The organism is Mesorhizobium sp. LHD-90 (assembly GCF_030929505.1).
Classification (GTDB): domain Bacteria; phylum Pseudomonadota; class Alphaproteobacteria; order Rhizobiales; family Rhizobiaceae; genus Kumtagia.
Genome location: NZ_JAVFVV010000027.1, coordinates 1 through 54,722, shown reverse-complemented (window position 1 = coordinate 54,722; position 54,722 = coordinate 1). Strand labels below are relative to the sequence as shown.

At 64.7% G+C, this 54,722-nt stretch carries 60 protein-coding genes (1 of these 60 running past the window's edge); 15 read left to right on the top strand and 45 right to left on the bottom strand.

The features are described from left to right. Nucleotides 1–279: the 5' portion of a VWA domain-containing protein gene (locus tag RB623_RS27175; protein WP_308060266.1), read on the bottom strand. Its footprint begins 447 nt before the window's first position; the window shows 279 of its 726 coding nt (coding positions 1–279); its start codon is at nucleotides 277–279; its stop codon lies beyond the left edge, outside the window. Between the two features lie 118 nt (nucleotides 280–397). On the opposite strand from RB623_RS27175, the gene RB623_RS27170 reads away from it, so the two are divergent. Together RB623_RS27170 and RB623_RS27165 are read left to right on the top strand one after the other, a co-directional pair. Further along, nucleotides 398–778 carry a YkvA family protein gene (locus RB623_RS27170; protein ID WP_308060252.1) on the top strand — a complete coding sequence of 127 codons (381 nt, stop codon included), beginning with the start codon at nucleotides 398–400 and terminating at the stop codon, nucleotides 776–778. Between the two features lie 141 nt (nucleotides 779–919). Beyond that, complete coding sequence (locus RB623_RS27165; protein ID WP_308060251.1) at nucleotides 920–2,179, top strand: DUF2865 domain-containing protein; 1,260 nt, start codon at nucleotides 920–922, stop codon at nucleotides 2,177–2,179. On the opposite strand, the gene gltX is transcribed toward RB623_RS27165, so the two are convergent. Next, nucleotides 2,097–3,473 carry a glutamate--tRNA ligase gene (gene gltX / locus RB623_RS27160; protein WP_308060250.1) on the bottom strand — a complete coding sequence of 459 codons (1,377 nt, stop codon included), beginning with the start codon at nucleotides 3,471–3,473 and terminating at the stop codon, nucleotides 2,097–2,099. The genes RB623_RS27165 and gltX overlap by 83 nt on opposite strands. Before the next feature lie 187 nt (nucleotides 3,474–3,660). Here gltX and RB623_RS27155 point away from each other — a divergent pair, with 187 nt between their 5' ends. Continuing rightward, complete coding sequence (locus tag RB623_RS27155; protein WP_308060249.1) at nucleotides 3,661–5,355, top strand: NAD+ synthase; 1,695 nt, start codon at nucleotides 3,661–3,663, stop codon at nucleotides 5,353–5,355. 10 nt (nucleotides 5,356–5,365) lie between these two features. Here RB623_RS27155 and RB623_RS27150 read toward each other — a convergent pair whose 3' ends face one another. Beyond that, complete coding sequence (locus RB623_RS27150; protein ID WP_308060248.1) at nucleotides 5,366–5,584, bottom strand: hypothetical protein; 219 nt, start codon at nucleotides 5,582–5,584, stop codon at nucleotides 5,366–5,368. A 71-nt stretch (nucleotides 5,585–5,655) separates the two neighbouring features. On the opposite strand from RB623_RS27150, the gene RB623_RS27145 reads away from it, so the two are divergent. Next, a complete protein-coding gene (locus tag RB623_RS27145; protein ID WP_308060247.1) occupies nucleotides 5,656–6,057 on the top strand; it encodes a GNAT family N-acetyltransferase in 402 nt (133 codons plus the stop codon). 501 nt (nucleotides 6,058–6,558) lie between these two features. After that, nucleotides 6,559–8,361 carry a calcium-binding protein gene (locus RB623_RS27140; protein ID WP_308060246.1) on the top strand — a complete coding sequence of 601 codons (1,803 nt, stop codon included), beginning with the start codon at nucleotides 6,559–6,561 and terminating at the stop codon, nucleotides 8,359–8,361. A 123-nt stretch (nucleotides 8,362–8,484) separates the two neighbouring features. On the opposite strand, the gene RB623_RS27135 is transcribed toward RB623_RS27140, so the two are convergent. From RB623_RS27135 to RB623_RS27120, 4 genes are all read right to left on the bottom strand, one after another. Further along, nucleotides 8,485–9,093: an ATP-dependent Clp protease proteolytic subunit gene (locus RB623_RS27135; RefSeq protein WP_308060245.1), complete on the bottom strand. Its 609-nt coding sequence runs from the start codon at nucleotides 9,091–9,093 to the stop codon at nucleotides 8,485–8,487. Nucleotides 9,094–9,131: 38 nt separating this feature from the next. Further along, nucleotides 9,132–9,512: an SRPBCC domain-containing protein gene (locus RB623_RS27130; RefSeq protein WP_308060244.1), complete on the bottom strand. Its 381-nt coding sequence runs from the start codon at nucleotides 9,510–9,512 to the stop codon at nucleotides 9,132–9,134. Then, nucleotides 9,509–9,823 (bottom strand): metalloregulator ArsR/SmtB family transcription factor, encoded by a 315-nt coding sequence (locus RB623_RS27125; protein WP_308060243.1) that lies wholly within the window; start codon nucleotides 9,821–9,823, stop codon nucleotides 9,509–9,511. The genes RB623_RS27130 and RB623_RS27125 overlap by 4 nt, the downstream gene beginning before the upstream one ends. 128 nt (nucleotides 9,824–9,951) lie before the next feature. Then, nucleotides 9,952–10,665, bottom strand: a complete 714-nt coding sequence (locus RB623_RS27120) for a DNA-3-methyladenine glycosylase I (RefSeq protein WP_308060242.1) — start codon at nucleotides 10,663–10,665, stop codon at nucleotides 9,952–9,954. A 78-nt stretch (nucleotides 10,666–10,743) separates the two neighbouring features. Here RB623_RS27120 and RB623_RS27115 point away from each other — a divergent pair, with 78 nt between their 5' ends. Together RB623_RS27115 and RB623_RS27110 are read left to right on the top strand one after the other, a co-directional pair. Next, complete coding sequence (locus RB623_RS27115) at nucleotides 10,744–11,307, top strand: DUF1003 domain-containing protein (protein ID WP_308060241.1); 564 nt, start codon at nucleotides 10,744–10,746, stop codon at nucleotides 11,305–11,307. Continuing rightward, nucleotides 11,304–11,891, top strand: a complete 588-nt coding sequence (locus RB623_RS27110; RefSeq protein WP_308060240.1) for a DedA family protein — start codon at nucleotides 11,304–11,306, stop codon at nucleotides 11,889–11,891. The genes RB623_RS27115 and RB623_RS27110 overlap by 4 nt, the downstream gene beginning before the upstream one ends. Nucleotides 11,892–11,943: 52 nt before the next feature. On the opposite strand, the gene RB623_RS27105 is transcribed toward RB623_RS27110, so the two are convergent. From RB623_RS27105 to RB623_RS27090, 4 genes are all read right to left on the bottom strand, one after another. Further along, complete coding sequence (locus tag RB623_RS27105) at nucleotides 11,944–12,303, bottom strand: diacylglycerol kinase (RefSeq protein ID WP_308060239.1); 360 nt, start codon at nucleotides 12,301–12,303, stop codon at nucleotides 11,944–11,946. A gap of 56 nt (nucleotides 12,304–12,359) precedes the next feature. Then, on the bottom strand, nucleotides 12,360–13,157 hold the full coding sequence (locus RB623_RS27100) for a class III extradiol ring-cleavage dioxygenase (protein WP_308060238.1): 798 nt from the start codon (nucleotides 13,155–13,157) through the stop codon (nucleotides 12,360–12,362). Nucleotides 13,158–13,290: 133 nt separating this feature from the next. Further along, nucleotides 13,291–13,449, bottom strand: coding sequence for a hypothetical protein (locus RB623_RS27095; RefSeq protein ID WP_308060237.1), 159 nt, complete (start codon nucleotides 13,447–13,449; stop codon nucleotides 13,291–13,293). Beyond that, complete coding sequence (locus RB623_RS27090; protein WP_308060236.1) at nucleotides 13,446–13,721, bottom strand: hypothetical protein; 276 nt, start codon at nucleotides 13,719–13,721, stop codon at nucleotides 13,446–13,448. The genes RB623_RS27095 and RB623_RS27090 overlap by 4 nt, the downstream gene beginning before the upstream one ends. Before the next feature lie 90 nt (nucleotides 13,722–13,811). On the opposite strand from RB623_RS27090, the gene RB623_RS27085 reads away from it, so the two are divergent. Next, nucleotides 13,812–15,482: a winged helix-turn-helix domain-containing protein gene (locus RB623_RS27085; protein ID WP_308060235.1), complete on the top strand. Its 1,671-nt coding sequence runs from the start codon at nucleotides 13,812–13,814 to the stop codon at nucleotides 15,480–15,482. A 163-nt stretch (nucleotides 15,483–15,645) separates the two neighbouring features. On the opposite strand, the gene ntrC is transcribed toward RB623_RS27085, so the two are convergent. From ntrC to RB623_RS27045, 8 genes are all read right to left on the bottom strand, one after another. Next, nucleotides 15,646–17,103: a nitrogen regulation protein NR(I) gene (gene ntrC / locus RB623_RS27080; protein ID WP_308060265.1), complete on the bottom strand. Its 1,458-nt coding sequence runs from the start codon at nucleotides 17,101–17,103 to the stop codon at nucleotides 15,646–15,648. 8 nt (nucleotides 17,104–17,111) lie between these two features. Next, nucleotides 17,112–18,236: a nitrogen regulation protein NR(II) gene (locus RB623_RS27075; protein ID WP_308060234.1), complete on the bottom strand. Its 1,125-nt coding sequence runs from the start codon at nucleotides 18,234–18,236 to the stop codon at nucleotides 17,112–17,114. Continuing rightward, nucleotides 18,233–19,255, bottom strand: coding sequence for a tRNA dihydrouridine synthase DusB (gene dusB / locus RB623_RS27070; protein ID WP_308060233.1), 1,023 nt, complete (start codon nucleotides 19,253–19,255; stop codon nucleotides 18,233–18,235). Before dusB ends, RB623_RS27075 begins: the two co-directional genes overlap by 4 nt. A gap of 174 nt (nucleotides 19,256–19,429) precedes the next feature. Beyond that, nucleotides 19,430–19,924 carry a c-type cytochrome gene (locus RB623_RS27065; RefSeq protein ID WP_308060232.1) on the bottom strand — a complete coding sequence of 165 codons (495 nt, stop codon included), beginning with the start codon at nucleotides 19,922–19,924 and terminating at the stop codon, nucleotides 19,430–19,432. Then, entirely contained in the window at nucleotides 19,921–20,580 is a 660-nt protein-coding gene (locus RB623_RS27060; RefSeq protein ID WP_308060231.1) for an SCO family protein, read from the bottom strand. Before RB623_RS27060 ends, RB623_RS27065 begins: the two co-directional genes overlap by 4 nt. Before the next feature lie 29 nt (nucleotides 20,581–20,609). Then, nucleotides 20,610–21,047 (bottom strand): DUF411 domain-containing protein, encoded by a 438-nt coding sequence (locus RB623_RS27055; protein WP_308060230.1) that lies wholly within the window; start codon nucleotides 21,045–21,047, stop codon nucleotides 20,610–20,612. A 30-nt stretch (nucleotides 21,048–21,077) separates the two neighbouring features. Further along, nucleotides 21,078–22,535: a multicopper oxidase family protein gene (locus tag RB623_RS27050; RefSeq protein ID WP_308060229.1), complete on the bottom strand. Its 1,458-nt coding sequence runs from the start codon at nucleotides 22,533–22,535 to the stop codon at nucleotides 21,078–21,080. 135 nt (nucleotides 22,536–22,670) lie between these two features. Then, a complete protein-coding gene (locus tag RB623_RS27045; protein ID WP_308060228.1) occupies nucleotides 22,671–22,991 on the bottom strand; it encodes a hypothetical protein in 321 nt (106 codons plus the stop codon). Nucleotides 22,992–23,155: 164 nt separating this feature from the next. Between RB623_RS27045 and RB623_RS27040 the strand changes: the two genes are divergently transcribed. Beyond that, nucleotides 23,156–24,364 carry a bifunctional 2-C-methyl-D-erythritol 4-phosphate cytidylyltransferase/2-C-methyl-D-erythritol 2,4-cyclodiphosphate synthase gene (locus RB623_RS27040; protein WP_308060227.1) on the top strand — a complete coding sequence of 403 codons (1,209 nt, stop codon included), beginning with the start codon at nucleotides 23,156–23,158 and terminating at the stop codon, nucleotides 24,362–24,364. Beyond that, the gene (locus tag RB623_RS27035; RefSeq protein ID WP_308060226.1) at nucleotides 24,361–24,849 is read left to right on the top strand and encodes a CinA family protein; all 489 of its coding nucleotides are present in this window, start codon (nucleotides 24,361–24,363) and stop codon (nucleotides 24,847–24,849) included. Before RB623_RS27040 ends, RB623_RS27035 begins: the two co-directional genes overlap by 4 nt. Nucleotides 24,850–25,128: 279 nt before the next feature. Here RB623_RS27035 and RB623_RS27030 read toward each other — a convergent pair whose 3' ends face one another. The 25 genes from RB623_RS27030 to tpiA form a co-directional block, all read right to left on the bottom strand. Continuing rightward, nucleotides 25,129–25,593, bottom strand: a complete 465-nt coding sequence (locus RB623_RS27030) for a type II toxin-antitoxin system RatA family toxin (RefSeq protein ID WP_308060225.1) — start codon at nucleotides 25,591–25,593, stop codon at nucleotides 25,129–25,131. 13 nt (nucleotides 25,594–25,606) lie between these two features. After that, the gene (lipA, locus tag RB623_RS27025; protein ID WP_308060224.1) at nucleotides 25,607–26,572 is read right to left on the bottom strand and encodes a lipoyl synthase; all 966 of its coding nucleotides are present in this window, start codon (nucleotides 26,570–26,572) and stop codon (nucleotides 25,607–25,609) included. 9 nt (nucleotides 26,573–26,581) lie between these two features. After that, entirely contained in the window at nucleotides 26,582–26,860 is a 279-nt protein-coding gene (locus tag RB623_RS27020) for a GlsB/YeaQ/YmgE family stress response membrane protein (RefSeq protein ID WP_308060223.1), read from the bottom strand. A 71-nt stretch (nucleotides 26,861–26,931) separates the two neighbouring features. Beyond that, nucleotides 26,932–28,374, bottom strand: a complete 1,443-nt coding sequence (gene lpdA / locus RB623_RS27015; protein ID WP_308060222.1) for a dihydrolipoyl dehydrogenase — start codon at nucleotides 28,372–28,374, stop codon at nucleotides 26,932–26,934. Between the two features lie 12 nt (nucleotides 28,375–28,386). After that, complete coding sequence (locus RB623_RS27010) at nucleotides 28,387–29,025, bottom strand: SGNH/GDSL hydrolase family protein (RefSeq protein ID WP_308060221.1); 639 nt, start codon at nucleotides 29,023–29,025, stop codon at nucleotides 28,387–28,389. Beyond that, complete coding sequence (locus RB623_RS27005) at nucleotides 29,022–29,447, bottom strand: hypothetical protein (protein WP_308060220.1); 426 nt, start codon at nucleotides 29,445–29,447, stop codon at nucleotides 29,022–29,024. The genes RB623_RS27010 and RB623_RS27005 overlap by 4 nt, the downstream gene beginning before the upstream one ends. Before the next feature lie 12 nt (nucleotides 29,448–29,459). Next, a complete protein-coding gene (locus tag RB623_RS27000; protein WP_308060219.1) occupies nucleotides 29,460–30,002 on the bottom strand; it encodes an HdeD family acid-resistance protein in 543 nt (180 codons plus the stop codon). A gap of 26 nt (nucleotides 30,003–30,028) precedes the next feature. Further along, nucleotides 30,029–31,465, bottom strand: a complete 1,437-nt coding sequence (locus tag RB623_RS26995; RefSeq protein WP_308060218.1) for a pyruvate dehydrogenase complex dihydrolipoamide acetyltransferase — start codon at nucleotides 31,463–31,465, stop codon at nucleotides 30,029–30,031. A 91-nt stretch (nucleotides 31,466–31,556) separates the two neighbouring features. Further along, entirely contained in the window at nucleotides 31,557–32,201 is a 645-nt protein-coding gene (locus RB623_RS26990; protein ID WP_308060217.1) for a hypothetical protein, read from the bottom strand. Nucleotides 32,202–32,204: 3 nt separating this feature from the next. Continuing rightward, nucleotides 32,205–33,641 carry a pyruvate dehydrogenase complex E1 component subunit beta gene (locus RB623_RS26985; RefSeq protein ID WP_308060216.1) on the bottom strand — a complete coding sequence of 479 codons (1,437 nt, stop codon included), beginning with the start codon at nucleotides 33,639–33,641 and terminating at the stop codon, nucleotides 32,205–32,207. 13 nt (nucleotides 33,642–33,654) lie between these two features. Continuing rightward, nucleotides 33,655–34,698, bottom strand: a complete 1,044-nt coding sequence (gene pdhA / locus RB623_RS26980) for a pyruvate dehydrogenase (acetyl-transferring) E1 component subunit alpha (RefSeq protein ID WP_308060215.1) — start codon at nucleotides 34,696–34,698, stop codon at nucleotides 33,655–33,657. A 170-nt stretch (nucleotides 34,699–34,868) separates the two neighbouring features. Next, nucleotides 34,869–35,198 (bottom strand): septum formation initiator family protein, encoded by a 330-nt coding sequence (locus RB623_RS26975; protein ID WP_308060214.1) that lies wholly within the window; start codon nucleotides 35,196–35,198, stop codon nucleotides 34,869–34,871. Between the two features lie 88 nt (nucleotides 35,199–35,286). After that, complete coding sequence (gene eno / locus RB623_RS26970; RefSeq protein ID WP_308060213.1) at nucleotides 35,287–36,561, bottom strand: phosphopyruvate hydratase; 1,275 nt, start codon at nucleotides 36,559–36,561, stop codon at nucleotides 35,287–35,289. Between the two features lie 170 nt (nucleotides 36,562–36,731). Then, the gene (locus RB623_RS26965) at nucleotides 36,732–37,712 is read right to left on the bottom strand and encodes a 2OG-Fe(II) oxygenase family protein (protein ID WP_308060212.1); all 981 of its coding nucleotides are present in this window, start codon (nucleotides 37,710–37,712) and stop codon (nucleotides 36,732–36,734) included. A gap of 140 nt (nucleotides 37,713–37,852) precedes the next feature. Beyond that, on the bottom strand, nucleotides 37,853–38,218 hold the full coding sequence (locus RB623_RS26960; RefSeq protein WP_308060211.1) for a PRC-barrel domain-containing protein: 366 nt from the start codon (nucleotides 38,216–38,218) through the stop codon (nucleotides 37,853–37,855). Between the two features lie 86 nt (nucleotides 38,219–38,304). Then, nucleotides 38,305–38,508, bottom strand: a complete 204-nt coding sequence (locus RB623_RS26955; protein WP_308060210.1) for a dodecin family protein — start codon at nucleotides 38,506–38,508, stop codon at nucleotides 38,305–38,307. A gap of 73 nt (nucleotides 38,509–38,581) precedes the next feature. Continuing rightward, entirely contained in the window at nucleotides 38,582–39,415 is an 834-nt protein-coding gene (gene kdsA / locus RB623_RS26950) for a 3-deoxy-8-phosphooctulonate synthase (RefSeq protein ID WP_308060209.1), read from the bottom strand. Beyond that, entirely contained in the window at nucleotides 39,412–40,299 is an 888-nt protein-coding gene (locus tag RB623_RS26945) for a VOC family protein (RefSeq protein WP_308060208.1), read from the bottom strand. The genes kdsA and RB623_RS26945 overlap by 4 nt, the downstream gene beginning before the upstream one ends. 82 nt (nucleotides 40,300–40,381) lie before the next feature. Continuing rightward, complete coding sequence (locus RB623_RS26940) at nucleotides 40,382–41,413, bottom strand: MBL fold metallo-hydrolase (protein WP_308060207.1); 1,032 nt, start codon at nucleotides 41,411–41,413, stop codon at nucleotides 40,382–40,384. Between the two features lie 59 nt (nucleotides 41,414–41,472). After that, nucleotides 41,473–42,132, bottom strand: a complete 660-nt coding sequence (locus RB623_RS26935; protein ID WP_308060206.1) for a peroxiredoxin — start codon at nucleotides 42,130–42,132, stop codon at nucleotides 41,473–41,475. 412 nt (nucleotides 42,133–42,544) lie between these two features. Beyond that, nucleotides 42,545–43,381, bottom strand: coding sequence for a hypothetical protein (locus RB623_RS26930; protein WP_308060205.1), 837 nt, complete (start codon nucleotides 43,379–43,381; stop codon nucleotides 42,545–42,547). Nucleotides 43,382–43,579: 198 nt separating this feature from the next. Next, entirely contained in the window at nucleotides 43,580–45,208 is a 1,629-nt protein-coding gene (locus RB623_RS26925) for a CTP synthase (protein ID WP_308060204.1), read from the bottom strand. A gap of 146 nt (nucleotides 45,209–45,354) precedes the next feature. After that, the gene (locus RB623_RS26920; RefSeq protein ID WP_308060203.1) at nucleotides 45,355–46,554 is read right to left on the bottom strand and encodes a L,D-transpeptidase; all 1,200 of its coding nucleotides are present in this window, start codon (nucleotides 46,552–46,554) and stop codon (nucleotides 45,355–45,357) included. A 201-nt stretch (nucleotides 46,555–46,755) separates the two neighbouring features. Then, nucleotides 46,756–47,262, bottom strand: coding sequence for a preprotein translocase subunit SecG (gene secG / locus RB623_RS26915; RefSeq protein ID WP_308060202.1), 507 nt, complete (start codon nucleotides 47,260–47,262; stop codon nucleotides 46,756–46,758). A 182-nt stretch (nucleotides 47,263–47,444) separates the two neighbouring features. After that, nucleotides 47,445–48,209 (bottom strand): triose-phosphate isomerase, encoded by a 765-nt coding sequence (gene tpiA, locus RB623_RS26910; protein ID WP_308060201.1) that lies wholly within the window; start codon nucleotides 48,207–48,209, stop codon nucleotides 47,445–47,447. 138 nt (nucleotides 48,210–48,347) lie between these two features. On the opposite strand from tpiA, the gene RB623_RS26905 reads away from it, so the two are divergent. Genes RB623_RS26905 through glp form a run of 5 tightly spaced genes read left to right on the top strand, consistent with a single transcriptional unit; the run spans nucleotide 48,348 to nucleotide 53,779 of the window. Beyond that, complete coding sequence (locus RB623_RS26905; RefSeq protein ID WP_308060200.1) at nucleotides 48,348–50,237, top strand: SurA N-terminal domain-containing protein; 1,890 nt, start codon at nucleotides 48,348–48,350, stop codon at nucleotides 50,235–50,237. Between the two features lie 7 nt (nucleotides 50,238–50,244). Beyond that, nucleotides 50,245–51,255 (top strand): anthranilate phosphoribosyltransferase, encoded by a 1,011-nt coding sequence (gene trpD, locus RB623_RS26900; protein WP_308060199.1) that lies wholly within the window; start codon nucleotides 50,245–50,247, stop codon nucleotides 51,253–51,255. Nucleotides 51,256–51,258: 3 nt separating this feature from the next. Next, nucleotides 51,259–52,077 carry an indole-3-glycerol phosphate synthase TrpC gene (gene trpC / locus RB623_RS26895; RefSeq protein WP_308060198.1) on the top strand — a complete coding sequence of 273 codons (819 nt, stop codon included), beginning with the start codon at nucleotides 51,259–51,261 and terminating at the stop codon, nucleotides 52,075–52,077. Nucleotides 52,078–52,080: 3 nt separating this feature from the next. Continuing rightward, entirely contained in the window at nucleotides 52,081–52,572 is a 492-nt protein-coding gene (gene moaC, locus RB623_RS26890) for a cyclic pyranopterin monophosphate synthase MoaC (protein WP_308060197.1), read from the top strand. 1 nt (nucleotide 52,573) lies between these two features. Continuing rightward, a complete protein-coding gene (glp, locus tag RB623_RS26885) occupies nucleotides 52,574–53,779 on the top strand; it encodes a gephyrin-like molybdotransferase Glp (RefSeq protein ID WP_308060196.1) in 1,206 nt (401 codons plus the stop codon). Between the two features lie 247 nt (nucleotides 53,780–54,026). Here the strand turns inward: glp and RB623_RS26880 are convergent. Next, nucleotides 54,027–54,722: porin (locus RB623_RS26880; protein ID WP_308060195.1), on the bottom strand; the 696-nt coding region annotated here is incomplete at its 5' end.

The following is a 54,722-nucleotide window of genomic DNA, read 5'->3' as shown; positions in this document are numbered from 1 at the left end:
AGAGGCGCGGCACTCGGAGAAGCCGCGGAAATAAACGAGCTGCACGGCGAGTCCGCCGGCCTTGCCGGCCGCGTCGAACATCTCGCCCTGCAGGCGGCAGGCGAGATCCCAGGTCGGCTGGCGGCTCATGGTGGCGTCGAGCGCCAGGATCAGCCGGCCTTTCGCCGGCCCGTTGGCCGCCGCGACAGTCTTGGCAAGCCGAACGAAATCGTCGATCTCGCGCGAGCCGGAGCGCTCGACCGACCTGCCCGAACCCGTGGTGAGACTGTCCTTGGCCATGCAGGAAAAATGTGTCGGCGGCGGGCGGCTTGCAAGATGATTCGCCAAAAGGCGGGTCATCACCATTCGTCCATCCGGCCGTTGGCGAACATCCCAGCGGCCGCTATTCTCGGCGGCCGTGTTTTCCAGGCTGAAGTCATGGGCGCGTTCGGTAAGGCGCGACGCCTTCGCGGTCTATCTTGCCGCGCGCGATCCGCGCACGCCCTGGTACGCCAAGGCTCTTGCATTTTGTGTCGCGGCCTATGCGCTTTCGCCGATCGATCTCATTCCGGATTTCATTCCGGTCCTCGGCTATCTCGACGACCTCATCCTGCTGCCGCTGGGCATCGTGGCAGTCGTCAGGATGATTCCGCCCGAAGTGATGGCCGAGCACCGGAAGGCAGCGGCAATCGCCGCAGAGCGGCCGGTGGCTCGAAGCGCGGCCGCGGTCATCATATGCCTGTGGGCGGTTTCGATCGGGCTGGCGATCCTGTTGGCGAGCAGTTTGTTCCTCGAATAGCCGGATTGCCTGCCCGAGGCGCCGGCGAGCCGAAGTTGTCGCGAAGGACCGGTGGGTGGTAGGTTCGAGAATCGCCGCGATGCGCCCAACCTTCTCAACAGCTTGTATGGTGCGGCGGACACCATGGGCCCGGGAGCCGGAATGAAGGGTTTTGGGATCGGGTTGGGCGGCGCCGCGATTGTCGCGGCGGCTATCCTGCTTGTTTCCACGCCAGCCCTGGAGGCACAAGGCGCAACGCGCATCTGCCGGCAGTTGGAGGCCGAGCTCGCCAGCGGCGGCGGCGGATCGGCGCGGGCCGGCCGCTACGACGCGGCCATTGCCAAACAGCGCGAGCAGATGGCGATCGCCCGCGCCCAGGCCGAGGACGCAGGCTGCGGCTTCGCGCTGCTCGGGCGCGCCGTGCGGCAATGCGCGGCGCTGAACGCGACCATCGACCGCATGGTGCGCAACCTCGACAAACTACAGCGCCAACGCGACAGGATCGGCGGCGGTCGCTCGCGCGCCAGACTGCTGGCGGCGCTGGAGGCCAATGGCTGCCGCGACGAGCAGCCAACGGAAATGCCGCGCGAGGCGATGGCCGATCCCGACCCGGACGAAACACCGAAGACGCCGCTAGAAATGATGCTGGAAGAAGGCGACGTGGAAGAATACCCGCCGCTGCAGGCGCGCGTCGGCGAAACCTATCAGACCATGTGCGTGCGCACCTGCGACGGCTACTTTTTCCCGATCTCCTACGGTTCGGCCATTGGCGACTTCAGCCGCGACCTGACGAACTGCGAGACCTCCTGCCCCGGAACCGAGATGCAGGTGTTCTTCGGTCCGAGCGGCGTCGACGAGCCGGCGCAGATGGTGTCGACGCAGAGCGGTCGGCGTTATTCCGACCTGCCGACCGCCTTCCAGCACCAGCAGGCCGACGTGCCGCAGCCGCCCGGATGCGGCTGCAATCCGAAGAAGGATTTTAGCGTGATCGCAGGCGCGAAGCCGGCCAGCCGGCCCAGGGTCTGGCCGCCGGAGCCGCCCGCCGAACCGGCTGCGACGGACCAGGACGCGGCGCAGGACGGCGCTATCGCCGGCGGGCGGCCAGTTGCGCCGGTCCCGGCCCAGCGCCCGGATGTGGAAGGTGCGGACGTCGCCGCGACGGCGCCGGCCGGCGAGACACCACCCTTCGAGATCGCGCCGACGGAGGTTCCGCGGTCGAGCATCGTGAAGATCCCGCTGCCGGAAGCCGCCCAGCCGAAGCCGGACCCGGAGGCGGCTGCGCCGGCAAGCCCGGCAACGGCGAAATCCTCCAAGCCGGAAGATCCGGCCGGGCGAAAGGTCAGGGTCGTCGGGCCAAAGTTCCTTCCCGACCCAGAACCGGCAGCAGGCTCGCCAGATCCGGGCCCGGAAGAGGCCCGGTAAGCGCCTGCCGCAGCGGCAGGAACAGCGGCTTGCCCTTGCGTCCGGTGGCCTGCATGACCGTTTTCGTCCAGACCTTCCAGGTCGTTCCGTCCCACGGCTCTTCCGGCAGGAGTTCGAAGGCGGCGCGGACGAAGTCTCGGTCCTCGTCGGAAAATTCCGCCGGCGTCGCCGGTCCGTCGCGAAGAATCTTCCACCAGTTCAGCGCATCGGCGACGGTGTCGACATTGGCGCGCACCGCCAGCCAGAAGGCTTCCGCATTGTCGCCGGTCACGCCGAGCACCGCCAGCCGGTCGCGCGCTTCGGCGAAGGGCATGTGCTGGAGCAATGTGCGGTTCAGCGCGGTCAGATCGGCCGGGTCGAATTTCGCCGCCGATTTCGAGACGGAGGCCGGATCGAATTTCTCGGCCAGCTCCGCCATGGTCGGCACGGCTTCGGTGTTCTCCGACGTGCCGATCAGCACCGCCAGCGAGGCGACCGCCATCGGCTCGATGCCCTGTGCGCGCAGGCTGCCGATGGAGAGCGCGCCGGTGCGTTTCGACAGGCCGTCGCCGGTGCTGGTGGTCAGGAGATTGTGGTGGCCGAACCGCGGCGGCTCGGACCCCAGCGCCCGGAACAGCGCGATCTGCACGCCGGTGTTGGTGACGTGGTCGTCGCCGCGGATGACATGGGTCACGCCCATCTCGATGTCGTCGACCACCGAAGGCAACGTATAAAGATAGGTGCCGTCCTCGCGCACCAGCACCGGGTCCGACAGCGAGGCGAGGTCAACCGTCTCCTCGCCACGCACGACGTCAGTCCAGGTCACGTCGGTACGCACCGTCTTTTCCGGGTCGCCATCTTCATAGTTTGGCAGCAGGAAGCGCCAATGCGCCTTGCGGCCCTCGGCCTCGAACGCCGCCATTTCGGCCGACGTCAGCGCCAGCGCCTCGCGGCCGTAGACCGGCGGCAGTTTTCGCGACAGTCGCACCTTGCGGCGAAGTTCCAACTCCTCCGCGGTCTCGTAGCAGGGATAGAGCAGCCCAGCCGTCTTCAGACGCTCGACCGCGGCGTCGTAGTGCTCGAAGCGGCGCGACTGGTAGTCGGTGGCGTCGGGATAGATGCCCAGCCAGTGCAGGTCGTAAAGGATGGCGTTGGCGTATTCCTGCTTCGAGCGGGCGACATCGGTGTCGTCGAAGCGCTGGATGAAACGGCCTTTGTGCTTCAGCGCGAACAGCCAGTTGAAAAGCGCGGTACGCGCATTGCCAATGTGGATATTGCCCGTCGGGGACGGAGCGAAACGAACGGTCACGGTCATGGCGGGCGGGTTAAAGGAAGAACCGGGCCATTTCAAGATTCGGATGCCGGCGGCCTTGCCGCGGAGCCCGGTTTCCACTGCTCGGGCACACGAGCCTGCCTCTGGGCCAAGAGCAAAACCCGGCTGAGACAGGGGTTTGGCGCGCCTCGCGTTGCACGCCGCGCGCCGCCACGCTACATCGGCGGGCATGAGCACAGCACCCGACGTCCTGCGCATCGCCGTCGCCCAGTTGAACCCGATCGTCGGCGACGTCGCCGGCAATCTCGCAAAAGCACGCGAGGCGCGCGCCGACGCCGCCCGCCAGGGCGCCGACCTGGTGCTCTACACGGAACTTTTCCTCGCCGGCTATCCGCCCGAGGATCTGGTACTCAAGCCCGCCTTCCTGGCGGCCTGCGAGAAGGCGGCCAACGATTTTGCCGCCGACACTGCCGACGGTGGACCCGGAATCATCATTGGCACGCCGCTGAAACGCAAGAGCGGCACCCACAATTCGGTGATCGTCGCTGACGGGGGCAAGATCCTTGCCGAGCGCTACAAGCTCGACCTGCCGAATTATGGCGAATTCGACGAGAAGCGCGTGTTCCAGGCCGGGCCGCACATGCCGGGGCCTGTGAATTTCCGCGGCGTACGCCTCGGCATCCCAATCTGCGAGGACATCTGGGGCGATCTCGGCGTCTGCGAGACGCTGGCCGAAAGCGGCGCGGAGATCCTGCTGGTGCCCAACGGCTCGCCCTATTACCGGGCGAAAGTCGACGTGCGCCACCAGATCGTCATCAAGCAGGTAGTCGAGACCGGCCTGCCGATGCTCTACGCCAACCAGTTGGGCGGTCAGGACGAACTGATCTTCGACGGCGCCTCCTTCGCCATCAATGCCGACCATACGCTGGCCTTCCAGATGAGCCAGTTCGAGGAGTTCGTCGCCGTCTCCACCTGGAAGCGGCGCGCCGCGGAAGGATCGGACCATGGAGCGTGGGCCTGCATCGACGGGCCGATGTCGAAGATCCCGGAAAAGCAGGAGGCCGACTATCGCGCCTGCATGCTGGGCCTGCGCGACTACGTCAACAAGAACGGTTTCAAGAACGTCGTGCTCGGCCTGTCGGGCGGCATCGATTCGGCGATCTGCGCGGCGCTTGCCGTCGACGCGCTGGGCGAGGAGCGCGTGCGCTGCGTGATGATGCCCTATCGCTACACCTCCAAGGACTCGCTGAAGGACGCCGAGGACTGCGCCCGCATGCTCGGCTGCCGCTACGACATCGTGCCGATCTTCGAGCCGGTCGAAGGATTTTTGCATGCGCTGACGCAACTGTTCGAGGGCACCAAGGAAGGCATCACCGAGGAGAACCTGCAGAGCCGGGCGCGCGGCACCATTTTGATGGCGATCTCCAACAAGTTCGGCTCGATGGTGGTGACCACCGGCAACAAGTCGGAAATGTCGGTGGGTTACGCCACGCTCTACGGCGACATGAACGGCGGCTTCAATCCGATCAAGGACCTCTACAAGATGCAGGTCTACGCGCTCTCGGCTTGGCGCAACGGCCATGTGCCGCCGGGCGCGCTGGGGCCGTCCGGCGAGGTGATCCCGCAGAACATCATCGACAAGGCACCCTCGGCGGAACTGCGCGAGAACCAGACCGACCAGGATTCGCTGCCGCCCTACCCGGTGCTCGACGACATTCTGGAATGTCTGGTCGAGAACGAGATGGGCGTCGACGACATCGTCAAGCGCGGCCATCCGCGCGAGACGGTTTCCCGCGTCGAGCACCTGCTCTATGTCGCCGAATACAAGCGCCGGCAGGCCGCACCTGGCGTCAAGATCACCAAGAAGAATTTCGGCCGCGACCGGCGCTATCCGATCACCAACAAGTTCCGCGACCGGGGCTAGTCGCTTGTCGTCACGGCCGCGCTTGGGTCCCGCGTTCGAATATCCGCCCGACTCCCTTGCGGAGCCAGCCGATCGCAACGGCCAGCGCGCCCGGCCTGACGCGGCCCGACGCCAGCCTCTCGCCAAGGGCGTCGAGGTCGCGGATGCGGGTGACATGCTCGGCACAACCGCATCCTTCGCCGAGCCCGATTTTCTCGTAGTAGAAGCGCTCAAAACTGTCCTTGCGCATGGATGCCCATCCGTTGTGGCTTGGCGGGAAACCTATCACGATGCCGCCCGGAAATCATCGCATGGACCGTCATGACTGGTTTTGAGATCAGCTTCGATATGGCGCGGCTCGACTTCCAGGCGACCTCGGAGCTGCTGAAGGCCACCTACTGGGGCCGCCAGCGCACCGACGAGATCAACCGCCGCGCCTTCGAAAACTCCGTCTGCGCCATAGCGCTGATCGACGGCCGGCAAGCCGGTTTCGCCCGCGCGTCGGGCGACCGCGCGGTGTTCGCGCGCATCTCCGACGTGATCGTCTGGCCGGACCATCGCGGCAAGGGCATCGGCAAGGCTCTGGTTCAGGCGTTGCTCGACCATCCGGACCTGCGCTCGGTGTCGGCCTGGATGCTCAACACCTCCGACGCGCACGACCTCTACGCGCGTTTCGGCTTCCGGCCGGTGACCGGCGGCAACGAGATGCGGCTCGATCGGTGACCGTACGCGCCCTCGCGGACGCGCGACCGCGCGCGGAAGGCGGGCACAGCTTGCTATGGTCTGACGGATGGCGGAGCACCGGCAATCAGTGTTCGTCAGCGGCTTGCCGCCGGATATTCCTGTATACTACTGTCAACTTAAATTTTCGATTGTCCAGATCAACGCCAAGACATCGATGATATAACCTTGAGCGACAAGCATCACGACGCAAACCACAAGTTGTATATATCAAGGAGCGAAATAGTCCGATAAGACTTCTCGCAATACGTTATTTGTGGTACTATTCAATCGGGCAAGCGATTTTCAGGCGTTGCCTGAGGGGAACGCGCGTCTTCATGCGGGATTTCCCCTGACGGTGGCCTTTGTGGCCCTCAGAACCGGTCGAAAACCGGTCGCCATATTCAAACGCAGAGCAGCGACAGTGGGCAGAACCCCCGCCGCGGCAACGATTCCGTTTGGCCGAGCCTCGCTGATGCGCTGCGCCAGCCCAAGGAGGTTTTTATGGCTATTGTCAATGGCGACAATTTCGCCAACATTCTCTTCGGCACCAATTTGGCCGACACTATTAGTGGCTTTGGAGGCGACGACATCATCGTCGCTCTGGATGGCGCAGACACCCTCGATGGTGGGCTCGGCGCCGACGTCATGGTCGGCGGACTCGGCAACGACGTCTATATCGTCGACAATGTCGGCGACAGGGTCGCGGAGAACAAGAACGAGGGTATCGACCGCGTTGAAAGTTCCATCAGCTTCAGCCTGAACGCCGATGGCCGCTTCGACGTGGAGAACCTCACGCTGACCGGCGCCGCGATCATCGGCATCGGCAACGCCCTCAACAATGTCATCGTCGGCAATGCGTTGAACAACACGCTGAGCGGGCTCGCCGGCAACGACAGCCTGTTCGGCCTGGGCGGCAACGACAGCCTGTTCGGCGGCGACGGCAACGACCTGCTCAACGGCGGGACCGGCGGCGACAAGATGAACGGCGGCGCCGGCAACGACACCTACGTCTTCGACAATGTCGGCGACGAACTCACCGAACTCATCGGCGGCGGCACCGACACCGTTCAGAGTTCCATCAACCTGACCCTGAGCGACCCGGATCGCCTCCAGGTCGAAAACTTGACCCTGACCGGCGCCGCGATCATCGGCATCGGCAACGCCCTCAACAATGTCATCATCGGCAATGCGTTGAACAACACGCTGAACGGGCTGGCAGGCAACGACAGCCTCTTCGGCCTGGGCGGCAACGACAACCTGTTCGGCGGCGACGGCAACGACCTGCTCAACGGCGGGGTCGGCGGCGACAAGATGAACGGCGGCGCCGGCAACGACACCTATGTGTTCGACAATGTCGGCGACGAACTCACCGAACTCGTCGGCGGCGGCATCGACACGGTTCAGAGTTCCATCAACCTGAGCCTGAGCGACCCGGATCGCCTCCAGGTCGAGAACCTTACCCTGACCGGCGGCGCGACCATCGGCGTCGGCAACGCTCTGAACAATGTCATCGTCGGCAACGCTCTGAACAACACGCTGAACGGGCTGGCCGGCAACGACAGCCTCTTCGGCCTGGGCGGCAACGACAATTTGTTCGGCGCCGACGGCAACGACTTCCTCAATGGCGGGATCGGCGGCGACAAGATGAACGGCGGCGCCGGCAACGACACCTATGTGTTCGATAACTTCGGCGACGAACTCACCGAACTCGTCGGCGGCGGCATCGACACGGTTCAGAGTTCCATTAACCTGAGCCTGAGCGATCCGGATCGCCTCCAGGTCGAAAACCTCACCCTGACCGGCGGCGCGACGATCGGCATCGGCAACGCCCTCGGCAATGTCATCGTCGGCAATGCGTTGAACAACACGCTGAACGGGCTGGCCGGCAGCGACAGGCTCTTCGGCCTCGGCGGCAACGACAGCCTGTTCGGCGGCGACGGCAATGACTTCCTTAGCGGTGGCGCCGGAAACGATACGATCTCGACCGGGGCCGGCTTCGACACGGTGCGGTTCGACACGGCTCTGGGAGCGGGCAACGTCGACACCCTCACGGACTTCCTGCCGGCGACCGACACGATCCAACTGGAGAATGCGATCTTCACTGCCCTCGCAGCGGGCGTCCTTCCGGCCGCGGCGTTCCGCATCGGCGCCTTCGCCCTGGATGCCACCGATCGGATCATCTACAATTCGGTGAATGGAGCGCTGTTCTACGATCCGGACGGCATATTCGGCGTGGGGCAGACCCAGTTCGCCACGCTTCCCACTGGCCTTGCGATGACCAATGTGGATTTCGTGGTGACATAGCCGTCAGGCGATGTCGATTGAACGCGAATCCGTTCGACGCAAGAACTAGGGGGCCCCGAAAGGGGCTCCTTTCCCGCAAGGGCAATCACCCAGCCGCCTCGGCTTCGTGAGCTTGGCGCGTGGTTATCCCGCCTCATTCTGCCTGTCGCCGTTGACATGGTCGACGATCCCCCAGTCGCGCGCCTCTTCTGCCGTCATGAAGAAATCGCGGTCGAGTGTGCGTTCCACGTCCTCGATGGTTCGGCCGCAATGTTTGGCATAGAGCGCGGTCATGTGGCGCTTCACCTTGACGATGTCGGCTGCATGGCGCTCGATGTCCGAAGCCTGGCCCTGAAAACCGCCGAGCGGCTGGTGCACCACAACGCTGGCATTGGGCAGCGCCACGCGGCGGCCGGGTTCGCCGGCCATCAGCAGGAACGAACCCATCGAGCGCGCCGTGCCCATGCACAGCGTCGCCACCGGGCATTTGATGAACTGCATCGTGTCGTAGATAGCGAAACCGCTGGTGACCACGCCGCCCGGCGAGTTGATGTAGAAGGCGATTTCTTTTTTCGGATCCTCGGCCTCGAGGAACAGAAGCTGAGCGCAGATCAGCGCGGCGGAACTGTCGTCCACCATGCCGTTCAGGAAAACGATCCGCTCGCGCAGCAGGCGCGAAAAGATGTCGAACGACCGTTCGCCGCGCGGTGACTGTTCGACGACCATTGGGACGAGCTGCATCGTGGCGCTCATGGCGCGATCCTCCGTTCGGTGTTTTGCGATGGTGGTTGCTAGGCGGCGAGCGCCATCGGCGTGTTGCCGTTGGCCGCGGCAGGCCGCACTGCAGGCGGCCGGTGCGTCAGCCGGAACCAGGTGTTTTGCGGTCCGCGCGGCGCGATCTCGACGGTGACGAAACTCTCGCCCGGCGCCTCCGGCGAGCCGTCGCGCCAGCGATAGGTCAGCCGCGAAAACGGTTGTGCCTCGACGATCTCGAAACGATTCGCCGCAGTATCGTCAGAGCCGCCGCCCTCGCCCAAGGCGGGCTTTGCACCTAGCCAGTCGGCGGCGAGTTCCGGCACCGACAGCGCCCGCCACACCCGCTCGGCCGGCGCCTCCAGCCCGCATTCGACGACGACCTCGCCACCCCCGCCGACACTCGTTTCGATGCTCATTGGTCCATCTCCTTGAGCAGATCCTGCAGCCGCTCGACGCGCGCCGGCCAGAAGGCTCGGTAGCGCCCGATCCAGGCGAGCAGCGGCTCAAGCCCGTTAGGCTCGACGCTGTAGTTGACATGCCGCCCGACACGCCTTTCGCGGATCAGGCCGGCGCCGCGCAGCACCGCCAGATGCTGCGAGATCGCCGGCTGCGAAACGCCGAACCCCTCGCGCAATTCGGTGGCGTTCTTCTCGCCCGCCGCCAGCCGCTCCAGCACGGCGCGGCGGGTGGGGTCGGAAAGCGCGCGAAACACCTCCGTCTCGTTCATGACAACAGATAAGCAGATACTTATCTCAATGGCAAGCGCGCATTGGGACAGCCGCTTTTGGGAACGACAGCGCTGCCCTGGCGCGTCTGCAACAACGGTCCACGATCCGGAGAGGACGAATGACCGGCTCACTCGCCGGTATATTCGAGAATCTCCTGCGGCGTGTGGTTGACGCCGATCGACATGGCAAGGATGCGCGAAATGTGCTTTCGCGGCAGGCCGGTCTCGGACCCCCAGGCGTTGACCTGGTCCTGGACCTTCTGCAGATCTTTTTTGGAGGTCGGGCTTTCGGCGATGTCGAGGCCGGCGTCGCGCAAGGCCGCGGCCATGTCGGTCGAAATGATGAAGGAATCCCAGCCGATCCAACGCAGGAAATACTGGCCGGTGTTGCCGCCGAGCCGGCTGCCGTGCTTGCCGAGATAAGCCATAAGGCCTACCTGGTCGTCCGCCGGCCATTCGGCGAGGAATTTGCCGAAGCCGCCATGTTCGCGCGACACGCGCTCGACGAAGGCGGCGTTGTCGCGCACCGACCTGATCTTCTGCGGATTGCGCACGATGCGTTTGTCCGACGCCAGCTCATGCCAGAAATCGTCGGGCTGGAACAACAGCCGCTTCGGCTCGAAATTCAGGAAGGCTTCCTCGAAGCCCGGCCATTTCTGTTCGATCACCCGCCAGACGAAACCGGCGGCGAAGACCCGTTCGGCAATCGTCGACAGCAGCCGGTCGTCCGACAGCTTTGCCACGTCGCGATTGTCGGGTGCGTCGCCGAGAAGCCTGTCGAGGATTTCGTCGCCGCCCTTGCGTTCTGCAGCCCGCGCGCGAATTGCCGCGAAATCCGCCATTCTGCTATTCCTCTGAACGATGCTTGCGCGTGGGCCGCGCCAGCGTGACCGAGACCGAGCCGCCCGCCGGAGCGCCCCATGCCAAAAACCCTTGCCGACATCGCCAAACGCTGGCTGACCCGCAGGCCCGAGAGCCTGAGCGAAAGCGAAAGAGGCGTGCTGCAAAGCACGCTCGACCGCCGCACGATATCGCGCGACATCAACGCCGTCCACGAGCACAAGATGTCGACCGGCGAGCGCATCGCCGACACCATCGCGCGGGTCGGCGGTTCCTGGAGTTTTATCATCTCCTTCCTCGTCTTCCTGGCGATCTGGACGGTGGCCAACACGCTGCTCCTGGCCCGCGAGGCTTTCGACCCCTACCCTTTCATCTTCCTGAATCTCGTGCTGTCCATGATCGCGGCGATCCAGGCGCCGGTCATCATGATGTCGCAGAACCGGCAGGCCGAGCGCGACCGCCTCGACGCCTCGCACGACTACGAGGTGAATTTGAAGGCCGAGATCGAGATCATGGCGCTGCACGAAAAATTCGACGACATCAGGCACCAGGAGATCTTGGCGATGCGCGACGAGATCGGCACGTTGCGCGCCGTGCTGGAGCGCATCGAGAGCCGCCTTCCCGAGGCGGGCCGTCCCGCATGAGCGACACCATTCATCTTCTTGTCGAGCGCTACGGCCTGATCGCGGTCTTCATCGGCTGCCTGGCCGAGGGCGAGACGGCGGCGATCCTCGGCGGCTTCTTCGCGCATCAGGCGGTTTTTGTGCCTTGGCAGGCATTTTTGGCGACGTTCCTCGGCGCCTTCGGCGGCGACACGTTTTTCTTCCTGATGGGCCGTCGCTTCGCCGATCACCGTATCGTGCGGCGCCTGCGCGCCAAGCCCGGTTTCAGCCACGCTCACGAATTTTTGCAGCGGCACCCCAACCTGTTCGTGTTCTGCAACCGCTTCATCTATGGCATGCGGCTGTTCGGCGGCGTCGCCGCCGGACTCTCGGAGATCCCGTTTGGCCGGTTCGTCGTCATCAACGCGCTGTCGTCGCTGGTGTGGGCGTCGCTGTTCGGCGGCCTCGGCTATTTCTTCGGGCTCGGGGCCGAAACGCTGCTCGGCGAGACGATCCGCAAACACCACCGCCTGCTGATCGCGCTCGGCATCGGCGTCGCGGCGTTGGTGCTGGGCCATTTCGCCGCCCGCTGGATATTGCGCCGGCAGGCAAGACAGCGCGCCTGAAATAGTCTTGCGTCAGACCGGCGCGGCTTTTCCGCCGTGACGGATTCGACAGTCAGGCCAGCAGGCTGCCAAATCGCTCGGCCAGAGCAAAACCCCAGACGCCGACCACCAGGATGATGGCGATCAGCACGGCCAGCGAGCCGCAATCCTTGGCGAGCTGGATCTCGACGTTGAACTCGCGCGAAAACGCGTCGCACGCCGCCTCGATGCCGGTGTTCAGCACCTCGACCATGATCAGCACCAGGATGGAGGCGATCAAAAGGGCGTAGATCATCCAGGAGGTCGAGACGAACCAGCCGACGGGTATGGCGAGGATCAGCAGGCCGAGTTCCTGCTGGAACGCCTTTTCGGTCAAGGTCAGCCGTCGCAGCGCCCGCATCGAATTCCAGAAAGCGCTGATGATCCGTTCCATCGCCGAAAGACCCGTTCCGCCATTGTTGCGAAACGGCTCTTAGCGAAAAGCGGCGCTTACTGGAACAGGTAGGAATCGTTGGCGAAGAAACCGTGATTGACGGAATCGTGGACCCGCCGGCCCCGCGCGCCCTCGCCCGCCGCGCCATAAGCGAAGAAGATCGGCATCAGATGCTCGTCGGTCGGGTGGTTGTCGGTCGGAAACGGCGCGCGGCGCTCCCAGTCTAGCAGCGCTTCGGTGTCGCCCTTCGACAGTTCATCCGCGAACCAGTCGGTAAACGCCTTCACCTTGCCGGGCAGCGCCGGGTCGGGCTCGGCGCCCTGGCGCATGACCGAAAAGAAGGCGCGCAGATTGTGGGTGATGTGGCCGGAGCCAATGACCAGCACCTCCTCACCCCGCAGTGGCGCCAGCGCCCGGCCGACCGCATGGTGCCAGGCAGCGTCGCGTTTCGGGTCGATCGACACCTGCACGACGGGAATGTCGGCCCGCGGATAGGCCAGTTTCAGCGGTGTCCAGGTCCCATGGTCGTAGCCGCGCTTTTGTGCGCGCTGCGGCGACAAATCGGCTTGGGCGAGAAGCCCGAAGACACGCTCGGCAAGGTCGGGATCGCCCGGCGCCGGATACACCATCGTGTAAAGCTCGGGCGCAAACCCACGAAAATCGTAGATCATTTCCGGCGCCGGATCGGTCACCACCGCGACCCCGTCCGTCTCGAAATGTGCCGAGGAAATGACGATCGCCTTCGGCCTCGGCAGCATCAACGAGAGGTTTTCGAGATAGTGGCGGGCTGGCGTGTCTGAAATGACGATGTCCGGCCCGCCATGCGAGATGAAGAGCGACGGCAAGGTCTGCATCTGCTGTTCTCCCGGTGTCCGGCGCCGTTGGTGGCCGCGCCGATCTTCATTGGCTCGCCACAGGCGCAAGCCGGGAGATGCTATCACTGCGACGGGCGTCCGGCCATCAGCACTTTGTTGCCGGCCAGATAAGCTAATAGACCTTTCGGCCAACCGCCATGTCACGCCGAGTGACTGGCACGAAGAGGTACTTCACGGCGCGCTCCTGCATCAGCAAGAGCGCCTTCGACGTGTCCATATCGGGCGTCGCGGCCGGTCGGGTGCTGAGATAGAAATCGTCGCTCGCGCTCACGACGATGTGGGGGGCGCCTCCGTTTGCTCGCAGTATACGAAAGATAGAAGAGCGGGCGGATCCGGCGGAAGGACTTCTTTCTGACGTTTCCAGGCGAGACAGAGGTCGTATGTCTCGAAGGGTTTTTGTTCTCGGCGTTCTTCGATGCCGCCAACTACAGGTGCAAGAGAAATAACAAACGCTATAGCATTGACAGTAGGGGAATCCGTTTTTGCAGCCGTTGGCGCCGCCAAAAGAACGGCGAGCGCGATGATGAGCCTGGTGCGTTTCATGTTCATCCTCCTGCCCAATCCGGTGCCGCGGGGATCGCTTGGAAGCGCAGGCCGAATTGGCTAAACTAGGAAGCGCGCCAGGAGGGTGAAATGTCCCGAAAGGCTCCTGAAATTGACCTGAAATCTGCCAAAGCGATCACGCTTCGCGGTTTTGTCTTTCTGCCGAAAAGCAACGAACTTCGAACTGTTGACGGCAAAGCGGTCGATCTTCGCAGCCAGTCCGCCGAGGTGCTCTCCGTGCTGGCGGCTCGATCGGGCGAGATCGTGTCCAAAGACACGCTTATGCAGGCGGTTTGGCCCGACACTTTCGTGACCGACGACAGCCTCACCCAATGCATTGCCGATATTCGCCGCGCGTTGGGCGACGACGCGCACGTGATCGTGGAAACCCTCCCCAAGCGAGGCTACCGGCTGAATGCCGATCCATCGGACGCGGCGGCCCCAAACGCCGTAGTCGGTACGGAACGAGCCAAGCCACGGTTCTTCCAACGCAGCTTCATACTTGCTGCGGTCGTCCTCGTCGCGGTAGCGATCGGCGCGTATTTCGGTGTGAAAACATGGCGAGCGGCTGCGGTTCGCTCGAGCGACATGCCGAGGATCGCGGTCCTTCCCTTCGACGACTTCAGTGCTGGTGCGGAAAAGGGATATCTCAGCGATGCCATCGCCGAGGGGATCATCACCGAGCTGGCGCGGAGCAAGACCTATGCCGTCATCGCCCGGAACTCGAGCTTCAGGTATCGCGACCAGCCGAGTGACGCCAAGCAGATTGGAGATGAACTTGGCGTCGACTACCTGCTCGAAGGCAGCCAGCAGAAGATTGGAGACCGGCTGAAAGTGACTGCCCAGTTGCTGAATGCACATGACGGATCACATCTCTGGGCCAACACATACAACCGGGAGATCGGCGATCTGTTCGTCGTCCAGGAGGAAATAATCCGCACGCTTGCCGATCGGGTCGGGCGCAGGATCGAGCGCCCCTTGCCGGAGAGCGACGCCGCGCAGGTCAGCGCGCTCCGCTATTACCTGATGGGTGGGGCCGAGATCGAAAAGGATTTCTCAGCCGAGGGGAACAAGCTGCTGCGGCAGTTCAGCCTCAAGGCGATCGAAGCGGATCCGGACTCCCAGTTCGGCTATATCGGGATGGCATGGCACTATCGCCATGACGCGGTCTTCTGGCACGCTCAGGAACACCATGACGAGGCGTTGAAGCGCGCCGCCGAATACGCCGACAAGGCCATCCTGCTCGCTCCAGACGATGCCGACTCGCATTATGTCCGCGCGCAAATCCACAACGAAGCCGGCGAGGTCGAGCAGGCCCTTGCCCGATTCGACCAGGCGATAGCCCTGAACCCCAGCGATTCGAGTATCCTCGTCCACAGTGCGGGTGTGCTGTTGCATATAGGCCGCGTGGACGAAGCGATCGATCGGATCGAGCAGGCCATGGGCATCGATCCTTTCCACCCTGACTGGTTCCATTGGGACATGGGCTGGGCGCTCTACGAAAAGAACGATTGCGGGGCCGCGCTGACGGCGATGCGGAAAATGTCCAAGATTCCGATCGGCGCACACCGGATGCTTGCGGGGATCCACGCCTGTCTGGGAAACCAGAGGGAGGCGAAGGAAGCGCTCGCAGTCTTCCTCAAAGACTCGCCCGGCGACTCCATCAGCAAACAACGCAGGCAGTGGGAGAAGAATTACACCGCCCCCGGAGCCCTCGATCGCTGGATCGGGCACATGCGGTTCGCGGGCTTGCCGGAGTGACGGCTGTCAGTGTGCCTCAGAAGACAACGGTCCCTGCGTTGCGGCCCTGGTGTTGTTCGCAAGGATATCGGGTGCGGGAAAGTCGGCCATGGGGCGGAAGTTCGCCCCAGCAATGAGCGGTTAAGCACATAGCCTTCGTGCGTGGATCAACGCAGTGCAAGGTTCAATTGCTTTTTGCTGCCCGGTAGACGTTCACCCCCAGCTCGCGGATCTTCTTGCGCAGCGTGTTGCGGTTCAGGCCCAAAAGATCCGCCGCCTTGATCTGGTTGCCGCGCGTCGCCGTCATCGAGGCCAGCACCAGCGGGAATTCGACCTCGGCCAGGATGCGCTGGTAGAGTCCGGACGGCGGCAGGTCGCCGCCGAATGCGGCGAAGTAGCGTTGGAGGTAGTGTTCCACTGCCTGGCCGATCGACAGGTCGTCCGGCAGCAGCCGACCTCCCGGCATGGTCGGCTGTTCGCCGGTCTTCAGCTCGGCTTCGATGATCTCCGCCGAAATCTCGTCCTGCGCATAGAGCGCCGCCAGCCGCCGGATCAGGTTTTCCAGCTCGCGCACATTGCCCGGCCAGGGGTAGCGTTTCATAAGCTCGATGCCGCCAGCGGAGATGCGTTTGGTCTGCAACCCCTCCTGCTCGCCCTGTTTGAAGAAGTGGCGCACCAGGTCCGGAATATCCTCCGCCCGCTCGCGCAGCGGTGGAAGCCGCAGCGGCACGACGTTGATCCGATAGAACAAATCCTCGCGGAACAGCCCCTGGTTGATCAGTGTGCGCAGGTCCTTGTTGGTGGCCGCGACGATGCGCACATCGGTCTTGATCGGCGTGCGCCCGCCGACGGTGGTGTATTCGCCCTGCTGCAGCACGCGCAGCAGCCGGGTCTGCGCCTCCATCGGCATGTCGCCAATCTCGTCGAGGAACAGCGTGCCGCCCTCGGCCTGCTCGAAACGCCCCGTCGAGCGGTTCTGCGCGCCCGTAAAAGCGCCCTTCTCGTGGCCGAACAGTTCCGATTCGATCAGGTCGCGCGGGATCGCCGCCATGTTGATCGCCACGAACGGACCGTTTCGCCGCCGCCCGTATTCGTGCAGCGCGCGCGCCACCAGCTCCTTGCCGGTGCCCGACTCGCCGGTGATCATCACCGTCAGGTCCGTCTGCATCATGCGCGCCAGCATGCGATAAATATCCTGCATGGCCGGCGAGCGGCCGACCAGTGGCATGGCGTCGGGATGCTCCTCGGCCGCGTGATCGCTTTTCGGTCGCTTCGGCTCCGACAACGCGCGGTTGACGATGGCGAGCAGTTCGTTGAGGTCGAAGGGTTTCGGCAGATATTCGTAGGCGCCGGTTTCCGAGGCGCGGATCGCCGTCATGAAGGTGTTTTGGGCGCTCATGACGATGACGGGCAGTTCGGGCCGTGCCTTCTTGATGCGCGGCAGCATGTCGAAGGCGTTCTCGTCCGGCATCACCACGTCGGTGATGACGATGTCGCCCTCGCCCGCCGCCACCCAGCGCCACAGCGTCGCGGCGTTGGAGGTGACACGCACCTCGTGGCCGACGCGCGACAGCGCCTGGTTGAGCACCGTGCGGATGGCTGCGTCGTCGTCCGCCACCAGAATGTTGCCGCGCGGCTTCATGTCGCTTCTCATGGGATGGTCCCCTCGCCGCCCGCCGTTTCCTTCCACGCCGGCATGAGAATGCGGAACGTCGTGCCGCGCGTGGTCGAATCGCACTCGATGATGCCGCCATGCTCGCCGACGATCTTCGCCACTAGCGCCAGGCCGAGGCCGGAGCCGTTCGGTTTGGTGGTGATGAACGGGTCGAACAGGATCGGCAGGATATCGTCGGGCACGCCCGGGCCGTTGTCGTGCACGCAGAACTCCAGCGGCAGCGACACCCGGTCCTGCGAGCCCGGCGCCGAGACCCTTATGCCCGGCCGGAACGCCGTCGAGAGGGTGATCTCCGCAGTCGGCAGGTTGCCGGTCGCCTCCGCCGCGTTCTTGATCAGGTTCAAAAACACCTGCACGAGCTGGTCGCGATTGGCATGGACCGGCGGCAGCGAGGGGTCGTAGTCCTCGAAGATCTTGATCCTGCTGGCGAAACCGTTGCGGGCAATGGCCTTCACATGGTCGAGCACCACGTGGATGTTGACCGGATACCGGTCGATCGGCCGCTCGTCGGAAAACACCTCCATGCGGTCGACCAGCGACACGATGCGGTCGGTCTCGTCGGTGATCAGCCGCGTCAGCGCCCGGTCGTCGTCGGAAACCACCGTCTCCAGCAATTGTGCCGCGCCGCGTATGCCCGACAGCGGATTCTTGATCTCATGCGCCAGCATCGCCGCCAGGCCGGTCACGGAGCGGGCGGCGCCGCGATGCGTCATCTGCCGGTCGATCTTGTCGGCCATCGAGCGTTCCTGGAACATGATGACCACCGAGCCCGGCAGTTCCGGCACCGGCGAGGCGTAGAGGTCGACGATGCGCTCGATGCCGAGGCGCGGCGAGGAGATGTCGACGCGGTACTCGTTGACCGGCGCGGCGCGCTCGCGCACCTGGTCGACCAGCGTCAGGATCGGGCTGCCGAAGGGCACGAATTTCGCCAGCGTGGCGCGCGCCAGCATGGTGGCGCTGGAGCGGAAAAAATCCTCGGCGTCGGCATTGGCATAGGCGATCAGCCCGTCCGGGCCGATCATGATCACGGGGCGACGGATGGTGTTGAGCACGATCTGCGCGGCAGCCTCGGCGCCGGGCGGCGGGGACGCCAGATTCATGCCGCGCTCCTCAAATCGACACGCTCCGGCGCCGCTGCAAAAGCCTGCCGCAGCGCCGCGATCACCGCCGCGGGCTCCAGCGAGCGCATGATGGTGGCGCGCAACTCCGCCCCGGCCGACGGCGCGTGGCGGTCAAGATACCAGCCCAGATGTTTTCGCGCCTGCCGCAGCCCGCTGTCGACGCCGTAGAGCGCCAGAATGTCCTCGTAATGGGCGACGACATAGTCGGCCAGCGCCGTCCCTTCCGGAGCCGGCTTCGCCGCAACGTCGCTGCCCGCCGCGATGGCAATCGTGCCCGCCGTCCACGGCGCGCCGTAGTTTCCCCGCCCGACCATGACGGCATCGGCGCCGGATTGCTCCAGCACCGCCGCCGCATCCGCCACCGAGCCGACATCGCCGTTGGCCACCACCGGGATCGACACCGCTTGCTTGACGCGGCGGATCGCCCGCCAGTCCGCTTTGCCCTCATAAAACTGGCAGCGGGTGCGGCCATGCACCGTCACCATGGACACACCTGCCTGTTGCGCCCGCCGCGCCAGATCGGGCGCATTGAGTGCGCCCTCGTCCCAGCCGAGTCGCATTTTTACCGTCACCGGCACGTCGACGGCGCCGACCACGGCGTCGATCAGCGAAACGGCATGGTCGAGGTCGCGCATCAGCGCCGACCCAGCATAACCGCCCGTCACCTTCTTGGCCGGGCAGCCCATGTTGATGTCTATGATGTCGGCGCCCTCGCCCGCCGCGATGCGCGTGCCCTCGGCCATATGCCTTGCCTCGCGCCCGGCGAGCTGCACCATGTGGACGTCGAGTCCGGAATGGCGGATTCTCAACTGCGAGCCGGCGCGGCCCCTTGCCAGCTCGCCGCTGGCGACCATTTCGGATACGACCAGCCCGGCGCCGTGCGCATGGGCGCGCGCCCGGAACGCCTGGTCGGTGATGCCCGACATCGGCGCCAGGAAAACGCGGTTGCGGATCGTCACGCGTCCGACGCGCAACGGCTCGCCCAATTTAGCCGGCATGCACAAAAACCAAGCAGACTTGTCTCATGCCCATTTCCTAGACAGAAACGGCAGTAACTGCAACCGCAACGAAGGTGGAAATTGTCGCAGCCGCCGGTGCCCGGAGTGTCTTCCGGCTGTCGCCCCGGGCCTCGAACAGGTGGCGGCGGCGTTGTCCACCCTCCTGTTCGGGATTCAGGGAGTTCCTTTGGACCTGGCGCGATTGAGCGAGTCGTGACGCCGCCGAATTTCTTCCGGCCATCGCGACTTTATGTAGGTCAGGACGGCGACGATGTCGTCGTCCGACAAGACGCCGCCGAATGCGGGCATGCGGGTCTCGTAGCCCTTCAACTCGGCCGCCGCCGCCACGCCGCGTTTGGTGATGTCGAACAGCAGCCGGTCCGGATGGTGCCAGGTGTGCCCGGTCTCGTCATGTGGCGGCGCAGGCAGAAATCCGTCATTGCCCCGTGTCTGCCAGTCGGGCTGCCCTTCGAGATTCCGGCCGTGGCAGGAGGCGCAATGCTCGACATAGACGGCTTTGCCGCGGGCGACTACATTCGCGTCGTCGGGAGCGAGCAGCGCCGCCGAACCCTTGTCAAGGAAGGCGTATACACCCAAGACAGCAGCCGCTGCGCCGGCCCCCACCGTCGCAAGGAACAACGCCGCTCCCGCCCCGCGCCCCGCCGTCATTCGGTTATCCACTGCCACCGGCCCTTGGCTGGATGGGGATGCGGACGGGTCGTATCGTTGGTCAGTGCATTGACGAACGTCACCAGATTGACCGGATCGAACCGCAGCCCGTGGAAATTCGCCTTCCAGACCCCTTGCCTGTCGATGACATGCGTGACGATTCCGTGCATCTGGTAGCCGTCGTCCGTCTTCTCGAACTTGTGGCCGTAAGCCTTGGCCAGCGCGCGGGTCGCGTCTTCGGCTTCGTCCGATGTCGTCGTCAGGAACGTCCAGTTGGCCGGGTCGAGGCCGTGCGTGGGGCCGTACTCGCGCATGGCCTCGGGTGTATCGTTTGTCGGGTCGGTCGTGACCGAAATGAAGGCGACGCGCTCTTTCATCGGCGTGTCGTCCACCAGGCGCTGGACTTCGGCGATCGCTTCCGCGTGCAGCGGGCAGACGTCCGGGCACGAGGTATAGATGAAATTCAGCACGATGGCCTTGCCGCGAAAATCGGCAAGCCGCGCGACCAGGCCATCGGCCGTTCTCAGCGTGAAGTCCGGAGCGGGCCTTTCCACCACCTGAAAATATTGCTCCTGGCCTGCGAGCATGGTCTCGACTTCGTCGAGGGAATGCGCTCGCGCGGTTCCCGTGGCCGCCGCGAGCAGCGCGGCGGCCACGGCCCAGACTGTCGGGCGGCGCACGTCCGTCACTCCGTCGCGTAGACGGTCGGCTGCTTGCCGTCCTTGGGCACGGTGTAGATCGTGAACGGCCCGGTCTTCTTGCCGACCATGCCGGGGGATCCCATCGGCATGCCGGGCAGCGTGATGCCGGCGATGTCGGGACGTTCGGACAGAAGCTTCCTGACGGTCGTCACCGGAACATGCCCGTCGATCACGTAGCCGTCGACGAACGTCGTATGGCAGCCCTGCATGTCGGCCGGAACGCCCGCCTTGCCGCTGATCATTGCGAGGTCGTTCGTCGGCTTGACATCGACCTCGAAGCCGTTCTGCCGAAGGTAGTCGGCATAACCTTCGCAGCAGCCGCATTGCGGGTCCTTCCACAGCGTCGCCTTGAGCGTCTCCTCGGCGTGTGAGTAGGCAGTGCCAGTGGCAACCAGCACGGCGAGTCCAAAGATGCGAAGCATGGCGATTTCCTTTCTCGGTTGTTCGAACGTTCATCCCGCTTCGGCGACGCGGAGGACGGTCATCAGGCCGGCCATCTGGTGGTCGGTGACGTGGCAGTGAAGCATCCAGTCGCCGGGGTTATCGGCCACAAAGGCGATCTCGACGACATCTTCGGGAGCCAGCAGCACCGTGTCGGCCCATTGGTTGTGGGGAACGGGCGAGCCGTTGCGGGTCAGCACCCGGAAGCTGAAGCCGTGCAGGTGCATCGGGTGCCACCAGGCGGTCCGATTGCGCATGGCGACGATATGGCTGCTGCCGCGCGCCAGCGTGAACAGAGGCGCCATGCCCGCATGGCCGTCGCCCATCATGGAGTGGCCGTTGATCGACCACGTCGCCCGCCCCATGCCTTGCATGCCCTGCATGCCTTGCATGCCTTGCATGCCGGACCTCATGTCGTCCGCGGCGGAATGGCTCATCATTCCGCCTTCAAGCGTCAGTTCATGGCGTTGCGCGGTCGTCAAATCCGGTTCGGGCAAGGGGTTCGGCGGAAGGCGGAACGGCGGCGGGCTTTCTTTTCGCAGGACAGGCATTTCGGAATAGACGAACCGGGTGAGTTCGTATCCCAGTCCGCGGTAGAAACCGTCGGTGACCCGATAGCGCCCCCTGGGCTCACCCCGCATGTCGATGACAAGGTCGACGCGCATGGCCGGGCCGAGCAGCAGGCCGCCTTCATCGGGCTCATGCGGATCGCACGGCTGTCCGTCGCGCGCGACGATCAGCGGGGCATGACCCTCGAAGCGCAGCGCCATGATGCGCGCCAGCGAAGAGTTCAGCAGTCTGAGCCGGATGCGTTCACCCGCTCGGACCGTCTGGTCGCCCGGAACGGAGCCGTTCAGCGTAATAGTATTGCCGACCCTTCCGGACATGCCGGCTTCCATCATGTTGCCGAAGCCGGACGCGATCTGGCCCTCCTCGTCGATGCGCCAGTCCGCCAGCACCCATAGAAGGTCGCGGTCGACCGGCACGGCCTCGGCCTCCTCGACGATCAGCGCGCCGGCCAGCCCCCGGCCCAGTTGCTCCAGACTGTTGGCGTGCGGATGATACCAGAAGGTGCCGGCGTCGGGCGGTGTGAACGTGTAGAGGAAGGTTTCGCCGGGCTTGATGGGCGGCTGCGTGAGGCCCGGCACGCCGTCCATGGCGTTCGGCAGCCTGATGCCGTGCCAATGCACCGTGGTATCCTGGGAGAGTCCGTTCTCGACCCTGAACCGGACCGGTTCGTGCTGGCGCAGGCGAAGCGTCGGGCCGGGAACCTGCCCGTCATAGGTCCAGAAAGCGGTTTCGCTCTTTTCCTTTCCACTCAGCCGGCGGGCGGCCGGCATGGCGGCGATTTTCCGCTCTGGCGCGCCCGATGCGGCGGTTCGCCCTTGGCGTGGCAGGACAGACATGGCGGCAAGGCCCGCTCCCGCCTGCAGGAGCCCCCTGCGGGATATGGAGAAATTGCTGTGCATGGCTTCAGTTCGACCTCTCAAGCATGGCCGCCGACGGCTGGCAAGGATGCCCGCCGCCGAGGAATTGACCGCGCAACAGGAGCGCGGGGCTGCGCGGGACGCGTCTCACCGGCCGCGCTCGGCGGCCGAGGAACGTCAGGCCATGTCGATGGATCTGGGAGGGTATGGATCGGGTGGTGTCTGCCGCCCGTGCCAGGACAGGCACGGGACCGGCTCCAGGTGCAGACGGGAAACGGAGACGGCCGGTGACGGGCCCTGCGGGACCAGCGCCAGCACCGGGGCTACGCAGACGGCCGGACAAGGTATCTTGCTGCCGGGATTGTCATCCGGGCATCCCGCGCAATCGCCGTCGGCCGACATGTCCATGCTGGACGTCATGCTCATCTTGACGGTCATGTCGGCGGCTTGAACGCTGGACAGGCTCAACCCGATGGCGATCAACGCCGCAAGCAGCAAGGCGAAGACTTCTTTGGCTGGCCGCAACATGACGAAGTGACGTTACTGCGAACGGACAACATTCTCAATATGCGAGAGGCACACCGCGTGCGGCGGATGGACGCCAAGGCGTCGCTATTCGATGCAGCTTGAAATGTCGCGTTCGGGTGCTCTATGCGTCTGCCATGGAACCCGCAGCAAGACCGGACAGCAAGGCCGCCGTCGTCATCGTGGCCGCCGGCCGCGGCGAGCGCGCCGGCGCCGCCGAAGGACCGAAACAATATCGCGCGATCGGCGGCAAGCCTGTGATCCGGCGGTCCATCGAGGCGTTCGCAAACCATCCGGCGATCAGCCCGATCGTCGCGGTCGTCCATCCGGACGACCATGCGCTTTTCGCCGAGGCTGCCGGCGAACTCTGCGACCGGGTCATCGTAGTCGAGGGCGGCGCCACCCGCCAGGATTCGGTGCGGCTCGGCCTGGAGGCGCTACGTGCGGCAGCACCCGCAAAAGTGCTGATCCACGACGCGGCCCGACCCTTCGTCGACGCCGCCCTGATCGAACGCACCATCAACGCCATCGGCGAGCGGCAAGCCGCGCTGCCGGCCCTGGCCGTTTCCGACACGCTGAAGCGCCGCGGCAGCGACTGGACCGTCGCCGGCACGGTTTCGCGCGAAAGCCTGTTCGCGGCGCAGACGCCGCAGGGTTTTCCGTTCTGGCCGATCCATGCCGCCCACATGAAGGCGCACCACGCCGGCAGGACCGACTTCACCGACGACGCTGCCATCGCCGAATGGACCGGCATTCCGGTGAAACTGGTCGAAGGCTCGCCGGACAACGTGAAACTTACTTGGGCGCGGGATATCGAGATGGCCGACCAGCGACTATCCGGCACGTGCTTTCCCGATGTCCGCACCGGCAACGGCTATGACGTCCACTCCTTCGAGGAAGGCGACCATGTCTGGCTGTGCGGTGTGAAGATTCCGCATACGAAAAAGCTCTCCGGCCATTCCGACGCCGATGTCGGTCTGCACGCCCTGACCGACGCATTGCTCGCCACCCGCGGCGCCGGAGACATCGGCACCCACTTCCCGCCGTCGGACCCGCAATGGAAGGGCGCGGCTTCAAAAATCTTCGTGGAGCATGCCGCGCGCCTGGTGCGCGAGGCCGGCGGCCGCATCGCCAATGCCGACATCACCTTGATCTGCGAGGCGCCGCGCATCGGCCCGCACCGCCCATCGATGACGGCGGCAATCGCCGCCATGCTTGGCATCGATCCCGGCCGCGTCTCGGTGAAAGCCACCACCAACGAAAGGCTTGGCTTCATCGGCCGCGAGGAAGGCATCGCCGCGATCGCCACAGCGACCGTCGTCTATCCCGGAGATTTGCCCGCATGACCGAGCTGGCCGACCTCGCCGACCGTTTCCTGAAAGCCTGCGCGGCGAAAAAGATCCTGTCGGCCACCGCCGAATCCTGCACCGGCGGCCTGATCATCGCCACCCTGACCGACATCCCCGGCTCGTCCTCGATGGTCGACCGCGGCTTCGTCACCTATTCCAACGAGGCCAAGATGGAGATGCTCGGCGTCGCCAAGGCCACGCTGGACGCCCACGGCGCAGTGTCGCGCCAGACCGCCCTCGAAATGGCCGCCGGCGCGCTGAAGAATTCCCGCGCCGGCATCACGCTCGCCGTCACCGGCATCGCCGGCCCGGACGGCGGGTCTATTGAAAAGCCGGTCGGGCTGGTCTGGTTCGGCCTTGCGCTGGCCGGCCAAGACCCGGTCGCCGAGAAGCGCATCTTCGACAACAACGGCCGGGACTACATCCGCCGCCAGACGGTTTTGACCGCGCTCGAAATGGGGCTGAAGGCGCTGGAGGGCTGAGCAACCGACCCGTCGCCGCCAATGGTTCCGGAACAATTCCCGCCCCTGCCCAAGCGCGCGCATCTCGTTGAAACGAAAAATCCCCTGCGGGAAGCCCGAAACGGCTTTGATGAAGCCGAAAGTCCCGATTTCGGCCCCCGAATCAAGCCGAATCAGCGCTCCCGTGCGGGCGTCTTTCACAAACCATTGCTTTCAAACGATATTGTGGACTTCACGCGCTTTCGAACGGCGCGATGCCGCTCCGCGTTTCGCCCAAGAAAACCCGGTCAAAACAAATACTTAGGCCGGCTGAACCGCGGCGCCATGGATGACGTCGGCGCGCTTCTCAAAAGCTTCCGCGAACGTGCGGAAAGCCCGGTCGAACATCGAACCCATGACCATGCCAAGCAGCCGGCTCTTGAATTCATAGTCGATGGAAAAATGGATATCGCAGGCGCCCTGGCCGGTCGGCTCGAAGCTCCAGATATTATGCAGATATTTAAAAGGGCCATCTATGTATTTGACGTCTATGCAGTTTTCCGCCGGCTTCAAATGCACCTGGCTGGTGAACGTCTCGCGGATCGCCTTGTAGCCGACCGTCATGTCAGCCACCAGAATTGTCTGGCCGTCGCGTTCCTTGCGCGAACGCACTGTAAGTGCATCGCACAAGGGCAGGAATCCGGGATATTTTTCGACGTCGGCCACCAGCGCGAACATGTCTTGCGCGGAGTGCGGGACATGCCTTGTCGTCTCAAATTTCGGCATGAAAATCGTGGCCTTAGACAGCTTTCTTCAACATCGCCTCACGCGCTGCCCGGAGTCGCGCGAAATCTTCGCCGGCATGGTGCGACGAACGGGTCAGCGGGCTCGACGCCATAACCAGGAAACCTTTGGAAAGCCCAATGGTTTCAAAGGACTTGAACTCGTCCGGGGTGACGAATTTCCTGACCGGATGGTGCTTTTTCGACGGCTGGAGGTACTGGCCGATGGTCATGAAATCCACATCCGCCGAGCGAAGGTCGTCCATCAGCGCCAGAACCTCATTCCGCTCCTCACCCAGCCCGACCATGATGCCGGACTTGGTAAAGATCGACGGATCGAGTTCCTTCACCCGCTGCAAAAGCCGGATCGAATGGAAATACCGCGCGCCGGGTCGAACCGTGAGATAGTTCGATGGCACGGTTTCCAGATTGTGGTTGAAGACGTCCGGCTTGGCGGCAACGACAATCTCCAGCGCGCCTTCCTTGCGCAAAAAGTCCGGCGTCAGGATTTCTATTGTCGTGGAAGGGTTTAGCGCGCGAATGTTACGTATCACCGCAGCGAAATGCCGGGCGCCGCCATCGTCCAGATCGTCACGGTCGACCGAGGTGATGACCACATGCTGAAGTCCCATCTGCCGCACGGCGCGCGCCACGCTGCCCGGCTCGGTCGGGTCGAGCGGCCCCGGTTTGCCGGTCGCGACATTGCAAAAAGCGCAGGCACGGGTGCAGATCTCGCCCATGATCATGAAGGTGGCGTGCTTCTTGTCCCAGCATTCGCCGATGTTCGGGCAGCCGGCCTCCTCGCAGACCGTCACCAGCTTGTTGGAGCGCACGATCTCGCGGGTCTCGGCGTAACCCTTTGAATTCGGGGCTCTAACCCGGATCCAGTCAGGTTTTCGCGCCACCTCCTGGTCGGGCCGGTGGGCCTTTTCGGGGTGACGCTGGCGCGGCGTGTTGGAAACGCGGTCGAGGACGGTGACCATCTTTGTCCCTTACAAGGCCTGCTTGGCGCGGCCGAACAGCCACAGGATGGCGATCGCGCCGACGATGGCGACGACGAGATTGCCTAGGAAGCCGTAATAGTTGATGCCGAGCAGGCCGGCCAGCGTGCCGCCGACGAAGGAGCCGGCAATGCCCACTAGCATGTTGGTCAGGAAGCCATGGTCACGGTTCATGGTACGCTCGGCGACGTAGCCGGCAATAAAGCCGATCACCAGCATCCCGAAAAAACCGGTTCCGGGCATGCTCAGAATGCCGTAGCTCTGGTCCATCAACGCCTCCGTGTCATGTCCCAATATAGGCGAAGCGCGCCGCGGCCAACAGGTAACCCGGCGCAGCCCGGCTATGCGTTCAGCGCGCGGCCGTACGCGTCGAGCACACTTTCCTTCATCGTCTCCGACAGCGTCGGATGCGGGAAGATCGTGTGCATCAGCTCTTCCTCTGTGGTCTCGAGGTTCATGGCGACGACAAAACCTTGAATGAGTTCAGTGACTTCCGCGCCGACCATGTGGGCGCCCAGCAATTGACCGGTCTTCTTGTCGAACACCGTCTTGACCAGGCCCTGGTCCTCGCCCAGCGCCACCGCCTTGCCGTTGGCGACGAAGGGGAAACGCCCGACACGGATATCGTAGCCGGCGTCCTTGGCCTTGGCTTCCGTCAGGCCGACCGAGGCGACCTGCGGATTGCAGTAGGTGCAGCCGGGGATTTTGAGCTTGTCCATTGGATGGACGTTCAGGCCGGCGATCTTTTCGACGCAGACGACGCCCTCATGCTCGGCCTTGTGCGCCAGCATCGGCGGGCCGGCCACGTCGCCGATCGCGTAGACGCCGGGAACGTTGGTGCGGCAATAGCCGTCGACGACGATCATGCCCCGTTCGGTCTTCACGCCGAGCGTTTCCAGTCCGATGTTCTCGATGTTGGCCTGCACGCCGACCGCCGAGATCAGCCGGTCGGCGGTGATCTTTTGGGTCTTCCCGTCCTTGGTCTCGACATGAGCGGTCACCGAATCGGCTGACTTCTCAACCTTGGTCACCTTGGCGTCGAGCAGGATCTTCATGCCTTGCTTCTCGAACTGCTTTTTCGCCAGCGCCGAGATTTCGGCATCCTCGACCGGCATGACCTGCGGCAGCAGCTCGACCACGGTCACGTCGACGCCCATGGTGCGGTAGAAGGACGCGAACTCGATGCCGATCGCGCCGGAGCCCATCACCAGCAGGGATTTCGGCATTTTCGGCGGCACCATCGCCTCGAAATAGGTCCAGATCAGCTTTCCGTCCGGCTCGATGCCCGGCAGGGCGCGCGGCCGCGCGCCGGTGGCGATGATTATGTGTTTTGCCTGATACGTCCCCTCGCCCAGCGTGTTCTTCGGGATCGGCCCGACAGGCTCCATCGGCTTCTTGGTGGTCTTCGAAACCACGATCTCGCCGGGCTTCGTCAGCTTCGCCTCACCCCAGATGACGTCGACCTTGTTCTTCTTCATCAGGAAGCCAACGCCGTTGTTCATGCGATGGGCAATGCCGCGCGACCGGTCGACGATCGCCTTCAGATCCGGTGACACGCTGCCCTCGAGCTTCAGGCCGTAGCTCTTAGCGTGCTCGGCGTAGTGAAAAATCTCGGCCGTACGCAGCAGCGCCTTGGTCGGGATACACCCCCAGTTGGAGCAGATGCCGGCCAGGTGCTCACGCTCGACGATCGCCGTCTTCAAACCGAGTTGCGCGGCGCGGATGGCGGCGACATAGCCGCCGGGGCCGGAGCCGATAATGATCACGTCATAGGATTGAGCCACGAAAAATCCTTCCTAGATGCCCAGGGTCTTTTTCACCAGCGGCGCCAAGGCCTTGCCGATGGCGCGGGTGTTTTCCGCGTCGAGATGGACGCCGTCGAGCGGCGTTGTCCTGGCGACCGTGCCGGCGTCGAAGAAGCCGCAGTCGATCTCCTTGGCCAGCGCCTCGTAGTGGCCGGCGAGGTGTTTCGAAGCCTCGTTGCCGCCCGCGAAGGCCGAAGTGAACTCGACATTGTCGGTCCGGCTGACCTGCGGCGGCGAAACGACGATCAGTTTCGGCGGCGGCGCGGCCAACTGGTAGGGATGGGTGCGCACGATCTGCGCCAGCCGCGCCATCCCGTTCTTGGAGACGAAGGCGTTGCCGTGGATCCACGGCTTCATGTCGTTGGCGCCGAGCATGATGATGACGAGATTGAGCGGCGAATGCGTGCCAAGCACGCCGGGCAGCGTGCGGGCGCCGTTGCGGTCCTCGCCGGCCAGATGGTCGTCGAAGGCGGTGGTGCGGCCGTTCAGACCGTCTGCGATGACGTGCACGCTGGGGCCGAGCTCTGCCTGCAGGACGCTCGGCCAGCGGTCGGCAACGGCATGCCGCGACGGACCTTCGGCATTGTAGCCCCAGGTGAGCGAGTCGCCGTAACAGAGGATGTTCTTCATAAAACCTTTCCGTTCCGTCCGAATTCAACGCGCGGCGCACCGATGCGCCAGCGCACGAACAACCAGTCGACCACCAGGATGGCAACGCCAGGCAAAACCAGGCCGATGATCGGCAGGTCCGCCTTGAATTTTGCCATATCACCGGCCACGGCCCAAAGCTCCAGCCCCAACAGCACCGCCGCCAGCACGACCAGAACGGCCAACGACCATTTTCCAACACGGTCGATGCTCGATCTGGTGCCTGCGATGATCTGCGGCAGCAGGAAAACCACGCCGAAAACAATCGCCAGCAGCGGGACGGAGGCGAAGACCAGAATAAACTCCTCCGCCGCATTCGTTGCGACCGCAAGCCACTGGGCGGAAATCATCCCGGCCAGCAGCGACAGGAAGAATGCCATGAGCGAGGTCAGGATGGCCCGCACGGCGCCCGCCGGTCACGCTTTGCGCAGCCCGAGCGCAACGACCAGCAGGAACACGCCGTTGGACAGGAGTTCGACCGCGAGCAGGATACCAAGGACGGCCGTCGCCGACCACGGAAAATCCGACAGGATCATGATGCCGAGCAGGATGGAGATGACGCCGGAAAGCGCGACGAACCCCCAGCCCGATACCGGCCGCAGCGAAAATGCGTACATGAGCTTCACCACGCCGAGCACCAAAAACAGGATGGCGACCAGCATGGTCAGCGAGATCGCGCCGGCCGTCGGATTGGTGAGCAGCGACACGCCAACCACAGCGGTGATGACGCCGAGCAGCAGCGACCACAGGAAACCCGGCCAGCCCTTGACGCTGAAGGCCTGGACGATCTGCAGGACGCCGAACAGCAGGAACGTCCAGCCGGCGAGGAACACGGCGGCAAGCGTGGCGGCAAACGGGTTGGCCAACGCCAATATGCCGCCGATCAGGGAAATCACGCCGAGAATGGCAAGCCAGATCCACGACGTCTTGAGCCTCTGTACCTGTTCAGCCGTAGCCATAGTCCCCTCCTCAAATGGGATTTACGTCAAACCAGCATTCCGATCGGGTTTTCGATATAGCGCTTGAACGCGCCGAGCAGTTCGGCGCCCAGCGCCCCATCGACGGCGCGGTGGTCGGTGGACAGCGTCACCGACATGACGGTCGCGATCTTGATCTCGCCGTTCTTCACCACCGCCCGCTGTTCGCCGGCGCCGACCGCCAGGATGGTGGCGTGCGGGGGGTTGATGACCGCCGAAAAATCCTTGATGCCGAACATGCCGAGATTGGACACGGCAGTGGTGCCGCCCTGATACTCTTCCGGCTTCAGTTTTCGGCTCCTGGCGCGCGCCGCCAGATCCTTCATCTCGTTGGCGATCACCGACAGCGTCTTCTGGTCCGCCTTGCGGATGATCGGCGTAATCAACCCGCCGGGGATCGACACCGCCACGCCGACATCGGCGTGCTTGTGTTTGACCATGGCGGTTTCCGTCCACGAGGCATTGGCGTCCGGCACCTCCATCAGCGCCAGCGCCATCGCCTTGATGACCATGTCGTTGACGGAAAGCTTGTATGCGGGCACCTCGCCCTTGTCGGTCTTCTTCACCGGCGCCGCCGCGTTCAGCTCGCCGCGCAGCTTCAAGAGCGCGTCGAGCTCGCAATCGAGCGTGAGATAGAAATGCGGGATCGTGCTCTTCGCCTCTACCAGCCGCCGCGCGATGGTTTTTCGCATGTTGTCGTGCGGAACGAGGTCGTAGGAGCCCTGCTCGAACAGTTTCAGCACCGCGTCGTCGGACATCGGCTTCACCGCAGGAGCGGCGGCAGGCGCTGCCTTGGCCGCGGGAGCGGCAGCCTCCGTGGCGACTGCCGGCTTCGCGGCTGGAGCCTTCACGCCGCCGGCGATCGCGGCGTCCACGTCCGCCTTGACAACCCGGCCATGCGGGCCGGAACCCTGCACCGACGCGACGTCGATGCCGGCATCCTTGGCGATGCGGCGCGCCAGTGGCGAGGCAAAGGTGCGGTCGCCGGCGGCGTGGCCGTTTGCGGTGGGCTTACCCTCCCCCGATGTGGGGAGGGTCGGCGGCGCAGCCGCCGGGGTGGGGGGCTGAGATGACGATGCCTTTTCACCCCCACCCGCGCCTTCGGCGCGACCTCCCCCCTCCGAGGGGGAGGTTGGCGCTTTCTCCTCTTTCGCCTCCGCGTTCGCCGCTTCCGCTCCCTTGGCCGCCGCACCGGCATCCTCGCCCTCGCCCGCCAGCACGGCGATCAACGCATTGACCTTGACGCCCTCCGTTCCGGCCGGCACGACGAGTTTCGCGACCGTGCCCTCATCGACGGCCTCTACCTCCATCGTCGCCTTGTCGGTCTCGATCTCGGCAATCACATCGCCCGGCGAAACCTTGTCACCCTCCTTGACCAGCCATTTTGAAAGATTGCCTTCCTCCATCGTGGGCGACAGGGCCGGCATGGTGATGTTGATCGGCATCTATTTAACTCCCGCATGAGCATCTAGAGCTTTGCCCAGATGTCTGCCCGCTTCTCCAAAACTACCAATGGTCCAAATCGACCCAGGTCTCTCATTGAGGCATCGCCCCAGCCGTGAGTACGGTCCATCCCGCCGACGCCGCTTGCTCGGCCACCAACAAATCTTTCGATATACGATACTTCTTCATCGCCTCGGGATCGTCCCAAAGACTCTCGGCCAAAGTTTGCAATCCGCTCAGCGACTCAACGGAGTGCCTGTCACAGAAAAGCAGCCATTCACGATCCGGAACAGCGGCAGCAATCGTCTCCTTATCGAAACCGAAATCCGCCCAAAGCGCGTCGGCCAAAAGCAAACTGCTTTTCATGACCGAGCTTTGCTCAACCCAGTATACGGTTCCCCCTTCCAGCAGGACACGCTTGTTCAACTGTGTCTGTGGCACATGGATTTGGTTCAAATTCTGAATAGCAAGGTCGAAGAGTTCTCCTTCAGAAACACCCCAGTCCTTTATGTTATCGGCGGTTAGCCATTGCAATGTTCCTTCGATTTGCCCTGCACAGACAACTTGCGCAGCTATTCCGGGGAGGAATTCCCGTCCTACAAACCGCTGCGGCGGTATCTCATTGTCAGAAAAATCAAGATTCGGCTGAGGGTCAACGATTGTGACATCCGCAAGCAAACGAATCGAGAGTGCTTTCGGATCGAAGGCCGGCCTTTTCCGGGAAAGGAAACCGAACATCGACTACCCCCGATACGTCACCGCCTTCACCGCCGCGACCACCTCGCCGACATTCGGCAAAGCGAGTTTTTCGAGATTGGCCGCATAAGGCATCGGCACGTCCTTGCCGGCAATGGTGATCACCGGCGCGTCAAGATGGTCAAAGGCGCGTTGGGATACCTGGTTGGCGATAAAATCGCCGACCGAGGACTGCGGGAAACCCTCCTCGACCACCACCAGCCGGTTGGTCTTCTTCACCGAGGCAATGACGGTATCAAGGTCCATCGGCCGGATGGTCCTGAGATCGATGATCTCCGCATCGATGCCGAGCTTGGCCAGTTCGACCTCGGCCTTCACCGCAAGGGCCATGCCGATGCCGAAGGAGACGATGGTGACGTCCTTGCCGGCCTTGTGGATGCGCGCCTTGCCGATCGGCAGCACGAAATCGTCGAGCTTCGGCACGTCGAAGGAGTGGCCGTACAAGATCTCGTTTTCGAGGAAGATCACCGGATTGGGGTCGCGGATCGCCGCCTTGAGCAGGCCTTTTGCGTCGGCGGCCGTATAGGGCATGACGACCTTGAGGCCGGGGACATGGCTGTACCAGGCGGCATAGTCCTGGCTGTGCTGGGCGGCGACGCGCGCCGCGGCACCGTTCGGGCCGCGGAAGACGATGGGCGCGCCCATCTGGCCGCCCGACATATAGAGCGTCTTGGCGGCGGAGTTGATGATCTGGTCGATCGCCTGCATGGCGAAGTTGAAGGTCATGAACTCGACGATCGGCTTCAGCCCGGCCATCGCAGCACCCACGCCGACGCCGGCAAAACCGTGCTCGGTGATCGGCGTGTCGACCACGCGGCGCGGGCCGAACTCCTGCAGCAGCCCCTGCGTGATCTTGTAGGCGCCCTGATATTCGGCGACCTCCTCGCCCATGACGAAGACATCCTCGTCGCGGCGCATCTCTTCCGCCATCGCGTCGCGCAAAGCCTCGCGCACGGTCGTCGACACCATCTCGGTGCCGGCCGGAACATCCGGATCGGCCACGACTTCCGCCTTCGGCGCCGCCGGAACGGGCGCGGCGGCCTCACCCTCCCCCTTGCGGGGAGGGTCGCCCGCCTCGGCGGGCGGGGTGGGGGTTGACGCGCCCGGCTTCTCACCCCCACCCGCGCCTGCGGCGCGACCTCCCCCCTCCGAGGGGGAGGTAAGGGAGCCGACATCCTCGCCGTCGAGGGCAAGCACGGCGATCGGCGTATTGACCTTCACGCCTTCGGTGCCGGCGGGGATCAGGATCTTGCCGAGGACGCCTTCATCGACGGCCTCGACCTCCATCGTCGCCTTGTCGGTCTCGATCTCGGCGATCACGTCGCCGGCGACGATCTTGTCGCCTTCATTCTTCAACCATTTGGAAAGATTGCCCTCTTCCATGGTCGGAGACAGGGCGGGCATCAAAATTTCGATCGGCATGACTCACCCTCCCTCAGTGTACGATGTCGGTCCACAGCTCGGACGGATCCGGCTCGGGATCGGTCTGGGCAAAGTCCGCCGCGTCGGCGACGATGTCGCGCACCTCCTTGTCGACCGCCTTGAGCTCGTCCTCCGTCGCCCATTTCTTGTCGATGACGCGCGCCTTGACCTGCTCGATCGGGTCATGCTCGGAGCGCATCTTCTGCACCTCCTCCTTGGTCCGGTACTTCGCCGGGTCCGACATGGAGTGGCCGCGATAGCGGTAGGTGAGCATTTCCAGGATGATCGGCCCGTTGCCGGAACGGCAATGCTCCAGCGCCATCTCGCCGGCCGACTTCACCGCCCGCACATCCATGCCGTCGACCTGGACGCCGGGGATGCGGAAGGAAGCGCCGCGCTGCGAAAAATCGGTCTCGGCCGACGAGCGCGCCACCGAAGTGCCCATGGCGTAGCGGTTGTTCTCGATCACGTAGATAACCGGAAGCTTCCACAGCGAGGCCATGTTGAAGCTCTCATAGACCTGGCCCTGGTTGGCCGCGCCGTCGCCGAAAAAGGTCAGCGAGACGTTCTTGTTGCCGCGATAGCGGTTGGCGAAGGCCAGACCGGTGCCGAGCGAAACCTGCGCACCGACGATGCCATGGCCGCCATAAAAATTCTTCTCTTTCGAGAACATGTGCATGGAGCCGCCTTTGCCCTTGGACAGGCCGCCGCGGCGCCCGGTCAGCTCGGCCATCACGCCGCGCGGTGACAGGTCCATGGCCAGCATGTGGCCGTGGTCGCGATAGGCGGTGATCATCTGGTCGCCCTCGATCATCGCCAGCTTGAGGCCGGTAACGACGGCCTCCTGGCCGATATAGAGGTGGCAGAAACCGCCGATGAAACCCATGCCGTAGAGCTGGCCGGCCTTTTCCTCGAATCGCCGGATCAGCAACATGTGGCGATAGGCGGCGAGTTCCTGTTCCTTGCTGAAATCCGCCGGTTTCGGGGCTGTCGGAATTGGCTGGGATTTCCCGTCCGCCCTTGTTTTGGCGGACGACTTCCTGGCGGCCTGGGCCATGCAATCGCTCCCTGGAAAATGTCTCTTGCCGGACATGCGGGAAGCCGTTGCAGCTCCCACTTGGCGAGAAGGCTAGCACGGCGGGCAGCATTCGGCCATGCGAAAAAATGCATGGCTGACATGCAGCTAAACGCTTAAAATCATTACAGATATGATCGATTAACTGTAGGTCAGTTAATATCGTCGCCCGGCGCAAGCATGATGGTAACTTCGTCGGCGTGGGATAAGTTCAGAGCTTGGCGCGACCGCTCGTCGAGCATGTCCTTGTCGATCGTGCCGTCATGCAGCATGCGCACCTTCCCTTCGAGCGCGACGCGCCGGGCGCGGACCTCGTCCAGTTGCGTCTGCAGGACGGCGGCGCGGGCCCGCACCTGGTCCTTCGAATTGATGCCGAACTCTCCGTGGTAGATGTGGTAGCCGAAATAGGAGAGCACGGCTATCGCCAGCGCCGGCACGATAAGGCGGCCGGACTTGCGGGGGCGGTGCTGGCGTGTCCACATGGCGTGATTCCCTGACCGACCCATCTCGCCCCAACTTGCTTAACGGCGCGTTACACGGGACCTCGGAGCGTGTCGCACGGCTGAGGGCCTACGCCTTCAGGATCGAGGTGCCCGCATAGCGCGCCTGCTTGCCAAGCTCTTCCTCGATACGGATGAGCTGGTTGTATTTCGCCGTACGGTCGGAGCGCGCCAGCGAGCCCGTCTTGATCTGTCCGCAGTTGGTCGCGACCGCGAGATCCGCGATGGTCGAATCCTCGGTCTCGCCCGAGCGGTGCGACATCACCGCCGTGTAACCGGCCTTGTGCGCGGTTTCGACCGCGTCCAGCGTCTCCGACAGCGAACCGATCTGGTTGACCTTGACCAGGATCGAGTTGGCGACGCCCATCTTGATACCGTCGCGCAGCCGCGCCGTGTTGGTGACGAACAGATCGTCGCCGACAAGCTGCGTCTTCTTGCCGATCAGGTCGGTAAGAATCTTCCAGCCTTCCCAGTCGTCCTCGGCAAGGCCGTCCTCGATCGAGATGATTGGATAGTCGGCGGCGAGTTTCGCCAGATATTTCGCCTGGGCCTTGGGATCGCGCGTCTTCTTCTCGCCCTCGTAGACGTAGTTGCCGTCCTTGAAGAACTCGGTGGCTGCGCAATCCAGCGCCAGCGCCACCTCCTCGCCCGGCTTGAAACCGGCCTTCTCGATCGAGCCCATGACGAAGTCGAGTGCCGCCTGCGCGCTCTTCAGGTTGGGCGCGAAACCGCCCTCGTCGCCGACATTGGTGTTGTGGCCGGCTTCCTTGAGACCCTTCTTCAGCGTGTGAAAGATTTCCGAGCCCCAGCGCACCGCGTCGCGCAGTGAAGGCGCGCCGACCGGCATGATCATGAATTCCTGGAAGTCGATCGGATTGTCGGCATGGGCACCGCCATTGATGATGTTCATCATCGGCACCGGCAGCACATGGGCGGAAGCGCCGCCGACATAGCGGTAGAGCGGCAGGCCGGAAGCCTCCGCCGCGGCCTTGGCGACGGCGAGCGACACGCCGAGGATGGCGTTGGCGCCGAGGCGGGACTTGTTCGGCGTGCCGTCGAGATCGATCATGATCTTGTCGATGGCGATCTGGTTCTCGGCTTCGAGGCCGCCGACCGCCTCGAAGATTTCGCCGTTGACGGCCTCGACCGCGCGTTCGACGCCCTTGCCGAGATAGCGCGCGCCGCCGTCGCGCAACTCGACCGCTTCATGCGCGCCGGTGGAAGCGCCGGACGGGACCGCGGCTCGGCCCATCGATCCGTCTTCCAGCACCACGTCGACCTCGACGGTGGGGTTGCCGCGGCTGTCGAGAATCTCGCGGCCGATGATGTCGACGATTGCGGTCATGAAACTCTCCGGATTGGATCGATTGAATTTTCGCGCCCGTCTTAGCCAAAGCGCCGCAAAAGGCAATGTGGAAGGGCCGGGGACAGTTTACTTTCTTTCCGCAGAAAGGCGGAAGCGCTCGAGAGTTCGGGCAAGCGGAAAAAAGCAAACTGTCCCCACCGGCCGCACCTTCACGCCGCCGGCTTCACCGTCGCCTGGAATTTCGACATCAGGTACGGACCCGAGAGCACCGGCTCGTAGCGCGGTGTCTCGCCCGGCGCCAGGCAGGAGGGGATGCAGGCGATTTCCTGGTGCCAGTTGGGCTGATGGAAGAAGGCGAGCGACTGGCGGCGCGCGGCGCTGCCGTCGGCGTTGACGACGCGGTGCAGCGTCGACACCCAGCGGTCGTTGGTCCAGCGCGCCATCAGGTCGCCGATGTTGATGACGAAGGCGCCGTCGACCGGCGGCACCTCGCGCCACTCACCCTCCGGCGTGTAGATCTGCAGGCCGGAGGAGCCCGGCTGCGGCAGCAGGATGGTGAGGCTGCCATAGTCGGTATGCGCGCCGGCGCGCAGTTGCCCGTGCTTGGGCGGGACATGCGTCTCCGGATAATTGAGGGCGCGCAGCGCGCTGATCGGGCGATCGATGGTCCTGTCGAAAAAGCTTTCCGGCAGGTCGAGCGCCACCGCGAAGACCCGCATGATGCGGCTGGCCAGACCTTCCATGGCGCGGTAATAGGATTTCCACGCCTCGACAAAACCGTCCGGCCTTGGCGGCCAGATCGTCTCCGCATAGCAGAAGGCAAGCGCCTGGGGATCGTCGAGCCCCTCCGGCACCGCGAGCGGGCCGCCGTTGAAACTTTCCTTCAGGTCGGGCGGCGTGTCATGCCCCTTGGATTTCGCCAGCGCCTCCGCGCCGGGGCCGAGATAACCGTAGGGATAGCCGGGAAAAGGCGCCCTCACCTTCTCCTTGTCAGCGACCGAAAGGTCGAAGAAGTCGCGCGCCTTCGACCAGACGGCGTCGATGGTCCCTTGCGGCACGCCATGGCCGCTGATCGCCAGAAAACCGGTGCTGCGGCAGATGGCGTCGACCTCGATGCCCAACAAACGGCGGCCGACGGCATCGGCGGCCTCGAAGCGGGAGAGATCGAAGATGGGAAATGGAGCGGACATGTTTCACCTCGGTTGTTCGAAGGAGGATATCGCATGCCGCGCCGACGGGGATAGGCCACGCGGCCGTTGCCGGGCGGGCAGAGAAAAAACGGCCCCGCTCGCGCGAGGCCGTCCGCCGCATCTCCCGAATCGTCGAGAGGTTAGTTCCAGTAAGGATCAACTTTGTAGTAGTCGAAGGCGGCATCGCGCGCTCTTTCGCCGTCGGCGCCGCTCAGCTCATCGATGGAATGGGCCGGGGCTGCCTTCAACCGGTCCCTGGTGAAGGGAACGACGTAGCCGCCGCGGCTCGGTTCGTAGTCGAGAACCGACCACGGTACCGCATGGTATTTCTCGCCGATGCCGAGAAAGCCGCCGAAGCCGATGATGGCGAACATGATGCCGTTCGAGGTCTTGTCGAGCATGACGTCCTCGATGGTGCCGATGCTCTCGCCCGCCGTGTTGTAGACGGCGGTGCCGATGACACGCGAAGCGCGGATGGCGTCGGTATGGCCGGTAAGAGTGGTCATGGAGAAATCTCCTCGTGGCTAGATTTGCTTTGAGGAAAATGACCGGCGGCAGCGATGGTTCCAGCGGATTCCGCCCGGCCCAACGCTCAATCGGTCAGGATGAAGGTGACCTTCATGTTGACGCGGTAGGCGACGATCCTGCCGTCCTCCACGACGATCTTCTGGTCCTGAATCCAGGCGCCCTCAACGTTCTTCAGCGTCTTGGACGCGCGTTCGATGCCGTTCTCGATGGCATCCTGGAAACTCTTGCTGGACGAGGCGGTGATTTCGGTGACGCGTGCGACCGACATTGCGGCGTTCCTCCACGGGCAGCCCCCGGACAAGGAGCCTATATCCCGTGATGCGCGGCGGCAAGCGTACGCGTCAGAGGCCCTTGGCCACTCGATCGAACGCCATCAGTTTCTCGATCAAGGCCGGCATTTTCTGCAGTGGCACCATGTTCGGGCCATCGGAAGGAGCATTATCGGGGTCCTGATGGGTTTCGATAAAGACGCCGGCGACACCGACCGCGACGGCGGCGCGCGCCAGCGTCTCGACGAAACGGCGGTCGCCGCCCGAGGAAGCGCCCTGCCCGCCCGGCTGCTGCACCGAATGGGTGGCGTCAAAAATCACCGGCGCGCCGAACTCGGCCATGATCGGCAGCGAACGCATGTCGGAAACCAGCGTATTGTAGCCGAAGGAGGCGCCGCGCTCGGTGACCAGAACGTTGGCGTTGCCTGAGCCGGTGACCTTTGCGACCACGTTCTTCATGTCCCACGGCGCCAGGAACTGGCCCTTCTTGACGTTGATCACCTTGCCGGTGCGGGCGGCGGCGATCAGCAAATCGGTTTGCCGCGACAGGAAGGCGGGGATCTGCAGAATGTCGACATGCGGCGCGACCAGGGCGCACTGTTCCTCGGCATGGACGTCGGTGAGGATCGGCAAGCCGAATTCCTTGCGAATATCGTCGAAGATCGGCATGGCGGCATCGAGCCCGGCGCCGCGTTTGCCGACAAGCGAGGTGCGGTTGGCCTTGTCGTAGCTGGACTTGTAGACGAGGCCGATGCCGAGCCCGGCGCAAATCTCCTTCAGGCTGCCTGCCATGTCGAAGGCGTGCTGGCGGCTTTCCAACTGGCACGGCCCGGCGATGAGGGCGAGCGGCGCGGCGTTGTCGAAGGCGACGTTGCCGACGGTCACGATCGGATTGGGTGCGGTCATGGAGACTCCTCGAAGATGAAGGCTGCGCCCTGCCCCGGCGCCGGCGGCACGACGATCCGGCCGTCCCTGATGTCGTGGGCAAGGCCGGATTGGCCGAGCAATGTGCTTGCCCTGGCGATTTCGGCGACTGAAAAACGGATCGCCCGGGCATGCAGGCCGGCATCGCCGGCCGGATCGAGTCCGTAGTGCGAGGCGAGTTGCGCGTTGCCGACGATCTCGACGGCCGTGTTGCCGGCCGACATGCGGACCTCCGGCCCTTCCCCGGCTGCGCTGGCAACGGCGCCGGTGGCAACACCAACGATGCCGGAAAACCGCGCGGGTTCGCGCGCCGACAGCACGACGCCGGCGATGCCGGTCACGCCGTTGCGATGCGACTGCAACGCGGCGCGGTCGACATTCGGGACGTCAACCCGCTGACAGGTGAAGAAGAACACATCGGGGGCATGCTGATCCGCAGCGAAGGCCAGCCGGAAGGAGGCCGATCCGGTATTGCCGGCGGCATCGGTGAAGCCCCGCGAAAAATCGAGGATGTCGCCTGCCGAAACGCCCTTGCCGACGAACACCTCGTGATCCGCAAGCGCGTCATCCGTGCCGAACACCAGCGCCGAAAACCCTTCCGGCCCCCGGCGTTGGCGAAAGGCGGCGTCTCGGGCGACAAACACGTTACCGGCGCTCACGCCTTCGAGCGCCCGCTTCTCGTTGGCTATCGCCAGCGGCTCAAGATAGGTCCCGTCTGCGAAGAAGACGCAGGCGTTCGCCGTGCCGAACGGATGAACGGCGGCCGGCGCGACGGTGAAGCCGAGCGCGGTCAGGCGCGCCCGCGCCGTCTCCAGCGAGGCTGTCGGCAGCACCAGATGGTCGAGCGGGCGCGGCAAGGCTGTCATCTAGGCCGCATGTGCCCCATTCCGGGTTCTGCCGCAAGGGCGGCCAATGGTCCGAGGCAGGCGGACAGCAGCGGATCGCCCGTCAGTGCTCCAGCGGCCCCAAAATCTTCTTCCAGGCGTCGATGCCGCCCTCGATGTGCCGGGCCGAGCCGATGCCCGCTTCCTGCGCCGCGTTGACCGCCATGGCGGAGCGCTCGCCGAACGCGCAGAAGAAGACGAGTTGCTTGACGGAACCCAGTTCGTGCAAGACGCCGCCGGGCCGCACGCTTTCGTCCAGCACGCCGTACGGCACATGCAGCGCGCCAGGGATGGCGCCGTGGCGCTCGCGTTCGTTGCGCTCGCGCAGGTCGACCAGCGCGACATCAGGCCGTCCGAGAAGCGGCAGGGCGTCGCGCGCCGAGACCGCCCACCCCTGCGCGGCGATGGTCGCCTGCGACAGGCCGATATGCATGTTGGCCGGCACCGCCACATCCATCATCTTCGGGTTCGGCAGGTTGAGGTTGTTCATCAGTTCGATATAGGCCTCGACGGAAGGCACCTGCAGGCGCGGATTGCTGCGGCGTTCCTCGCCGATGGTGCTGACCGTGTCACCCTTGTAGTCGTGTGCGGGAAAAACCAGCGTCTCTTCGGGCAGCTTCAGCAGCCGGCCGAAGATCGATTCGTACTGGGCGCGCGGGTCGCCGTTCTGGAAATCGGTGCGCCCGGTGCCGCGGATAAGCAGCGTGTCGCCGGTGAAGACGCGGTCGCCCATGACGAAGGAGTAGGAATCGTCGGTGTGGCCGGGCGTGTAGATCACGTCCATGCCGATGCCTTCGATGCCAAGCCGGTCGCCATCGGCAAGGCGGATCGACACCACGTCGGCCTTCGTCTGCTCGCCCATGGCGGTGACACAATGGGTGCGGTCGCGCAGCGCGGCGAGACCGGTGATGTGGTCGGCGTGGAGATGGGTATCCACCGCCTTGACCAGCCGCAGGTCGAGCTCGTTCAGCAACTGGATGTAGCGGTCGACCTTTTCCAGCACCGGGTCGATGATGAGGGCCTCGGCGCCGCGCCGACTGGCGATGAGATAGCTGTAGGTGCTCGACGTGCTGTCGAAAAGCTGGCGGAAAATCATGATCTTGTTCCCGGAGCCTCACCGCCGGCGTCAACACGCCGGCGGTTGCGGAAGGTCGCCTATCTCGGCTGCGGCACGATGCGCAGGTAGGGTTTTGGCGCCTTCCAGCCTTCGGGATACTGCTTCTTCGCGTCGTCGTCGGAAACCGAGCCGAGGATGATCACGTCGTCGCCCTGCTTCCAGTCGACCGGCGTCGCCACCTTGTGCTTGGCGGTGAGTTGCATGGAATCGATGACGCGCAGGATCTCGTGGAAATTGCGGCCGGTGCTCATCGGATAGACCAGCGCCAGCTTGATCTTCTTGTCCGGGCCGATGACGAAGACGGTGCGCACGGTGGCGTTGTCGGCGGGGGTGCGGCCTTCGCAGGTTTCGCCGGCCCCTTCCGGCAGCATGCCGTAGAGTTTCGAGATTTTCAGGTCGGTGTCGCCGATCATCGGATAGTTCGGCGCGGTGCCTTGAGTCTCGGCGATGTCGACCGACCAGCGCGTATGGTTTTCGACCGGGTCGACGCTGAGGCCGATGATCTTGACGCCGCGCTTGTCGAATTCGGGCTTCAGCGCCGCCATGCGGCCGAGTTCGGTGGTGCAGACCGGGGTAAAGTCCTTGGGATGCGAGAAAAGCACGGCCCAGCTATCGCCCAACCAGTCGTGGAAACGGATGCGCCCTTCGGTCGTGTTCGCCTCGAAATCCGGCGCCGTGCTGTTGATCGTCAAAGACATTTTGCCCTCCTGGCCGTGTGAGTTCGCGTTCCGCCGTGTCTGACAGCACCGTCCAGACCAATATCTGAGCGGTTGAAACGCGAGATGAAGCTCTGTCGGCGCAGCCGCATCTGCCCACGCGCCGACGATCCGCAGGGTACTCCCCCGCCGGAGCACAGGCAACGGGTGACGACGTGGTCATGATGCGGCGAACCGCCCGCGTTGGGGCTCGGCCGGCGCGCGTTGAGATGATTGCCGGACATTCGCCCGACCTCTTGTCAAACAGGTTTGGCCGGCTTCGCCGACGGACGCGCAACGATATCTTTTGACAGCACGAATCGACGCCACGCCCGGATTTTGTCCCGTCTGGCCATTGAAGCTCTGGAGAGCTTTCGAGAACCGCCGTCCCGGCCTGGGCCGGGGCGACCGCACATCAGGACGTGTCGGGGGATTCCAGTGCGTAGACGGCCAGCGCATGGGCGTGCGCCAGAATTTCGTCGATCTCGCGGATGTTGCGCGGATGAGTGGCTGTCGGATCGTAGCGGGACAGCCGGCCGCCCGGCGGTCGCCCGAGCCGCAGCGGCGAGATGCGCCGGAAGCGGAACGCGCCGGCAGCTTGTTTGTCTCCTGCGGAGCGGGCTTGCCTGTCCCGCGCACGTGCTGCGTCGTTGCGTGCCTTCCAGCGGGCAAAGCGTTTGGCCTGGCCCGGTAGGTCGTCGAGCGCGCGACCCAGCGCCTCCAGCCGCAAGGCCAGCCGCGCCGCGTCGACCGGATCGTCGGACGACGGCGGCGATGGCAGGGGGCGGAGCTGCGCGCCGAAATCGAGTCCCGAGATGCGCGGTACGGCATGAGCCGGCACATAGCGGCGGCGGACGCGGAACGGATTTTTCAGCGGATCGAGCAGCGGCAGGTTTAGGATGCGCGGGCCGGCGGCGCGCTTGGCGGCGGCTCTTTTGGCGGCTGCGGCGCGCCTGGTATCGTCGCGTGACATTGTGACGGCGATGCCGAGACGGCGCAGCACAGCCTCGTTGTTTTCGGGTTTGGGTTTTTGCGGGCGAAAAGGCGGCAGGGTCACGACGATGCCGCGCGCCGCCGCGATGATCAAACGCCGCGCCGCGGATTCGGCCGGACGCAGCAGTCGAAGGATTGCGCGATGAAGCTGGCGCGGCAGGGTCGGTCCACCATCGGCAAACCCGGCCATGGACACGAGCATCAACAGGATGCGCTTCAACGCCTCCCGGTTCTTCTCGATTGCGCCACTCCCGTCCATCGCCGCCGCCTCCTTTCCAGCACAGGCAGCGAGATTATCGCTCCGTCGGGAGGGAGGGGATAAGTCGCGGGAAAATAATCCTGACAGATGCTGACGATGGTCGCTTCTGTTGAGATTCAACACGGCTTGCCGCCAATCTCCAACGTTGATGATTTGGCGGAAACGGCGAAGTCGGCGAAGCCGGATTTCTTGCGTGAACTACACCAGTCGGCTCTGTTCCACGGCCGCGCTTATAAAACTGGCGAACAGTGGGTGCGGGTCGAGCGGGCGGCTCTTCAGCTCGGGGTGATACTGCACGCCGATGAACCACGGATGATCGGGATATTCGACCGTTTCCGGCAGCACGCCATCTGGCGACATGCCGGCGAAGACCAGGCCGCAGTCCTCCAGCCGCTCCTTGTAGTCGATGTTGACCTCGTAGCGGTGGCGGTGACGCTCGGAAATCTGCGTATCGCCATAGATGCCTGCGATCTTGGAATCGGGGGCAAGTCGCGCCTCATAGGCGCCGAGCCGCATCGTGCCGCCGAGATCGCCCGCCTCGCGGCGCTTCTCCAGCATATTGCCCTTGAGCCATTCGGTCATCAGACCGACCACCGGCTCCTTTGCCGGGCCGAATTCCGTCGAGGAGGCGCCTTCGATGCCGGCCAGCGAACGGGCCGCCTCGATGCAGGCCATCTGCATGCCGAAGCAGATGCCGAAATACGGCACTTTTCGCTCGCGGGCGAATTTCGCCGCGAGAATCTTGCCCTCGGAACCGCGCTCGCCAAAACCGCCGGGAACGAGGATGCCATGCACTTTTTCAAGGAACGGCGCAGGATCTTCCTTCTCGAAAATCTCCGACTCGATCCAGTCGAGCTTGACCTTGACGTGGTTGGCGAGGCCGCCATGCGACAGCGCCTCGATCAGCGACTTGTAGGCGTCCTTGAGGCCGGTGTATTTGCCGACCACAGCGATCGTCACCTCGCCTTCCGGATTGTGGATGAGTTTCGAGACGTTCTGCCAGGCTTCCATGCGCGGTTTCGGCGCCGGGTCGATGCCGAAGGCGGCGAGCACTTCCGAATCCAGCCCTTCCTTGTGATAGGCCATCGGCACGTCGTAGATGTGGCCGACGTCGAGCGCCTGGATGACGGCGCTCTCGCGCACATTGCAGAACAGCGAGAGCTTTCTGCGCTCCTCCTTGGGGATCGGCCGGTCGGCGCGCACCAAGAGAATGTCGGGCGCGATGCCGATGCCGCGCAGTTCCTTCACCGAGTGCTGGGTCGGCTTGGTCTTCAACTCGCCCGCCGTCGGGATATAGGGCATCAGCGTCAGGTGGACATAGACGGCGTTGTTGCGCGGCAGGTCGTTGCCGAGCTGGCGGATCGCTTCCAGGAACGGCATCGCCTCGATGTCGCCGACCGTGCCGCCGATCTCGCAGAGCACGAAGTCGTATTCCTCGTTGCCGTCGAGCACGAAGTTCTTGATCTCGTCGGTGACGTGCGGAATGACCTGCACGGTGGCGCCGAGATAGTCGCCCCGCCGCTCGCGCTCGATGATGTTCTTGTAGATACGGCCGGTGGTGATGTTGTCCGACTGGTTGGCGGAGCGGCCAGTGAAACGCTCGTAATGGCCGAGATCGAGGTCGGTCTCGGCGCCGTCGTCGGTCACGAACACCTCGCCGTGCTGGTAGGGCGACATCGTGCCGGGATCGACGTTGAGGTACGGATCGAGCTTCTTTATGCGCGCGCGATAACCGCGCGCCTGCAGCAGGGCCCCGAGGGCCGCCGCGGCTATGCCTTTTCCAAGGGAGGAGACCACGCCGCCGGTGATGAATACATATCGCGCCATGGGAATTATCGCTTAGCTTGGGCGGCTTGATTCCGCCAGAAAAAAATCGGGCCCGGTCCGATTATCCCCGGCGGGCCTGTTCACGGCCATGTGGCCAAAACAAAAGGGCCGGCGCGGGCCGGCCCTTTTGAACGATGCGCGGCCGATCAGAGGATGACGACCTTCGTGCCGATGCCGACGCGACGGTAGAGATCCATCACGTGGTCGTTGACCATGCGGAAGCAGCCGTTCGACGAATTGGTGCCGATGGTCTGCGGCGCGATGGTGCCGTGGATGCGCAGATGAGTGTCCTGCTTGCCCTGGTAGAGATAGATGGCGCGGGCCCCGAGCGGATTCTGGCCGCCGCCGGGCATGCCGTCCTTGTACTGGCCGTACTTCTTCGGCTCGCGCTTCTGCATGTCGAGCGTCGGAATCCAGCGCGGCCATTCCTGCTTGTCGCCGACCGCCACCGTGCCCTTGAACTGCAGGCCTTCGCGTCCGACCGCGATGCCATAGCGGCGGGCCGAACCAAAACTCTCGACGAGGTAGAGGAAGTGATTGCTGGTGTCGATGACGATCGTGCCGGCCGGATAGCCGGAGAACGCTACCGACTGCGGCTCGTATTCCGGCCTCACCTTGAATTTCTTCTTGTTGTCCAGCACCGAGTCGAGGGCGCGGGTCTCCGGGAGCATCCCAACCGAGGACGTTGCCGTTTCCGGCTCATCACCGAACAGGATATTGAAGAAGCCGCTGCTCGGCCGTGACATGCCGGTAGCACCGCTGCGCAGTTCGCCATTGTTGCCGCTGCGCAGAACCTCGTCGGCGCCGACGGAGGCGGCCTGCTGCGCGGCGATGCGCTCGGCGGTGAGCCCGGTGACCGGCTTGGTCTTGAGTGCGACCGGCTCGCTGTCGCCGAACGATATCTCGAACGGGTTCCGTTTCCGCGTGTCGGTGTCTGCCACCTCGACAGCCTTGCCCTTCTTCTTCGGCGTTTCGCCGTCGGCCAGGACCCGCCTGGGCGCGCGGAAGGCGGCGCTGCGCGCCTCCGCGTCGGCCTTGGCCTTGGCGCGCATCGCGGCGAGCCTGGCCTGGCGTGCCTTTTCGGCCGCCGCCGCCTTGGCTTCGGCTTTCGCCTTGGCCTTCTGCTGCGCGGTCAGTTCGGTTTCGCCGTCCTTGGCAGCGGGTTTCTTGCCCTTCTTGTTCGCCTTGGCGACGACCTTCTTCTTGGTCTTGGCGTCGGTGGCGGTTTTGGACTTGGCCGACGCCGCAGCGGTCGGCTTCTGGGGCTTCGCAACGTCCGCGAAGGCAGGCGTGGCCAAGCCCAGCACGGCGCAGAGGCCGAGCAATATGAGGCTTCGAGGTAGCATGTGTTGTGATCCCGAGACACGAAAACGCCGGCCTGTCGGCGGAGCGACATCTCCGCGTTGCGCCCACCCGGCGGCCGTTGGCCGATTTATATGCTCATATCGCGCAATCGCTCAAGATAGCGGGAGGAGTGCTCGAGATCGATTCATCGTGATCACAGCGGCATTTAGCCGGAGTGTGATCAAACGGGCACAGGTCTTGCCCTATTGATTCGGCACTTGCGGTTCTGCCGGCGCGGCGGGCGCCGAGGGAGCGGTCGAGGCCGCCGGCGGCGTCGCGGTTGAGCTATCGCCGGCGGGCGGCGTGGCGGTCGCGCCATCGGCCGGCGCGGGAGCCTCCGCGGGCGGCGTCGCAGCGGGCGCGGATTCGCCGGACGGAGCAGCAGGCGCGGGAGCGGACGGGATGTCGGAGCCGCCAAGCTGGTCGAGCACGCCCTGGCCACCCTCGCCCTGGGTCGTCGGAACGCGGTCCAGGATGTCGATCGGCCGGTCGCTGTAGCGGGCGATCAGCGACAGCCCCAGCGAGGTAGCGAAGAAGGCCGCCGCCAGGATCGCCGTGGCGCGCGTCAACGCGTTGGCCGCGCCGCGCGCCGTCATGAAGCCGGAACCGCCGCCGATACCGAGCCCGCCGCCCTCGGAGCGCTGCAAGAGCACCACGCCGACAAGCGCAAGCACGATCATCAGATGGATGACGATGACGATGGTTTCCATAATTTCCCCGGCAGAGTTCAGGACACGGACAGGCGCGCCCTGCCGAAACGTGGCGGCTCAATACATGGCTTTCGTGGCATTTCCAAGCCCGCCGGGAATATGGGGATGACGCGGGACAATGCAATGTCCAGGGCCGTATCCCGGCCGGTGTTTGTCGACGCCGGCGGCCCCGCCCGACTGCCTCAGAACGACAGATAGGCTTCGGCGATGCCGAGGAAGTCGCGCGCCTTCAGGCTGGCGCCGCCGACAAGCGCCCCATCGACATTGTCGATCGACAGCAGTTCCTTGGCGTTGGACGGCTTGACCGAGCCGCCGTAGAGGATGCGCATGCGCCTGGCCTCGTCGCCGATCCGGGCCGCGAGTTCGGCACGGATATGGGCGTGCGCTTCCGCAACGTCGCCGGCGGTAGGCGTCAATCCGGTGCCGATCGCCCAGACCGGCTCATAGGCGATGATCGTGTGCGCGGCGGTGGCGGCAAGCGGAACCGAGCCGGCGATCTGCCGCGAAAGCACCGACATGGTCGCCCCCGATTCGCGCTCGGCGCGGGTTTCGCCGATGCAGACGATCGCCGTGAGGCCGGCGCGCCATGCCGCCTCCGCCTTGGCCTGGACGATCGCGTCGGTCTCGCCATGGTCGGTGCGGCGCTCCGAATGGCCGACGATGACATGGGACGCGCCGGCGTCCTTCAGCATCTCGGCCGAGATGTCGCCGGTATGGGCGCCGCTCGCCGCGCTGTGGCAATCCTGGCCGCCGACCTTGACCGGCGTGCTTGCCAGGATCTCGGCGGCGCGGGTGAGAAGCGTCGCGGGCACGCAGATCAGCGCGTCGGTCTCGGCGTCGATGCCGGACAGGAATTCGCGGCCGATCGAGCGGAGCTCGGCGAGCGAGGCGCCGACGCCGTTCATCTTCCAGTTGCCGGCAACCAACGGACGAATTCCCGACGTCATTGTGGTCTCCCCTCGACATTCCGTTCGCCCCTCCGTACCAAAATCAGGTCACAAAGCAATCGACACTTGGCCGCAAGGGCGTTATTGCCGTTTCTTCACGGACTTCGCCCATGCGCTGGGCCTTCAACGGACTGTTCCATGCTCGAAACACTGCGGACCGCGGCCGGCACATGGGTTGCCAAGCTCCTGCTCATGCTTCTCGTGGTCAGCTTCGCCGTCTGGGGAATCTCGGGCCAGATGCAGACCGGCATCGGCGGCAACACCGTGATCACGGCCGGCGGCACGTCGGTGTCGGCCACCGAATACCGCCTGGCCTACGACCGTCAGATCAACGTTTTGTCGCAGCGCCTCGGCCAGCGGCTGACGCGCGAGCAGGCGACCGCGTTCGGGCTGGACAGCATGGTCCTCGGCCAGCTCGTCTCCGGCGCGGTGCTGGACGAACAGGCACGCAAGCTCGGTCTCGGCCTGTCCAAGGACCGTATCGCCTCACTGACCGCCGAAGATCCGGCGTTCCGCGGGGCGGACGGAAAGTTCAACCGCGCGCAGTTCGACTACGTCCTCAGCCAGGTCGGCATGCGGCCGGAGGACTATTTCAACAGCCGTGCGCAGGAAGCGACCCGCCAGCAGATCGTCGAAGCCGTCGCCGACGGCATCAAGGCGCCGGACACCTTCCTGCGCGCCGTCTCGCTCTACGACGGCGAGGACCGCACCGCCGACTATCTCGTCCTGCCCCGCTCGTTGGTCGAGCCGATCGAGGTGCCTGATGACGCGGTGCTGTCCGCATGGTTCGAGGAACGCAAGAAGCAATATGCGGCGCCAGACTACCGCAAGATCGCCTATGTGAAGCTGGAGCCGGAGGACATCGCCGACGAAAGCGCCATCACCGACGAGCAGGTGCGGGCCGACTACGACAAGAACAAGGCGCGCTACACCACGCCCGAGACGCGAACGATCGAGCAACTGGTGTTCTCGTCCAGGGACAAGGCCGACGCGGCCGACGCCGCGCTGAAGAGCGGCACGACCTTCGACAAGGCGGTCGAGGCCGAAGGCAAGACCATGGCCGACGTCCAGCTTGGGACATTCGCCAAGGACCGCATCCCCGACCAGGCGGTCGCCGACGCTGCCTACTCGCTGGCCAGCGGCGAAGTCAGCGGAGTGATCGACGGAACGTTCGGACCGGTGATCATCCGCGTCACGGCGATCACGCCCGAAGTGGTGAAATCCTTCGAGGAAGTGGCGCCCGCGATCCGCAAGGATCTGGCGCTGGGCGAGGCGCATCGCGTGCTGCTCGACGTGCACGATTCCTACGAGGATGCCCGCGCCGGCGGCGACTCGCTGGCGGAAGCCGCCGACAAGCTGAAGCTCAAGGTCACGACGGTCGAGGCCGTCGACCAGGCCGGCCGGCGCCCCGACGACACGATCGTCAACGACCTGCCTGCTTCCGCCGAACTGCTGCGCGCCGCCTTCGGCACGGAAGTCGGCGTGGAGAACCCGGCGATCAACGTCGGCTCCAACGGTTACGTGTTCTTCGAGGTGGGGGGCATAACGCCGGCCCGCGACCGACCGCTGGACGAAGTCAAGGCGAAAGTCGCGGCGGACTGGACCAAGGCGGAAGCGGAAAAGCGGCTTGCCGACAAGGTCGCCGAACTGGAAAAGCGGATCAAGGACGGCGTTGCGCTCGACGCCCTCGCCGGCGAGTTGCAGCTCGAGAAGCAAACCAAGCGCGGCATCAAGCGGGACACGGACGACGCCGATTTCGGCCGCGACGGCGTCGGCACGATCTTCTCCGTCGCCGAGGGCGGCTCGGGTTCGCTGGCCGCGCCGTCTGGCGATGCCCGCATCCTGTTCAAGGTGACCGAGGTGTTCGAACCCGCGGCCTCCGGCGCCGACGCCATCGGCGAGAACGCCCGCCGCGATTTCGCCGCCGGCCTGTCCGACGATCTGCTGGACCAGTTGGTGGCCCGTCTGCGGACCGAATACGAGGTACGGGTCGACCAGGCCGCGATCGGCCGGGCGCTGGCTTTCTGACGCCGCGATGAGCACGCTGAAACCCTACATCGCCAAGGTCGCCGGGGGTACGGTGCTGTCCTTCGAGGAAGCGAAGGACGCTTTCGACATCATCATGTCGGGCGAGGCCACCCCCGGACAGATCGGCGCTTTCCTGATGGGGCTGCGCGTGCGCGGCGAACAGGTGTCGGAGATTTCCGGGGCAGTCGCGACCATGCGTGAGAAGATGCTGACGGTCGAAGCGCCGGCGGCAGCCATCGACATTGTCGGCACGGGCGGCGACAACTCGCACAGCGTCAACATATCGACGGCTTCCGCCTTCGTGACCGCCGGCGGCGGCGTGCCGGTCGCCAAGCATGGCAACCGCGGCCTTTCCTCGCAGACGGGCGCCGCCGACGTGCTGATGGCGCTCGGGGTGAAGATAGACCTCGCGCCGGAAGCGATCGCAACCTGCATCGCGGAAGCCGGCGTCGGCTTCATGTTCGCGCCATCGCATCATCCGGCGATGCGCCATGTCGGGCCGGTGCGCGCCGAACTCGGCACCCGCACCATCTTCAACCTGCTCGGCCCGCTTTCCAATCCGGCCGGCGTGCGCCGCCAGATGGTCGGCGTGTTCTCTCCCGAGTGGATCGCGCCGGTGGCCGAGACCCTGAAGCTGCTCGGCGCCGACCATGCATGGGTGGCGCATGGCGACGGGCTGGATGAGATCACCACGACCGGCGAGACCCATGTGGCGGAGCTTGCCGGCGGCGTGGTGCGCAGCTTCGTGTTGAAGCCGGAGGATTTCGGCCTGGCAAGGCACAGCCGGGAGGATCTCAAGGGCGGCGACGCGGCCTACAATGCCTCCGCGTTGCGCGCGACGCTGGAGGGCAAGCCGGGCGCCTATCGCGACACCGTATTGATGAATGCGGGCGCCGGTTTCGTGGTCGCGGGCAAGGCGGCAGATCTGGCCGAGGGCATTCGGCTGGCCGCCGAGTCGATCGACCGGGGCCATGCCTCCGGCGTGCTCGAGCGGCTCGTCAAGGTATCGAACGGATAGGCCGTGGTCGACATCCTCAAGAAGATCGAGAAATACAAGCGCGAAGAGATCGCCGCCGCGAAGCGCGCCCTGCCGCTTGCCGAGGTGATGGCCATGGCGCGCGACGCCAAGGCGCCGCGCGGCTTCGTCGAGGCGCTGCGCGCCAGGCGCCAAGGTGGCAGCTATGCGCTGATCGCCGAGATCAAGAAGGCAAGCCCGTCGCGCGGCCTGATCCGCGCCGATTTCGATCCGCCGAGCCTTGCACGGGCCTATGAGGACGGCGGGGCCGCCTGCCTTTCGGTGCTCACCGACGGCCCCTCCTTCCAGGGCGCGCCGGAATTCCTGATTCAGGCGCGCGAGGCGACGGCGCTGCCCGTGCTGCGCAAGGATTTCATGTATGAGCCCTACCAGGTGTTCGAGGCGCGGGCCTGGGGCGCCGACGCGGTGCTCATCGTACTTGCCGGCGTCGAAGACGACGAGGCACGGGCGATCGAGGATGCCGCGCTCGAACTCGGCATGGACGTTCTCGTGGAAGTCCACAACGAAGCCGAGATGGAGCGGGCGCTGGCGATGAACTCGCGGCTGATCGGCATCAACAACCGCGACCTGCACAGTTTCCATGTCGATCTGGCCGTATCCGAGCGGCTCGCGGGCCTCGTGCCGAGCGACCGCCTGCTTGTCGGCGAAAGCGGCATCTTCACGCACGATGATTGTCGCCGGCTGGCGCGCGCCGGCATCGAGACCTTTCTGGTCGGCGAAAGCCTGATGCGGCGCCAGGACGTCACGCAGGCGACGCGTGCGCTGCTGTTCGGAGAGGCGGCCGTCTCCGCCAGCGCCGGTTGAACGATGGCGCCCGGGCATGGCACGCTGACACACCTGGCGGCTGACGGACAGGCCGACATGGTGGACGTCGGCGACAAGCAGGACACGGTTCGCACCGCGATCGCCGAAGGTCACGTCATCATGCGGCCGGAGACTCTGGCGACGATCCGTGCCGGCAACGCCAAGAAGGGCGACGTGATCGGCGCGGCGCGGATTGCCGGCATCATGGCGGCCAAGCGCACGCATGAACTCATCCCGCTTTGCCATCCGCTGCTGCTCACCAAGGTCGCCATCGACATCGCCGAGGATCCTGCCCTGCCCGGCCTGCGCGTCACGGCAATGGCACGCGTCACCGGCAAGACCGGCGTCGAGATGGAAGCGCTGACCGCCGCATCCGTCGCCTGCCTCACCATCTACGACATGGCCAAGGCCATCGACCGCGGCATGACGATCTCAGGCATCAGGCTGGTCGAAAAGTCTGGCGGAAAATCTGGCGACTACCGGGCGGAAAGCTGAAATGGCGTTGCTGCCGGTCGCCGATGCATTGCGGCTGCTGCTCGACGGCGCGGCGCCGCTGAAATCGGAACGGGTGCCGCTCCACGATGCGGCCGGACGGGTGCTGGCGGGCAGGTTGAGTGCGCTGCGCACTCAGCCGCCCTTCGACGCCTCCGCCATGGACGGCTACGCGGTGCGCGCCGAAGATGTGGCCAGCGTGCCGGTGCGGCTCGATGTCGTCGGCGTTTCGGCTGCCGGGCACGGTTTTCGTGGACGGGCCGGAAAAGGACAGGCGGTGCGCATCCTGACCGGGGCGCCGGTGCCGGACGGCGCAGACACGATCGTCATCCAGGAGAACACCCGGCCGGCGGGCCCGGAAACCATCGACGTTCTCGACACCGCCGCGTCCGGGCGGCACATCCGGCGGCGCGGACTGGATTTTTCAGAGGGGGACGCGCTGCTCGAGCAAGGGCGCATCCTCGACGCAGCGGCGCTGTCGCTGGCGGCGTCGGCCAATCATGCCGAATTGGACGTGGTCGGCAGGCCGCTTGTCGCCATAATCGCGACCGGCGACGAGTTGCTGCCGCCCGGCAGCGAACTCGGACCAGACCAGATCATCGCCTCGAACGGCTATGGCGTGGCGGCAATCGCGTCCGCCGCGGGAGCCCGCATCCTCGACCTCGGCATCGTGCGCGACGACCGGGCCGCCATCGCGGACCGGCTTGGCGCAGCGACGGAAGCCGGCGCCGACATTGTCGTCACGCTGGGCGGCGCCTCGGTCGGCGACCACGATCTCGTTCACGACGTGTTGACCGAACAGGGCGTGACGCTCGGCTTCTGGAAGATCGCCATGCGTCCCGGAAAACCGCTGATGTTCGGACGGCGCGGCGATACGCGCTTCATCGGCATGCCTGGCAATCCGGTGGCAAGCCTCGTCTGCTCGCATCTCTTCCTGAAACCGCTGGTGGCGCGGCTTGGCGGACGGTTTCACGAACAGGACATACGCGCTGCCAGGCTGGGCGCTGCGATGGGCGCAAACGATCTGCGCGAGGACTATGTGCGGGCGAAAATCGAGATCGTCGACGGACAGGTCACCGCGACTCCCTTCGGCCTCCAGGATTCGTCGATGCTGCGGATCCTTGCCGAATCGGGCGGCCTGATCATCCGCGAGCCCTTCGCCCTGCCCGCGGCGGAGGGCGAGACCTGCAAGGTGCTGATGTTGCGATAGCGGACGGGTCGTCAGGACGACCGCCTGTTGCTTTGCGCTCTCTCAGTCCGCAATTCTCCGAAAGATGCCGCACCAACGGCGTCGGACCATGATCTCTTAGAGAGACGTCCGTACCGATCGAGGCAAATCCCGACATCACCTCCGCCGCCCGGCGCGCGGCAGCGTCGAGCCATGCTCGCCGGAGCTTTGGCCAACAAAAAACCCGGCGGTCGCCCGCCGGGTTTTTTGGTCACCCCTGAAGGGTCGATCAGAACGTGCGCTGGAAGCGGACGTTGACGCCCCAGGCATCCGAGTCGTCGATGTCGAAATTGTCGACATAGGCGATTTCCGGCGTGATCGTGAAGCCGGGAACCAGGTCGTAGGCGATGTTGGCGGCGATCGAGAAGTTGTCGAAGTCGTCATAGCCAACTTCGGCGTTGAAGGTCGCCTTCTCGTTGAACTTGATCGCCGTGCCGCCCCAGACCGCCCAGTCGCCGCCCCAAGGAGCGTAGAAGTTGGCGCCGTCGCTCAGGTTCGGACCCGAGTTTCCGCCCGAATCCCAGGCAGCCATCACGAACACCGAAGCGGTGTCGGTGATGTTGACGTCCAGGCGGCCCTTGACCGCAACTTCCTGTTCCCAGCTATCGTAGCCGGCAACGACGCCGATCTTGCCCCAGCCCTGGGTCAACGACACGCCACCGACCACATACGGAGCGTAGTCCTCGGTGATGCCGCTGGCGAACTCGCCCTCGTCCTCGTCGCCCTGTTCCAGAGCGATGGCGGCCGAGAAGCCGTTCGCGCCGGTGTAGGTGTAGGCGATCTGCAGCGTCGCGAACGGACCATAGGGAACCAGGCCGTCGTTCAGCACGCCCGACGAATAGTCGGTGAAGGTCGAGAACAGCGAGTCGGTCTTGCCGATGCGGAAGCCGCCCAGCTCGATATAGGCATGCTCGATGCCCATCTC

Excerpts from the sequence above, each read along its gene's own strand:
- RB623_RS27165 (WP_308060251.1), top strand. The coding sequence starts at position 920 with ATGAAGGGTTTTGGGATCGGGTTGGGCGGCGCCGCGATTGTCGCGGCG.
- gltX (WP_308060250.1), bottom strand. The coding sequence starts at position 3,473 with ATGACCGTGACCGTTCGTTTCGCTCCGTCCCCGACGGGCAATATCCAC.
- RB623_RS27155 (WP_308060249.1), top strand. The coding sequence starts at position 3,661 with ATGAGCACAGCACCCGACGTCCTGCGCATCGCCGTCGCCCAGTTGAAC.
- RB623_RS27150 (WP_308060248.1), bottom strand. The coding sequence starts at position 5,584 with ATGCGCAAGGACAGTTTTGAGCGCTTCTACTACGAGAAAATCGGGCTC.
- RB623_RS27145 (WP_308060247.1), top strand. The coding sequence starts at position 5,656 with ATGACTGGTTTTGAGATCAGCTTCGATATGGCGCGGCTCGACTTCCAG.
- RB623_RS27140 (WP_308060246.1), top strand. The coding sequence starts at position 6,559 with ATGGCTATTGTCAATGGCGACAATTTCGCCAACATTCTCTTCGGCACC.
- RB623_RS27135 (WP_308060245.1), bottom strand. The coding sequence starts at position 9,093 with ATGAGCGCCACGATGCAGCTCGTCCCAATGGTCGTCGAACAGTCACCG.
- RB623_RS27130 (WP_308060244.1), bottom strand. The coding sequence starts at position 9,512 with ATGAGCATCGAAACGAGTGTCGGCGGGGGTGGCGAGGTCGTCGTCGAA.
- RB623_RS27125 (WP_308060243.1), bottom strand. The coding sequence starts at position 9,823 with ATGAACGAGACGGAGGTGTTTCGCGCGCTTTCCGACCCCACCCGCCGC.
- RB623_RS27120 (WP_308060242.1), bottom strand. The coding sequence starts at position 10,665 with ATGGCGGATTTCGCGGCAATTCGCGCGCGGGCTGCAGAACGCAAGGGC.
- RB623_RS27115 (WP_308060241.1), top strand. The coding sequence starts at position 10,744 with ATGCCAAAAACCCTTGCCGACATCGCCAAACGCTGGCTGACCCGCAGG.
- RB623_RS27110 (WP_308060240.1), top strand. The coding sequence starts at position 11,304 with ATGAGCGACACCATTCATCTTCTTGTCGAGCGCTACGGCCTGATCGCG.
- RB623_RS27105 (WP_308060239.1), bottom strand. The coding sequence starts at position 12,303 with ATGGAACGGATCATCAGCGCTTTCTGGAATTCGATGCGGGCGCTGCGA.
- RB623_RS27100 (WP_308060238.1), bottom strand. The coding sequence starts at position 13,157 with ATGCAGACCTTGCCGTCGCTCTTCATCTCGCATGGCGGGCCGGACATC.
- RB623_RS27090 (WP_308060236.1), bottom strand. The coding sequence starts at position 13,721 with ATGAAACGCACCAGGCTCATCATCGCGCTCGCCGTTCTTTTGGCGGCG.
- RB623_RS27085 (WP_308060235.1), top strand. The coding sequence starts at position 13,812 with ATGTCCCGAAAGGCTCCTGAAATTGACCTGAAATCTGCCAAAGCGATC.
- ntrC (WP_308060265.1), bottom strand. The coding sequence starts at position 17,103 with ATGAAGCCGCGCGGCAACATTCTGGTGGCGGACGACGACGCAGCCATC.
- RB623_RS27075 (WP_308060234.1), bottom strand. The coding sequence starts at position 18,236 with ATGAATCTGGCGTCCCCGCCGCCCGGCGCCGAGGCTGCCGCGCAGATC.
- dusB (WP_308060233.1), bottom strand. The coding sequence starts at position 19,255 with ATGCCGGCTAAATTGGGCGAGCCGTTGCGCGTCGGACGCGTGACGATC.
- RB623_RS27065 (WP_308060232.1), bottom strand. The coding sequence starts at position 19,924 with ATGACGGCGGGGCGCGGGGCGGGAGCGGCGTTGTTCCTTGCGACGGTG.
- RB623_RS27055 (WP_308060230.1), bottom strand. The coding sequence starts at position 21,047 with ATGCTTCGCATCTTTGGACTCGCCGTGCTGGTTGCCACTGGCACTGCC.
- RB623_RS27050 (WP_308060229.1), bottom strand. The coding sequence starts at position 22,535 with ATGCACAGCAATTTCTCCATATCCCGCAGGGGGCTCCTGCAGGCGGGA.
- RB623_RS27040 (WP_308060227.1), top strand. The coding sequence starts at position 23,156 with ATGGAACCCGCAGCAAGACCGGACAGCAAGGCCGCCGTCGTCATCGTG.
- RB623_RS27035 (WP_308060226.1), top strand. The coding sequence starts at position 24,361 with ATGACCGAGCTGGCCGACCTCGCCGACCGTTTCCTGAAAGCCTGCGCG.
- RB623_RS27030 (WP_308060225.1), bottom strand. The coding sequence starts at position 25,593 with ATGCCGAAATTTGAGACGACAAGGCATGTCCCGCACTCCGCGCAAGAC.
- lipA (WP_308060224.1), bottom strand. The coding sequence starts at position 26,572 with ATGGTCACCGTCCTCGACCGCGTTTCCAACACGCCGCGCCAGCGTCAC.
- RB623_RS27020 (WP_308060223.1), bottom strand. The coding sequence starts at position 26,860 with ATGGACCAGAGCTACGGCATTCTGAGCATGCCCGGAACCGGTTTTTTC.
- RB623_RS27010 (WP_308060221.1), bottom strand. The coding sequence starts at position 29,025 with ATGAAGAACATCCTCTGTTACGGCGACTCGCTCACCTGGGGCTACAAT.
- RB623_RS27000 (WP_308060219.1), bottom strand. The coding sequence starts at position 30,002 with ATGGCTACGGCTGAACAGGTACAGAGGCTCAAGACGTCGTGGATCTGG.
- RB623_RS26995 (WP_308060218.1), bottom strand. The coding sequence starts at position 31,465 with ATGCCGATCAACATCACCATGCCGGCCCTGTCGCCCACGATGGAGGAA.
- RB623_RS26990 (WP_308060217.1), bottom strand. The coding sequence starts at position 32,201 with ATGTTCGGTTTCCTTTCCCGGAAAAGGCCGGCCTTCGATCCGAAAGCA.
- RB623_RS26985 (WP_308060216.1), bottom strand. The coding sequence starts at position 33,641 with ATGCCGATCGAAATTTTGATGCCCGCCCTGTCTCCGACCATGGAAGAG.
- pdhA (WP_308060215.1), bottom strand. The coding sequence starts at position 34,698 with ATGGCCCAGGCCGCCAGGAAGTCGTCCGCCAAAACAAGGGCGGACGGG.
- RB623_RS26975 (WP_308060214.1), bottom strand. The coding sequence starts at position 35,198 with ATGTGGACACGCCAGCACCGCCCCCGCAAGTCCGGCCGCCTTATCGTG.
- eno (WP_308060213.1), bottom strand. The coding sequence starts at position 36,561 with ATGACCGCAATCGTCGACATCATCGGCCGCGAGATTCTCGACAGCCGC.
- RB623_RS26965 (WP_308060212.1), bottom strand. The coding sequence starts at position 37,712 with ATGTCCGCTCCATTTCCCATCTTCGATCTCTCCCGCTTCGAGGCCGCC.
- RB623_RS26960 (WP_308060211.1), bottom strand. The coding sequence starts at position 38,218 with ATGACCACTCTTACCGGCCATACCGACGCCATCCGCGCTTCGCGTGTC.
- RB623_RS26955 (WP_308060210.1), bottom strand. The coding sequence starts at position 38,508 with ATGTCGGTCGCACGCGTCACCGAAATCACCGCCTCGTCCAGCAAGAGT.
- kdsA (WP_308060209.1), bottom strand. The coding sequence starts at position 39,415 with ATGACCGCACCCAATCCGATCGTGACCGTCGGCAACGTCGCCTTCGAC.
- RB623_RS26945 (WP_308060208.1), bottom strand. The coding sequence starts at position 40,299 with ATGACAGCCTTGCCGCGCCCGCTCGACCATCTGGTGCTGCCGACAGCC.
- RB623_RS26940 (WP_308060207.1), bottom strand. The coding sequence starts at position 41,413 with ATGATTTTCCGCCAGCTTTTCGACAGCACGTCGAGCACCTACAGCTAT.
- RB623_RS26935 (WP_308060206.1), bottom strand. The coding sequence starts at position 42,132 with ATGTCTTTGACGATCAACAGCACGGCGCCGGATTTCGAGGCGAACACG.
- RB623_RS26930 (WP_308060205.1), bottom strand. The coding sequence starts at position 43,381 with ATGGACGGGAGTGGCGCAATCGAGAAGAACCGGGAGGCGTTGAAGCGC.
- RB623_RS26925 (WP_308060204.1), bottom strand. The coding sequence starts at position 45,208 with ATGGCGCGATATGTATTCATCACCGGCGGCGTGGTCTCCTCCCTTGGA.
- RB623_RS26920 (WP_308060203.1), bottom strand. The coding sequence starts at position 46,554 with ATGCTACCTCGAAGCCTCATATTGCTCGGCCTCTGCGCCGTGCTGGGC.
- secG (WP_308060202.1), bottom strand. The coding sequence starts at position 47,262 with ATGGAAACCATCGTCATCGTCATCCATCTGATGATCGTGCTTGCGCTT.
- tpiA (WP_308060201.1), bottom strand. The coding sequence starts at position 48,209 with ATGACGTCGGGAATTCGTCCGTTGGTTGCCGGCAACTGGAAGATGAAC.
- RB623_RS26905 (WP_308060200.1), top strand. The coding sequence starts at position 48,348 with ATGCTCGAAACACTGCGGACCGCGGCCGGCACATGGGTTGCCAAGCTC.
- trpD (WP_308060199.1), top strand. The coding sequence starts at position 50,245 with ATGAGCACGCTGAAACCCTACATCGCCAAGGTCGCCGGGGGTACGGTG.
- moaC (WP_308060197.1), top strand. The coding sequence starts at position 52,081 with ATGGCGCCCGGGCATGGCACGCTGACACACCTGGCGGCTGACGGACAG.
- glp (WP_308060196.1), top strand. The coding sequence starts at position 52,574 with ATGGCGTTGCTGCCGGTCGCCGATGCATTGCGGCTGCTGCTCGACGGC.